Source organism: Nonomuraea sp. KM88 (assembly GCF_052245635.1).
In the GTDB taxonomy this organism is placed as follows: Bacteria; Actinomycetota; Actinomycetes; order Streptosporangiales; family Streptosporangiaceae; genus Nonomuraea.
In genome coordinates, this window is the sequence record NZ_JBQQCC010000003.1 from 227,314 (window position 1) to 280,557 (window position 53,244).

Sequence of the window (53,244 nt, forward strand, 5' to 3'; positions counted from 1 at the left end):
GACCGCAGCAAAGGAGGGAATCCCATGATCAACACGTCAGCTACTGCCAGCCCTGATCTCCTGCATGCGGGGTGGTACACGACCGAAGAGCTCGCCCAGCTCGTAAAGGTGGATCCGTCGACATTGCGACGCTGGCGCACGCAGAAACCCGTGCAGGGCCCGCCTTTCGTGCGCCTGTCTGAGCGTATGACGCTCTACAGCGTCGATGACGTGCGCACCTGGCTGGAAAGCCGCCGCACCGCTCCGGAGGAAGCCTGAGGTATGGCCGACAAGCAGCTTCCCCCGGTGGGAGTGTCGCTGTCGCCGGACGTCGAGCACCGCCCGAACCGGCGCAAGCCGTACCGGGCTCGGGTGCGCTGGATAGACCCCGTGACCAAGAAGCGGCTGTCCAAGTCGGAGTCGCTCGAGACACCAGAGCAGGCTCAGGCATGGTTGGACACGATGGAGGCAGCCGCGCGTGGAGGGGTCGATCCTCTCCTCGCCACCGCGCCATTGTCCGACTACGGCCAGAGCGTCATGAAGCTCGCGCTGCGCGGTCTGGAGCGGAAAACGCTTGATCCTTATCTGGCCGGATGGCGCAAGCGGGTGGTGCCGACGCTGGGTCACCTCCCCGTACGGCTGATCACGTACGGAGTCGTAGATCGCGCCGTGCATGCGTGGATCGCTGATGAGTGCAGCCAATCGACGATCAAGAACAGCCTGGCCGTTCTCGTACGGGTGATGGAGCAGGCAGTACGAGACGGCGTGATCGATCGGAACCCCGCGAGAGTGAGCGGCTGGCAACGCGAGTTCCAGCGCGCTGAAGACGAACTGGACGATCCGCGCTCGCTGGCGTTGCCCACGTGGCAGGCGCTGACCTCACTGGCCGCGGCTCTCGTCGAGCGGTCCGCGGGCCGGTATGGCGGGTGGGGCGATGTAGTGATCTTCGCAGCCTGCACGGCGGCCAGGATCGGTGAAGTATCCGGCGTCCGGGTGGAGGACGTGGATCTGAACTCCTGGTTGTGGACCGTGCGCCGCCAGACCACGCCCGGCCCTGGCGGGTTGATCGACAAGGGCACCAAGGGCAAGCGGGCTCGCACGGTGCCCCTGATCGGCGAGGTGCGTGAGCTCGTCGCCGCCCGTGTGGCCGCGGTGGGAGGTAGGCCCAAGGCACGCTTGTTTACGGGTCCTCGCGGGGGCCGGATCAGCACGGCCGTGCTGCGCGACGCGACGCACTGGGACGAGGTGGTGACCGCGCTCGGATACGAGTACTTCCGGCGCCATGATCTGCGGCATACCGGGCTCACCTGGATGGCCGATGCCGGCGTGCCGGTGCACGTGCTGCGTAAGATCGCTGGCCACGGGTCGCTGACCACGACGCAGCGCTACCTGCACCCGGATCTGCGCACGATCGCCGACGCCGGAACCGCGCTGAGCGCGCACCTGCGGGCGCCTCGGTGGTCCCCCGATGGTCCCCAATTGCGGCTGATCGAGGGCGACCGGTGATCGGTGGCCGGGGACGACGAAAGCCCGTCATCTTGGAGAACTCTCCAGATGACGGGCTTTGTCCTACCGTCGGGACGACAGGATTTGAACCTGCGACCCCTTGACCCCCAGTCAAGTGCGCTACCAAGCTGCGCTACGTCCCGATTGTGTCGGCCGCCCCCTGCGGGGCGGGACGTCATAACCTTAGCGCACATCGAAGGTGCACGCGTACACGGAAAGCGGGAGCGGAGGGGGCCGGGTGGGGCGTAAGCCGACCATTGATCGGGATGAGCTGGCCAGGCTGGTCGCCGAGGGGAGGAGCGTGCAGGAGCTGGCCGCTCACTTCGGTGTCAGCACGTCCGGGGTGTTGCAGGCCAAGCGGGCCGCCGGGCTGGCCAAGCCGATGCTCGACCACCGCGCCGCCCTCCCGTGGAAGCTGGCCCGCGCGCACGTCCAGTCAGGGCCCGCCACCAATCTGCGCAATCTGTCGGCGGCGGCGCAGGGGAAGCCGCCGGCGTCCGACCGGCTGAACACGGCGCTGCGCTGGGCGCAGCGGCTGGTGGACGAGGGGCTGGACGTGCGGTACGACCCCGATGCGGGATTCAGCGAGGTCCCCGCGTCACCAGCGGGCTCACATGTCGCGTCGGTGCTGGCCGCGGCGCGGAAGGCGCTCGAAGCCAGCTGAGGGCAAAAGTTTCGGCACGGCTCTCCCGGGAAGTCGGCCGGTCTCGACAAAGAGACCGGAGGCGAACATCATGACCACCTACATCTGGGTGGCCGTCGTCGTCATCGCGGTGGTGGCGCTCGCCGCAGTTGCCTACGTCGTGCAGCAGCAGAAGCGCCGTAACCACCTCCGTGAGCGTTTCGGCCCCGAGTACGAGCGCATAGTCGCAGACCATGACAACCGCCGCGACGCCGAGCAGGAGCTGCTCGACCGCGAGCAGCGGCATTCCGAGCTCGACATCCATCCCCTGCCGGAGGAGTCGCGGGAGACGTACGCCAACCGGTGGACCGAGGTGCAGGAGCGCTTCGTGGACGCGCCGGGTTTCGCGGTGACCGAGGCGGACCAGCTGGTCACCGCGGTCATGGCGGAGCGGGGTTACCCGACGGATGACTTCGAGCAGCGGTTGTCCGACCTGTCCGTGGGGCACGCGGAGACCCTCGACCACTACCGGACGGCTCACGAGATCAGCGGGCGGGCGGCCAAGAAGCAGGCCTCCACGGAGGAGCTCCGGCAGGCCATGGTCCACTACCGGGCCCTGTTCGAGGAGCTGCTGCACGAGACCACGCGAGGACGGTGAGAGTGATGAAGAACAGCCACGACGAGCTGAAGGTGCCGTCGCAGCGCGCCGACGAGGTCCGCGGCGACGACCGTGACGAAGGCCGGGCGGTCGCGGACCGCAGGCCCGGCGAGGAGGCCGGAGGGCCGATCGCCGGCCGTCCCGAGAGCATGGGGCGCGCCGACGGCCGCCATGAAGGGCTGGAGAGCTCCGCCGACGAGTACGACCCCGCCGTTCCCGGCGCGGACCCATCGGCCGAGCCGGATGAGGACGCCGCCTACCGGGACCCGTACGCGAGGACCGGCGGCGACCTGCGGACCGAGCCGGAGCCCGGCCCGGTCGACGTCCAGGCCGCACCCGAGGAGGTCCCGGCGCACGCGGCTCCCCAGGACGTCGTCCTGTTCGACCAGGACCCCACTCAGGTGCAGGCGCGCTGGCGCGACCTGCAGGCGTCGTTCGTGGACGACCCCGGCGAGGCCCTACGGCGCGCCGACGGTCTGCTCGGCGAGGTGGTGGAGTCGTTCACCAGCAGCCTCACGAGCCGCACGGGCGCCCTGCGGGACGGCTGGAAGGGCACCGGTGCGCAGGACACCGAGCAGCTGCGGCTGGCGCTGCGCGACTACCGGACCGTCCTGGAGCGCCTGCTCGACCTGTCGGGATCCCCCGGCCAGACGCCGGTGGGCTCCGGTCAGGCGCCCGGCCAGGCGCCCGGCCAGGCGCACCACCAGGGCCACAGCCACGGGATGAGGTGACCTGGCATGCTCGCGATAGTCGCGGCGATCGTCTTCGGGCTGGGCTTACTGCTCGACCTGCTGGGCGTGAACATCCCCGGAGGGGTCTCCGGTATGACGTTCGTCCTGCTGGGGCTGACCCTGCTGGCTCTGCACCAGGCAGGCATCGGCACGGCGAGCGTGCGCAGCTACGGCGGCTGGCGTGGCCGCGCCAGGCGCTGACGACGCGCGGTCCGCGCGCCGCCCGGGTGATGTGGCGGCGCGCCGTGTCGCGCCGCGCGGGTTGCGCCGCGCCGGAGCCCCTTCTCCTGATCACGCATTGCCCGGAGTTCCGTCTCCTGGTCACGTGTTCCGGGGAGCCCCTTCCCCGGGTCACGCCTTGCCGGGGAAGCGCATGACGACGGTGCTGCCGGCCTCTCCGGTGTGCACGGTCAGCTCCGAGGCGAGCAGGCGGGCCACCCAGAGCCCCATGCCGCCCACGGCCCCCGGCAGGGGCCCCGGTTTCCACGGGCCCTTGTCGTGAACCTCGACGACCAGGTCACCGCCGGCCGCCCAGGTGCGCAGGACAGCCTGGTCGCCGCCGTGGGTGACGGCGTTGGTGGCGATCTCGTTGATCGCGATGACGAAGTCGGCGACGGCGTCCTCCGCCATGCCCGCCTCGCGGGCCTCCTCTTCGGCGAACTGCCGGACCTGCGGCAGGTCCGGCAGCCGGAAGCGTAGTCGTTTCACGGGCGCGCCAGGGGGCGGGCCCGTGTGGCCCGGCTGGGGCTCCACGTCCTCGTTCACCCGGCGACCGCCCCTGTTCAGCCGACGAGTTCGGCGCGTAGTTGATCGAGCACCTTGCGCAGGATGCGTGACACGTGCATCTGCGAGATCCCGAACTCGGCGGCGATCTCGGCCTGCGTCATGTTGCCGAAGAAGCGCAGCAGCAGGATGTGCTTCTCCCGGGAGGGCAGGGCGTCGATGAGCGGCTTGACGGCCTCCCTGTCGACCATGGTGCTCAGCGTGTCGTCGTCCTCGGGGATGACGTCGCCGAGCGAGGCCGCGTCGTCGTCGGAGCCGAGCGGGGCGTCGAGCGACAGGGTGCTGTAGGCGGCGGAGGCGTCGAGGGTGAGCAGGACGTCCTCTTCGGTGATGTTCATCTTCGCCGCCAGTTCGGCGACGGTGGGCGACCTGCCGAGGTCCTGGCTGAGATCGGCGACGAGCCTGTTGAGCTCGGAGCGGCGTTCCTGGTAGAGGCGCGGCACCCGGATGGCCCAGGTGCGGTCGCGGAAGTGCCGTTTGACCTCACCGGTCATGGTCACGACCGCGTAGCCCCTGAACGCGTGCCCGAGGCTGGGGTCGAAGCCGTTGACGGCTTTCATCAGGCCAACATATGCGGCTTGGAGAAGGTCCTCCAGTGGTTCGCCCCGGTAGCGGTATCGTCTGGCGATCTCCATGGCGAGCGGACGGTGCATTTCGACGATGCGTTCGCGCAGCCGCTCGCGGTGGCTGCTGGAGGTGCTTTCCCTGACCATCTCGGCCAGGAGCTCTTCCGCGCTCATCTCCTCGAGGATGTGCTCCTGCACAGCCATGGCTGCTCCTCGTACGGCTCGCAGGCGGTCTCCCCCCAAGCGAAGAAGCCCAGGCAGAGGCACGCCTCGCTCAACTATCGAGACGGAAGCCCTCTGCTGGACCTCGCGAGAAGTGTCCCCCGTGCCGCCGGAAGTATTCCTCCCTGGCGTGGTGACAGTAGGGTTGCTCCGTGACAATGCCGGAAAACGGCGACGGGCCCGCGGCGGCTCTGAGCCTGACGTCATCGACCGTCGACTCGGTCACCGTGGTGCGGGTCGACGGCGTGCTCGACGCCACGACGCGCGAGCAGTTCGCCGACTACCTGTCGCTGGCGGGCACCGGCCTGATCCTCGATCTGGCCGGAGTGACGTTCATGGACTCGCGCGCGCTCGGCCTGATCGTGCACCACTGGCAGACGAGTCTGACCTCGGGCGCGAAGTTCGCGCTGATCGGGGTCGAATACTCCAAGTCGAAGGTGATGTGGATCACAGGGCTGGCCCAGCGCCTGCCGATCTACGACACGCTCGACGACGCCCTGGCCGCCATCGGGTGAGGCTCAGCCCTTCGACTTGCGCTGGTGCTCCTCGACCAGGAGCCTGGCCAGGTCGGCCACCTTGACCTGGTGGTGCTGCGAGATCCTGCGCAGTTCCTCGAAGGCGGCCTCGGCCGTGCATCCGCTGGTCTGCATGATGATGCCCTTGGCCTGGTCGATCACCGACCGGCCGGCGAGGGCCTCCTGCAGCTGGGCGGCGTCCGTACGCACCTCGTCGAATTCCGACAGGTTCGCCATGGCCACCCCGACCTGCTCGGTGAGCATGTCGGAGAGCGAGTGGGCGCCCTGCGGCGAGAACGCGCCGGGACGCACCGAGTAGAGGCCGACGACCAGCACGGCGGGCGCCACGTCGATGGGGACGGCGAGCACCGAGCGCACGCCCCAGCGGGTGGCCAGCGCGTCGTAGCGCGGCCAGCGGTTCTCGGTGAGCACGTCGGCGACGGTGGCCCGTCCGCCGCTCTGCCTGGCCTCGGTGGACGGCCCCTCCCCCAGCTCGTGCTCGCCTTCGACGAGCATGATGAGCTCGCTGTGCGAGCCGGAGACCAGGACCCGGTGATCGCGCCAGTGCTCGGCGGAGGCTCCGGAGCAGCCGGGGACACCCGCGGTCAGCGCGGTCGTCAGGCCGCGCAGCACGCTCTCTGTCGAGGTGTCCTCCCCGAGGCGGCCCAATGCCGCCAGGTCACGGGCGAGTCCGGGGGTGAGCATCGCGGTGGATTCCATAGCAACAAGCCTCTACCCCTTATGGCTAGCATTATCCCGCGTGGCGTAGCGTCAGACCATGACCACGCCGGACTTCGAACACGCGCTGGACGCGCTGGCCGGGCGCGTCTCATCGCTGCGTGCGGCGAGGGCCGCCTATCCTTCGGACCTCGCGCCCACGCTGGACGCCGCGCTCGCGGAGCTCGACACCGCCGCCGAGCTGCTGGCCGAGGCCAGGGAGCAGTTGCGCAAGTCCCCGAAGCGGGCAGGGGCGAAGAAGGACGGCGGCGCGCAGCGCGAGCTGAAGTTGCTGCGCCAGGTGTTCAGGGCCTTCCCCGTGCCCGTCATCGTGCTCGACGGCGGCGGCGTGGTGCGGCGGATCAACCCGGAGACCTCACGGATGCTGGGCAGCCCCGACGGCTACCTCGTGGGCCGGTCGTTCCCGCTGCTGGTGGACGTGTCGCGGCGGGCGGCGTTCCGGTCGCACCTGACGTCGGTGCTGCAGACCGGGCAGCCGTCGGCGTTCGAGACCCGGCTGGCGCACCAGGGGCGCACGCACACCGTGCAGCTGGCGATGATCAGGCTGACCATGCCGGGCGAGCCGCAGCAGATGGTGGCGGCGATCGCGCTGCCGATCGAGGTGCAGGTGCCCGAGCCGGGCGCGCGCAGGCCCGAGCAGTCCGACGGGGCGCTGCTGCTGGCGGCGGCCAGGCGGCAGGACCTACTGGTCAAGATGGCCACGTTGCTGCTGGACGAGGAGGCGCTGCGGCGTCCGGTCGCGCTCCCGCGGGCGACGCGGCTGCTGGCGGCCGAGTGGGCCGACTGGGTGATCGCCGACGTGGTGCGCGACGGGGTGCCGCGCCGTTCGGCCGTGATGGCGCCGAAGGACCAGCCTCTGGGTGAGCTGGCCCGCCAGGTGGAGTCCGCCGACCCGGCGACCAGCCAGGTGGTGCTGCAGGTTCTCGACCGGGGCTCCGGCGTGGTGCACGAGATGGTGGAGGACGAGACGCTGCTCGGTTTCTGCGCCGACGGGCCGGTGCTGACGGCGATGGGCGCGAGCTCGCTGCTGAGCGTCCCGATCGGCGGCCGGGACGGCGTGCTGACGCTCGTACGCACGCACGACAGGCAGCCGTTCGCGCTGGCCGACCTGGCCGTCATGCAGGAGGTGGGACTGCAGCTGGGCCTGGCGGTGCGCGCGCAGAGCAGTTTCCAGAGCCGCGCGCGGGCGGCCGACGCGCTGTCGGCGAGCGTCGCGCCGCGCAACCTGCCCGACATCCCCGGCTACGAGGCGGCGGCCGTCTACCACCCGGGGGCGTCGGTGGGCGCGGAGTTCTACGACGTGTTCCCGGTCGCCGGCGGGTGGGGGTTCGCGTTCGGCGGCGCGGCGGGCAAGGGCGAGGAGGCCGCGTCGGTCACCGCCATGGTCCGGGGCGGCCTGCGGGTGCTGAGCGTCTGGGAGTCCGACCCCGACCTGGTGATGCGGAAGGTCAACGAGGCGCTGGTCGCCCAGGGCTCCGGGCTGTTCGTGATGGCCGTGGCGGGGTTCGTGCAGGGCCGTACGATCCGGCTGTCGTCGGCGGGGCACCATCCGGCGGCGCGGGTGCGCAACGACGGCACGGTGCGCTTCGTCGCGGGCGGCGGCGTGCCGCTGGGCATCGCGGCCGAGGCGGAGACGCAGGTCGAGACGTTGACGGTCCCCCCTGGCGAGACGCTGGTGCTCTATTCGGAGGGCCTGGTCTCCTCCAGGAACGCCGAGGGCGAGCCGTACGGCGACGAGCGGCTGGCCGACGTGCTCGGCCGGTGCGCGGGCCAGTCGCCGTCCACCGTGGTCAAGGCGGTGGAGGCGGATCGGCACGCGTTCTCGGAGGGCCAGGTGTGGGATGAAATCGTGGTGTTCGCGCTCCGAGGTGTCTGATCTGTAGGGGTTTGCGTTTCCGCCGAAGCTGGGTATGGTCGGTGCAGAACGACGTGCCTAAGACGCAGGCACACCTTTGAAGCTTTTCCATGCTGGGGTGTGCCATGAATATCGCGATCGTCGCTTCGTCCAACGGAAACCAGCAGCACCGCATCCTGTCGGTGGCACGTGAGCTGGGGCGCGAACACCACGTCACGATCTACGCCCGCCGTGACGACGCCGAGGGCAAGCCCAGGACGCGGGTGGCCCCGGGAGTCACGCTGGAGCACATCGACGTGGGACCGGCCCGTGATCTTTCCGCGGACGACGTCGTCCCTTACCTCAACGACGTCGGGGCCCACCTGATGAAGCGCTGGCGCCAGGACAGGCCCGACATCATCCATGCCCACTCGTGGACCAGCGGCCTGGCCGCCGTGGCAGGCGCCAAGGGGCTTGACGTGCCGGTCACGCAGACGTTCCACACGGTCGACGCCGCCCACCAGAAGCTGGAGCGGGCGCTGGGCCGCCGGGCCAAGGCGGTCATCGCCGGCTCGGGCGACGAGGAGTCGGCGCTGATCCGGCTCGGGGTCCCCCGCCACAACATCGCCATCGTCCCCTACGGCATCGACACCGAACGTTTCCAGCGTCGCGGCGCGGTCGCCACGAAGGGCTCGCGCAAGCGGCTCCTGCACGTCGGCCCTCTCTCGACCGAACGCGGCGCGCACACCATCGTGCGGGCGCTGCAGGGTCTCGGCGACGTGGAGCTGGTCATCGCCGGCGGCCCCGAACCCGAGGAGCTGGAGAACGACCACGACGCGCAGCGCCTGCGGGACCTGGCCGAGCAGCTCGGCGTGGCCGACCGGGTCACGCTCCTCGGCCAGGTGAAGCGGACCTCCGTACCGAAGCTGATGCGCAGCGCGGACGCCGTGGTGTCGGTGCCGCGGGAGGCCGTCACGGGGATCGTCGCCCTGGAGGCGATGGCCTGCGGCGTGCCGGTGATCGCCTCGGCCGTCGGCGCCCACCTGGACTCCATCGTCGACGGCGTCACCGGCCTGCTGGTCCCGCCCGACCAGCCGGCGCGCACCGCGCGCCTGGCACGCGAGCTGCTGTGGGACCCGACGTTGCGGACCGCGCTCGGCTACGCGGGGGCCGACCGGGCGCGCTCGCGCTACTCCTGGGAGCGGGTCAGCCAGGAGCTGGTACGCGTCTACGAGGCGGCCTGCGCCTGACGCCCCCCATCACTCCGGCAGGCGGCGCAAGCCGCCTGCCGGCACCATGTCCGGAGCTCTGTGACCGGTCTGCTGGTCCTTGTGACGAAACTGACTGATGTGACGGATGGGGTGTTATCAGGGTGAAATCTTTGCTTCGATGGAGCGCATGTCCCAACGCAGTCCGATCTTGGCGGCCGCGGCGCTCGCATGCGTCGCCGCCCTCCCCCAGACCGCGCAGGCACAGACGGCGGGCTGGGGCGACCCGGTCCTCGTAGAGAACTTCGACGGCTCGTCGATCAACACCAAGAAGTGGATGATCTACCACTCCCCCGGGGCCGAGCGGAACCCCCGCACCGGCAAGGCCGCGTCCGTCTCGAACGGCGTGCTGCGCCTCAAGGGCGGCATGTACGGCGGCAAGGACCTGTCAGGCGGCGTGGCCACCCGGCTCGCGCAGGAGTACGGCCGGTGGGAGGTCAGGTTCAAGGCTGAGGCGGGCGCCGGGTACACGCCGGTGGCGCTGCTGTGGCCGACACGGCAGGGTGAGGGCGGCGGCTACGCCGAGGTCGACTTCGCCGAGATCGTCGACCCGAAGCGGCAGGGCGGCGGCATCTTCGTGCACGAAGGGCACAACCGGGCGCGCAAGACGCTGAAGGCCGACTTCACCAAGTGGCACACGGTGGCGGTCGACTGGCTGCCCGGCCGGCTGACGGTCTGGCTGGACGGCGAGAAGTACTGGGACTACCGCGGCGCGCACGTGCCCAGCGGCCGCCGCATGGGCCTGGCGCTGCAGAACGACGTGGTGTGCGAGCCCCGCTGCCGCGACTCCTCCACGCCCCGCACCGTGTCGATGTACGTCGACTGGGTGAAGGTCTACCGGGCGTCCTGACCGCTCAGCCTGGCGGCCTTGAGACCGAGGTGCACGGCCAGGCGGTCGTCGCCGTCCGACAGGTCCTTGTGGGTGAGGCGCTCGGCCTTGCCCAGCCGGTAGTAGAGCGTCTGACGGTGGATGCCGAGCTCGGCGGCGGTCTTCTGGGCGTGGCCGCCGTGGTCGAGATAGGCCTCCACGGTGTGGGCCAGCTCCCCGTCGAGTGCCGCGGTCTCGGCCGCCAGCTCGCGCAGGTCCGACGGGCCGAGCCGGGCCAGCAGGCGGTGCACGCCGAGGTCCTCCCACCGGGCGACGGGCGCGTGGCGGGGGAAGTGCTCGGCGATGCGCAGGGCATGGCGGGCCTCGCGCCAGCTCAGCCAGGCCTCGCCCGGGTCGTTCCGTGCCCCCCCGATGCCGGCCGCGGTGCCGTACGCGCTCTGGAGGGTCTGCGCGACCTCGCCCGCGAGGTGCGCGGGGGCGAGCAGGGCGACGGGTGAGCCGGCGCGGGCGAGCACGCCGCGCGGCAACGTCCAGAGGGCGGCCACGCGCTCGTCCGACTCGCGTACGGCGACGGCCGCGACCGGCCCTGGAACCTCGATGGCGGCCTCGGCACGCTCCTCGGGATCGGGCGAGAACAGGCCGAGCAGCCCGCGCCCGATGTCCTGCCGGCTCCTGGCCTCCTGGGCGAGCACGGCGGCCGCCCTGGCGACGAGTGGCGCGACGGCGTGCAGGGGCGCGTCGCCCAGCTCGCCCGAGTCGAGCAGCCACAGGTAGCCGTAGGTGACGCCGCGGTGGCGCAGCGGCCAGCAGACCCTCGCCAGGACCTGCAGCTCGGCGTCCGCGGGGATCCTGACCGGGCCGTCGGCCCCGGCGATGCCGTAGCGCTCGAAGTAGTCGCGCACCTCGCCCGTCGCGCGCCTGCGCAGGATCGACTCCTGGCGGACCGTGTCGATGGCGCCGTGCTGCGCGCCGTAGGCCAGCAGCCGGAACGAGCGGTCCTCCAGCGTCGCCGACGCCCCCAGCCTGGCGGCGATCTCGTCGACGATCTCTTGCAGGTCTGCCGATTTGTGCATGTGTATGACAGCCTGCCACATCCGGCGTTACGCGCGTCGATGGCCCCCGCTGAGCTGGGTTTTTAGACTGGACGCATGCTCCGTCAACTGCTGCTCACCGCCTCCAGGAGCGGTGCCGTCCGCCGCGGCGTGTCGGGCTTCCCGCTCACCAGGAGAGTGGTCGGGAGGTTCGTCGCCGGGGAGGGTGTCGAGGAGGCTCGCGACACGGTCGAACGGCTGCGCGACACCGGGCTCGCCGTGACCGTCGACCATCTCGGCGAGGAGACGCGCGACGCGCGGGCCGCGGCCGCCACCACGGACGCCTATCTCACCCTGCTCCGCGCGATCAGGCCGCTGGAACTCGGCGCGAGGGGCGAGGTGTCGGTGAAGTTGTCGGCACTCGGGCAGCGGCTCGACGAAACCATGGCGCTGGAGCACGCTCGCGAGATCTGCGCCGCCGCCGCGGTCACCGGCTCGGCCGTCACGCTCGACATGGAGGACCACACCACCGTCGACTCCACCCTGGCCGTCCTGCGCAAGCTGCGCGAGGACCATCCTTCGACGGGCGTGGCGATCCAGGCCTACCTGTTCCGCAGCGAGCAGGACTGCCGCGACCTCTCCTCGGAGGGTTCCCGGGTACGCCTGGTCAAGGGCGCCTACCGCGAGCCCGCCTCTGTCGCCCACCAGGGCAGGACCGCCGTGGACAAAGCGTACGTACGATGCCTGGGCATCCTCATGGCGGGGAAGGGTTACCCCATGGTGGCGACGCACGACGATCGCATGATCGCGATCACGGAGCTGCTCGCCGACCGGTTCGGGCGGACGATCGGCGACCACGAGTTCCAGATGCTCTACGGAATCAGGACCGACCTGCAGGAGGCCCTGGCGGGGGCCGGCCACACGGTCCGCGTGTACGTGCCCTACGGCGACGACTGGTACGGCTATCTCATGCGCCGTCTCGCGGAGCGCCCGGCCAACGTCGCCTTCTTCCTTCGCGCCCTTGGGGGTAAGTAATGGATGCCATCAGCAACGTCCCCGTCCCCGCCAACGAGCGGGTGTACGGCTACGCGCCCGGCAGCGCCGAGCGGACCACGCTGGAGGACCGCATCAAGGAGCTGGCCGGGTCGCAGATCGACCTGACCATGACCATCGGAGGCGAGCAGCGCCTCGGCGGCGGCGCCCCCATCGACGTGGTGCAGCCGCACAACCACGCCCACGTCCTGGGCCGTACCAACGACGCTACGGCTCAGGACGTGCAGGACGCCGTCGACAGCGCGTTGCGGGCGGCGCCCGCCTGGCAGGCGCTGCCGTTCGACGAGCGGGCCGCGATCTTCCTGAAGGCCGCCGACCTGCTGGCGGGGCCGTGGCGGGCCACGATCAACGGGGCGACCATCCTGGGCCAGTCGAAGTCGGTGCAGCAGGCGGAGATCGACGCCGCCTGCGAGCTGATCGACTTCCTGCGGTTCAACGTGTCCTACGCGCGGCAGCTCTACGCCCAGCAGCCGAACTCCTCGCCCGGCGTGTGGAACCGGATGGAGTACCGCCCGCTCGAAGGCTTCGTGCTGGCGATCACGCCGTTCAACTTCACCGCCATCGCGGGAAACCTGCCGACGTCGGCCGCCCTGATGGGCAACGTCGTCGTCTGGAAGCCGTCGCCCACCCAGCAGCTCGCGGCCCACTACACGATGCGGCTGCTGGAGGCCGCGGGGCTCCCGCCGGGCGTGATCAACCTCGTCACCGGCAACGGCCAGGCCGTCTCCGAGGTGGCGCTCGCCCACCCCGCGCTGGCGGGCATCCACTTCACCGGCTCGACCGGCACGTTCCAGCACCTGTGGCGCACGATCGGGGCCAACATCGCCTCCTACCACGGCTATCCGCGCATCGTCGGCGAGACCGGCGGCAAGGACTTCGTGCTCGCCCACCCGTCGGCCGACCCTGAGGTGGTCTCGACGGCGCTGATCAGGGGCGCCTTCGAATACCAGGGGCAGAAGTGCTCGGCCGCCTCGCGGGCGTACGTGCCGCGCTCGGTCTGGAACCGCATGCGCGACGACTTCGTCTCCGTGGCCGAGTCGCTGAGCGTGGGCGACGTGGCGAGCGACCTGTCGACGTTCATGGGCGCGGTCATCGACGGGCGGGCCTTCGCCAAGCACAAGGAGGCCATCGACCGGGCCAGGGCGTCGTCGACCATCGACGTGCTGACCGGCTCGTACGACGACTCCGTCGGCTATTTCGTGAAGCCGACCATCATGGAGTGCGCCGACCCGGCGGACGAGATCTTCGTCAAGGAGTACTTCGGGCCGATCCTCGGCGTGCACGTCTACGACGACGGCGACTTCGACGCGGTGCTCGACCAGATGGAGGGCATCGCCCCGTACGCGCTGACCGGGGCGGTCATCGCCCAGGACCGCTACGCCATCAAGGCGGCCGGCGACCGGCTGCGCTTCGCGGCGGGCAACTTCTACGTCAACGACAAGCCGACGGGCTCCATCGTCGGCCAGCAGCCGTTCGGCGGCGCGCGCGCCTCGGGCACCAACGACAAGGCGGGCTCGATCTTCAACCTGATCCGCTGGGCGAACGTCCGCACGATCAAGGAGACGTTCGTCCCGCCGACCGACCACCGCTATCCGCACATGGGCTGATCGTCCCCAGAACGCCCCCGGCCACCGCGTGTGCCGGGGGCGTTCGTCGTGCGGGAGCCGGACGGATGGCGTGATCTGCAATGGATGTGTCGTTGACGCCACCGTGCCCGCGCGACCAGCATGAAGGCATGCAGCGACGCATCCTGGTGGTGGTCTTTCCCGGCTTCCAGCTGCTCGACATGGCCGGGCCCGCCGACGTGTTCGCGACGGCCGCCCTGATCGCGCGCGGCGCCTACCGGGTCGAGGTGGTGGCCGTGGGCGGCGGCTCCGTGCCGGCGGGAAACGGCGTCACCGTCGTGGCCGCGCCGCTCGGCGAGGTCGAGGGGCCGGTCGACACGCTGCTGGTGGCGGGCGGGTGGTCGGTGCCCGAGCAGATCGCGGACGGCGAGCTGGTCGCGCAGGTCGCGCGGCTGGCCGGCTCCGCCCGGCGGGTCGCCTCCGTCTGCAACGGCGCGTTCGTGCTGGCCGAGGCCGGGCTGCTGGACCACCGGCGGGCCACCACGCACTGGCTGGCCGCGGACGAGCTCGCGGCCCGCTACGCGTGCGTCGAGGTGGACCCCGATCCGCTCTACATCGAGGACGGCCACGTCTGGACGTCCGCGGGCGTCCTGTCCGGCGTGGACCTCGCGCTGGCGCTGGTGGCCAGGGACCACGGCCACGAGCTGGCCCGCGACGTCGCCCGCGGGCTCGTGGTCTACCTGCACCGGCCGGGAGGGCAGAGCCAGTTCAGCACGCCGATGCGGGCCATGACGCCGCGCAGCGAGCCGATCAGGGAACTGCAGGCCCACATCGACGCCAACCCCGCGGCCGACCTCAGCGTGGCCGCGCTCGCCGCACTCGCCGGCATGTCCGAGCGCCACTTCTCCCGCGTCTTCACCGAGCAGACGGGCCTTTCACCCGGCCGGTACGTCGAGCGCAGCCGGGCCGACGCCGCCAGGCGGCTCCTGGAGGTGACCGGTCACCCGCTGGCCACGGTGGCCAGGGAGTCGGGGCTCGGGACGCCGGAGACGCTCTACCGCGTCTTCCGCCGCCACTGGCGGATCTCACCCGGCGACCACCGTCGCCGGTTCCAGTCGAAGGAGAGTTGACCATGCAGGTGGCCATCCCGCTCTATCCCCGTTTCACCGCGCTGGACGCGGTCGGGCCGTACACCGTGATGGCCTTCGCGCCGGGCTGGACGGTCTCGTTCGTCGCGGAGGAGCCCGGCCCCGTCACCGACGACCAGGGCACGCTCACGCTGGCCGCCACGGCCTCCTACGCCGACATGCCCCGGCCCGACGTGATCGTCGTCCCCGGCGGCCTCGGCACCCTGGACGTGATGGGCGACACCGCGCTGACCGGCTGGATCCGGCAGGCGCACGAGCACACCATGTGGACGACCTCGGTGTGCAGCGGCTCGCTCCTCCTGGGCGCGGCGGGGCTGCTGGAGGGGCTGAAGGCGACCACGCACTGGGCCCTGCTCGACTACCTCAAGCAGGTCGGCGCCCAGCCGGTCAGCGAGCGTGTGGTCACGGAAGGCAAGATCGTGACCGCGGCCGGGGTGTCCGCGGGGATCGACATGGCGCTGACGCTGCTGGCGCAGGCCACGGATGAGCAGACCGCGCAGAGCGTGCAGCTGGTGATCGAGTACGATCCGCAGCCGCCCTTCACGAGCGGCTCGCCGAAGACGGCGCCGGAGGGGCTGGCCGAGCGCGCACTCCGCCTCCTCGCCTGATCTGCGCGCGGGCGCCGTCGTCCCCCATGGGGAGGACGGCGCCCGCGTCATGCGCCCTCCTCGCCCGCCCCCAGCGGGAGCACGTCGAAGTGCACGACCACACGGCCCGACGCCGGCTCCGACGAGGTGTCCGGTGACGCGTCGGCCTTACCGTCGGACAGCGCCCGATAGCGCTCCAGGACGGCGTACACCTCGTCCTTCAGCCTCATGGTCTCCTCCGGCGTGAGCTGGAGCGACCGCCGCCCGAAGGCGCTCGCCCGCACCCACTCCTCGGGCGCCGCCGCCTCCTGCTGCCGCCACCGGGCCAGCTCCGCACCGCGCTGGCGGACGAGGTCGTCGAGCAGGAACTCCATCGCGCTCGCCGCCTCGGGATCGGCGGGCGGGTCGCCGAAGGAGAAGCCGCCGGGCGTGATGCGCCAGTATTTCTCCTTGCCGCGCCCCATCTCGGGCGCCACTTCGATCATGCCGTGCCTGGCCTCCTTACACCCTACCGGAGTGAACCATGGCGGGTCTTGGGCGTTCGTTCGGATATCTGTGGTCGTCCACCGCGCTGTCCAACCTGGCCGACGGCCTGATGAAGGTCGGCGCCCCGCTGCTGGCCGTGTCGATGACCCGCTCCCCCGTGCTGGTGTCGCTGGTCGGGGCCGCGGCGACGGCGCCGTGGCTGCTGCTGGCGCTGCACGCCGGCGCGATCGCCGACCGCTTCGACCGCCGCCGCATCATGGTCGTCGCCAACGCCGCCCGCGCCGCCATCCTCGCCGCCGTGACCGTTGCGGCGGTGCTCGGCCGGCTGAGCCTGCCGGTCATGCTGGCCGCGCTGCTGCTGGCCGGCGTCACCGAGGTGTTCGCCGACACCTCGGCGCAGTCGATCCTGCCCATGACCGTGCCGAGCCACCACCTGACCAGGGCGAACGGCCGGGTGTCCAGCGCCCAGATGATCGGCAACGAATTCGCGGGCGCCCCGCTGGCGGGCCTGCTCGTCACGGTGGCGCCCGCCGCCCTCTTCGGCGCCCCCGCCCTGCTCTACGCCGCCGCGGGCCTGCTCCTGCTCGGCATGCGGGGCGCCTACCTGGCGCTCCCCACGCCCGCGAAGCGGCCGCTGCGGCATGACATCGGCGAGGCGCTGCGCTATCTGTGGGCCCACAAGATCCTGCGGAGCCTGGCGATCTCGGCGGGCCTGCTCAACCTCGCCAACGCCGGCTACTTCGGGGTGTTCGTCCTGTGGGCGGTCGGCGACGGCTCGATGATGGGGCTGGAGCCGAGCGAATACGGCCTGATGACGACGGCGTTCGCCGTGGGCGCGATCTTCGGAGGGCTGCTGTCGGGTCGCGCGGCGGGGCTTTTCGGGGAGGTCGGGACACTCGTGGGCGCGTGGCTCATCAGCAGCCTGATGCTCCTGGTGCCCGTGCTCGTCCCCTCCCCCTGGGCGCTCTACCCGACCGCCGTCCTGTGGGGCCTGGTGGGCGCGGCGGGCAACGTCCTGGTGATCTCGACCCGGCAGCGGCTGATCCCTGCGGAGCTGCTCGGACGGGTCAATTCGGCCTACCGGCTCGTCGGCATGGGCGGGATGCCCCTCGGAGCGGCGCTGGGCGGCGTCGTGGCCGAGCTCGCGGGCGTCGGGGCTGTCCTGGTGGGCGCCGCCTGCGTGTGTCTGTCAGCGGTCGGGCTGGTGTGGCGCGCTGTGTCGGATCGAATTTCTAGGCCGTTGACCAGCACACCCGCACATTCCGACATATCCAGATCACGTTAGGCACCCTAAGGCCTGTGTTGAGGTGACATGATTGTCCCCGAGCTTGAGGGGATGGTATGCGGGAGATCGGCGGACGGTACCTCCTGAACGAGGAGGCCGGTCGTGGGGGTATGGGCGTCGTCTGGCGCGCGTTCGATCAGCTCCTCCACCGTACGGTGGCGCTTAAGGAGCTGACCTTGGCCGGCGAGGCCGAGATGGTGCGCCGCCGGGTGCTGCGTGAGGCCAGGATGGCTGCCGGGCTGACGCACCCCAACATCGTCACGGTGCACGACCTGATCGAGGAGGGCGGCAAGCTCTGGATCGTGATGGAATATCTCGACGGGCTCTCGTTGCACCAGTTGCTCTCCCAGGTGGGCACGCTGCCCGCGCAGTCGGTGGCGGCCATCGGCCAGCACCTGCTCGCCGCGCTGCGCACCGCCCACCAGGCCGGCGTGCTGCACCGCGACGTGAAGCCGGCCAACGTCATGCTGACCGGTGACCGGGTGGTGCTGACCGACTTCGGCATTGCGACCGCCGAGGGCGACATCCGCATGACGACGTCCCGGCGCCTGCGCGGCACGCCCGCGTTCATGGCGCCCGAGCGGCTGCACGGCGGCCCGGCCAGCAAGGAGGCCGACATGTGGTCCTTCGGCGCCACCCTCTACAGCGCCGTCGAGGGCCAGCCTCCCTATCCGGGGCAGGACGCGGCGACCGTGCTCGGCATGGCCCGCAGCGGCCCCTATCCGCCGCCGCGACGGGCGGGCGTGATGCGCCCGCTGATCGAGGGGCTGCTCCACCACGACCCCGTGCGCCGCTACACCCTGGAGCAGACGGCGGGTTTATTGGCGGGCATGCGCGCCAGCGCCTACCAAGCAGCCATCTGACGCCCCCGCTCTGATCACCGGGCGGGGGTCTCGCGCGTCGGCGGTCAGTCCTTCTTGCCCCGGGCCTCCGCCTCGGCCGCGTCCATGGCCGCCGCCTCCTCGGGGGTCGGCGAGGTGCCGCCGAGATGGGCGGGCTGCCACCACACGCCCTGCGGCACCTCCGGATAGGTGCGCTGCGCGCGGTCGACCAGCTCCGACAACCGCGTGTGCAGCTCCGTCACGTGATCGTTGACGTTCTCGCCGCGTTTGGGGTGCATCGGCTCGCCCACCAGGATGGTGAGCGGCACATGCCGCTGCAGCAGCTTCTTCGGCCGCCCCTTGGTCCACAACCGCTGGCTGCCCCACAGCGCCACCGGGATCACCGGCACGTTGGTCGCCTGGGCCATCCGGATCGCGCCGTTCTTGATCTCTTTGACGGTGAACGACCGGCTGATCGTGGCCTCCGCGAAGACGCCCACGATCTCACCGGCCTTGAGCATGCGCAGCGCCGTCGCGTACGAGCCCGCACCCGCCCCCCGGTCGACGGGGATGTGGTGCATGCCCCGCATCAGCGGGCCGGAGATCCGGTGCTCGAACACGTCCTGCTTGGCCATGAAGCGCACCAGCCGCTTCGACGGCAGCGCGGCGAACCCGGCGAAGATGAAGTCGAGGTAGCTGATGTGGTTGCTCACCAGCACAGCTCCCCCCGTCTGCGGCACGTGTTCGGTCCCCTCCATGTGGAAGCGGATGTCGAGCACACGAAAGAGGGTCCGCGCGGCGGCGATCACCGGCGGGTACACGATCTCAGCCATGACCAGAAGGTAGCTGTTCGGGCGGGTCTCACGGTAGTCGGGACCCGGGGCGCGGGTGGTGCCCCTCCTGGCCGCGGCCCGGGCGCCCGTGCTCGCGTGGGCGGCCTGCGTCCGGCTCCGACGCTTGCGTGGTGGTCAAAACGGGCAGATGTACACACCATGAAGAAGCTCATCAACGCGGCGGACTCCGTCGTCGAGGACGCGCTGAAGGGCATGGCCGCGGCCCATCCCACGCTGCGGATCCGCGACCAGGTGGTCTACCGGGCCGATGGCCCGCGCCCGGGGAAGGTCGGCCTGGTGTCGGGCGGCGGGTCGGGGCATGAGCCGCTGCACGCCGGTTTCGTCGGGTACGGCATGCTCGACGCGGCCTGCCCCGGCGAGATCTTCACCTCACCGGTGCCCGACCAGATCATCGAGGCGACCAGGGCCGTGGACGGCGGCGCCGGCGTGCTGCACATCGTCAAGAACTACACCGGCGACGTGCTCAACTTCGAGATGGCCGCCGAGCTGGCCGAGGACGTCGAGGTGGCCAGCGTGCTGGTCGACGACGACGTGGCAGTCCAGGACTCCCTCTACACGGCGGGCCGCCGCGGCACCGGCGCGACCCTGTTCGTCGAGAAGATCGCGGGGGCGCTGGCCGAGGAGGGCGCGCCGCTGAACGACGTGGCCGCCGTGGCCGGCGCGGTCGACGAACGCAGCAGGTCCTTCGGCATCGCGCTGACCTCGTGCACGACGCCGCACGCGGGCAAGCCGACGTTCGACCTGCCGGCGACGGACGTGGAGCTGGGCATCGGCATCCACGGCGAGCCCGGCAGGGCCAGGGTGCCGATGGCGCCGGCCCGCGAGCTGGCGGCCACCGCCATGGACGCGATCCACGGCGACCTGCCGTTGCAGGGCGAGCTGCTCGTCATGGTCAACGGCATGGGCGGCACGCCCCTCATGGAGCTGTACGTGGTCTTCGCGGAGGTGGCGGCGTACGTCCAGGGCAAGGGAGCGCGGATCTCACGGTCGCTGGTCGGCAACTATGTGACGAGCCTCGACATGCAGGGCTTCTCCGTCACCGTCTGTCGGCTCGACGACACGCTGACCCGCCTGTGGGACGCCCCGGTCGACACGCCTGGCCTGCGATGGTGACGTCTCCGGTCCGCGCCGGAGCGCAGCGCGCGACGATTCGATCCGCCAGGACACCTCTTGAAGGGAGGGAGCGCGGGCTCCCCCGCCGGCTGAGGCGGGCGGGGCACCCCGCGCGCATCCGATGGACACCGACCTGTTCGTGGCCTGGTTCGAGGAGACGGCCCGGCTCGTACGCCGCGACCGCGACCGCCTGACCCGGCTCGACGCGGCGATCGGCGACGCCGACCACGGCACCAACCTCGACCGCGGGCTCACCGAGGTCTGCAAGGCGCTCACCGAATGGCCGCCCGAGTCGCCGGTGCAGGTGCTGACCTCGGCGGGCACGGCGCTGATCCGCCGCGTCGGCGGCGCTTCCGGGCCGCTGTACGGGTCGGTGTTCCGGCAGATGGGCAAGGTGCTGGAGTCGCCGGTGACGCTGGCCGGCTTCTCGGCGGCGTTCGAGGCGGGCGTCGTGGCGGTCGAGCGGCTGGGCAAGGCCGCGCCGGGCGACAAGACCATGGTGGACGCACTGGCGCCGGCCTCGCGGGCCCTGGCGCTGGCCGTACGCGATGGGGTGGGGGTCCGCGAGGCGTTCGAGCAGGCGGCACGGGCGGCCGCGGAGGGGGCCGAGGCCACGATCCCGATGCAGGCGCGCAAGGGCCGTGCCAGCTACCTGGGCGAGCGCAGCATCGGGCACGAGGATCCGGGGGCGGCGTCGTCGGCGCTGTTCATGGCGGCCCTGGCGAGCGTGGCGTCATGACGGGCCGCACGGAAGACGCTGGGACCGGCCCTGCGATCATGAACGCGGGAGGTGCCGCGGCCGGGCGCTGTGGAGGCGTGACGCGGCGGGCACGGGCGTGCGCCGCCGGTGGGGTGGCGTGATGGTGGGGCTGGTGCTGGTCTCGCACAGTGCCGGGCTGGCCGTGGAGGCCGTGGCGCTGGCCAAGGGGATCGCGGGTGCCGGGGTGCCCGTGGCGGCGGCCGGGGGCACGGAGGACGGCGGTCTCGGCACGAGCGTGGACCTCGTCGAGGAGGCGGTGCGCGGCGTCGACCAGGGGGACGGGGTGGTGCTCATCCCCGACCTGGGCAGCTCGGTGCTGACCGCCCGCCTGCTGGAGGAGGACGGGCGCATCGTCGTGGCGGACGTCCCGTTCGTGGAGGGCGCGATCGCGGCGGCGGTGGCGGCCGGCGCGGACGCACCACTCGCCGACGTCCTCGCCTCGGCCGAGGAGTCCCGCACCTTCCGCAAGCTCTGACCCGCCCGCGCAGCCGTGGGAGGGTCCCCCTGACCGCCCACGGGAGGCATGAAGGTCAGTGGGACTTGAAGGCGTTCTCCAGCCACCAGGAGGCGTGGTCGCGGGTGATCCTGGCGTGGACCAGCAGCGGACGTTCCCGGGGGCCGTCGAGCCAGGCGGCCACGCCCGCCAGGTCGGCCTGCTCGGTGACCGTGACCGCGTCGAGCCCGTGCCCCCTGGCGATGGCGGCGAAGTCGGCGGGCGGGAAGGTGACCGTGCCGAGCGGGTGCCCGTGAGGGCCGAAGTGGTGGACCTCGGCGCCGTACGCCTCGTCGTCGTAGACCACGATCACCATGGGCAGGCCCAGCCGGACGACGGTCTCGAGGTCGGCGAGGCCCATGAGGGCGCCGCCGTCGCCGAGCGCCGCCACCGGCAGCCGGTCGGGGCGGGCCACCGCCGCGCCGATCGCCGTCGCGAGGCCCAGCCCGATCGACTGGAACGCCTGGGTGAAGCAGAACCCGAACTCGTCAGGGACATCCATCAACATTGAGGGGTATCCCATGAAATTTCCGGAATCGGGAGAGACGATCCGCTCCTGCGGCAGCAGGTCGTCCAGCCCGATGGTGAGCGTCCTCGGGTCGATCCGGCCGCCCGCGCTCTCGTCGTCGTACGGGACGTCCCGCCAGCGCCCCTCGGCCCGGATGCGCCGCCCGATCTCGGTCGAGCGGTAACCGCCGGCTCCGGCGACGCGGGCGGTCACGGCTCGCGCCACGGCGGCCACGTCGCCGACCACGCCGAGGTCGGGGGACGTGTACGCCGTGAAGACGCCCGGGTCGAGATCGACCTTCACCACCTTCGTCCCCGGCGAGATGAGGCCGCCGTGGCCGGTGGTCCACGTGTTGAGCGCGCATCCCCATCCGACGACGAGGTCGGCGCCCCTGATCAGCTCGGTGGCGAGCGGGGTGGCGAAGCCGCCGCTCACGTCGAGGTCCCAGGGGCTGCCGCGGAACAGGCCCTTGGCCACCGCGGAGGTCGCCAGCAGCGCGCCCACCCGGCCGGCCAGCCCTTCCAGCTCGCCACGCGCGTGCCGGGCTCCGCGCCCGGCGATGAACACCGGCCGCCGGGCCGCGCCCAGCAGCCGCGCCAGGTCGTCGAGCGCCTCGCCGTCCTCGGGCCGGCCCGCCGATGTGGACGCGGTGACAGGCCGTACGGCGTCATCCCAGGTCGAAGGAGGGTCGAAGGGGGCGGCCTGGACGGGGAGCGGCAGGTTCAGCAGGACCGTACGCCGCTCCTCCACGGCCACCCGGAAGGCCTCGGCGACCTGGGCCACCGCGGTGCCCGCCGAGGTGACCCGCATCGGCGCCGCCCCCACCGCCGTGGCCAGCGCGTCCTGGTCGACGTGGAAGTTGGAGTGCACGTCGGTGGTCTCCCCGGCGAGCACGATCAGCGGCGTGCGGCTCTTGGCCGCCTCGGTGATGCCGGTCATCGCGTTCGTCAGCCCCGGCCCCTGGTGCACCGACACCACCGGGACGCGCCCGCTCATGCGGGCGTACGCGTCGGCCATGGTGGCGGCCCCGCCCTCGTGGCGGGCGGCGATGTAACGCACGCCGTTGGCCACGAGCGCGTTGGTGACGTGGAAGTTGCCGCTGCCGACCACCCCGAAGGCGGTCTCGACCCCGCAGGCGGCCAGGGCCCGGCCCACGGCCTCCGCGACGATCAACGTTCGACCAGGGCGAGCACGCGCACCGGGCTGCCGGAGCCGCCCACGATGGGCAGCGGCGGCGCGAGCACCACGGCGCCGGTCACGGGCAGGCGGTCGAGGTTGCGCAGCTGGGTGAGCCCGTATTTGCCGGCGCCGAGCAGGAAGGAGTGGCAGGGGAAGGGCGGGGCGAAGGAGTGGGCGGCGCCCGCGTCGGTGCCGACGGTCTCGACGCCGAGCCCGACGATCGGCGTCTCGGCGGCCAGCCACTCGGCGCACTCGACGGAGATGCCGGGCGTGTGGGAGCCGTTCAGGAAGTCGTCCTGGTCGCCCGAGCGGGTGTCCCAGCCGGTGCGGTAGAGCAGCCAGCCGCCGTCGGGGAGCGGGCCGTTGGCGCGCTCCCACTCCTTGACGTGGTCGATCCGCAGCAGGAAGTCGGAATCCTTCGCCGCCTCGTCGGCGAAGTCGAGCACGACGGCGGGCGCGATCAGGCTGCGTGGCGGCACCTGGGAGACGTCCTCGCCGTCGCGACCGGTGACCCAGTGCACGGGCGCGTCGAAGTGCGTGCCGGTGTGCTCGCCCGTGTGGATGTCGTTCCAGTACCACGCGGGGCCGCGGTCGTCGTAGTGGCTGATCTCCTCGAGGGAGAACCGGATCGTGTTGCTGAACGGCTCGGGCAGCTGGAGGATCGGCGTTCGCGACGACAGGGGCGCGGTGAGGTCGACCACCTCGATCGCACCGCCGCGCACGCTGTCGACCAGGCTCTTCAACACCGACATGACTTCCTCCTTCGTGGGCTGTGCGCATCCTCCTACGCACGCCCCACCCGTGCCAACCTCTCACGTTCAGCCCTTGAGGCCGCTGAAGCTCATGGTCGCCACGAAGTGGCGCTGCGCCAGCACGAAGGCGGCGACCAGCGGCAGCACGGCCACGACGTTGCCGGCCATGAGGGCCGACCACTCGGTGTGCCGGGCCCCGGAGAAGGTGGCCAGGCCGAGCTGCAGCGTGTAGCTGTCCTCGGAGGAGATGGCGATGAGGGGCCACAGGAGGTCGTTCCAGGAGCCGAGCAGCGTGAACACGACGAGCGTGGCCAGCGCGGGGCGGGCCAGCGGCAGCACCACCCGGAAGAACACGCCGAGCCGGGAGCACCCGTCGATGGTCGCGGCCTCCTCCAGCTCCTTGGGCAGCGACAGGAAGAACTGCCGCATGAGGAACACGCCGAACGCCGACGCCAGCCACGGAACGATGGCCGCGCCGAGGGTGTCGATCAGGCCCAGGTTCTTGAACAGCAGGAACGTGGGGATCATCAGCACCTGGGTGGGCACCATGATGGTCGCCATGAGAGCGCCGAAGGTGAGCCCGCGGCCGCGGAAGCCGATCCGGGCGAAGCCGTAGCCGGCCAGCGAGCAGAGCACCACGTGCCCGGCGACGGCCGCCGCGGCCACGATCACCGTGTTGGCCAGCCAGAGCGGATAGTCGTCCTCGGTGAAGATGCGGGCGAACCCGGCCGTGGTGAAGTGCTCGGGCCAGAGCTTGGGCGGGTAGGTGTTGATGTCGCTGTCCGGCATGAACGCGGTCAGCACCATCCAGACCAGCGGCGCCACGAACAGCAGCGCGGCGGGCATCAGGAACAGGTGGGCGAGGTGGCGCCGTCTCATCGTGCGCTCCTCCAGAGGACGGCGCCCGAGATCGCGAGCGTCACGAGGAACAGGACGTAGGCGATGGCCGTGCCGTAGCCGGAGTGGAACAGCTGGAAGGCCTGCCGGTAGAGGTAGAACACGATCGTGGTCGTGGAGTCGAGCGGCTGGCCCTTCGTCGTGGTGTAGACGAGGTCGAACAGCTGAAGCGCGGTGATCGTCTGCCAGATCAGCAGGAAGGCGGTCGCCGGGCGCAGCTGCGGCAGCACCACGTGGCGCAGCACGTGCCGGCCCACGCCGCCGTCGACCCTGGCCGCCTCGACCAGCTCGCGCGGGATGTCCTGGAGCGCGGCGAGGTAGACCACGGCGGGCATGCCGACGCCGCCCCAGATCGAGATCAGGACGAGCGTGAGCATGGCCTGGTCCGGGTCCTGCAGGAACCCCATGGCGGGCAGGCCGACGGCCTTCAGCCCGGCGTTGACGATGCCGAAGTCGGGGTCGAACACGAAGTTCGCGAGGATGCCCGTGGCGGCGGCCGAGACGACGTAGGGGACGAAGAAGCAGGTGCGGTAGAAGCCGATGAGCCGGATCTTCAGGTTCAGCGCCAGTGCCAGGGCCAGCCCGAGCACCACCGATCCGGGCACGAACAGCACCGTGTAGACCGCCGTGTGCCCGGCCGCCGCGGCCAGCTCGGTGTCGCCGAGCATGTCGCCGTAGTTCCGCAGCCCGACGTAGTCGCCGCCGGTGAGCAGGTCGCCGTCCCGCAAGGAGAGCAGCAGCGCCCACACCGCGGGGAACAGGCTCAGTCCGACGATCACCAGCGTGGCGGGCAGGACGAAGCCCCACCCGGTCAGGTCGGGCAGCAGGCGGCGGGCCCGGTGCCGCCGCCCGCCCGCCCGCGCGGCGAGCACCGTCATCGGGCCCGCCCGAGCACCGTGCCGGCCTCGGTGGCGGCCGTGGCCAGCGCCTCCTGCGGGGGCGTGCCACCGACCAGGGCCTCGCTGATCGCGTCGCCGACCTTCTCGGAGAACTCCGGGTACGCGGGCAGGTGCGGCCTGGCCTGCTTGGCGTTGTCGAGGTTCGCGGTGAACACGTCCATGTCGGGGATGTCCTTGACGAACTTCTCGTACGCCGGCAGCTCGGTCGTGGCCTTGCGGATCGGCAGGTTCCCGAGGCCGAGCGTCCACCGGGCGTCCTGCTCGGGCCGGGTGAGCCAGGTGAGGAAGTCGGCGGCGGCCTTGGCACGGCGCGAGCCGTTGTCGAACACGACCCAGTTGTCCGGCCCGGCGATGGTCTCGTGGTTGCCGTTGTAGCCGGGCAGCACCTGGACGCCGTACTCGATCTTGTGGTCGATGATGTCGAGCAGCGCCCACGGACCGGCGATGATCATGCCGACCTTGCCGCTCTGGAACAGCGGCAGGAACTTCTCGCCGTTCTGATCGAGATAGACGGACTTATCCTGGCGAGCCATGGCGCTCCACAAGCCGAGCGCCTGCGCCGCCTGCGGGGTGTTGAACGCCGGCTTCCTGCCGTCGGGCGTCACGATGGCGCCGCCCTGCTGCCAGATCATCGGCCAGAACCGCCACACGGTGTCCTCGGTCCCGGTGACGGGGTACGCGGTGCCGTACACGCCGTCCCTGGTCAGCTTCCTGGCGGCGGCGCGGAAGTCGTCCCAGGTCCAGTCCTCGTCCGGGTACTCCAGACCGGCCGCGTCGAAGAGCTTCTTGTTGTAGATGACGCCCAGGTTGTCGACCACCGCGGGCACGCCGACGACCTTGCCGTCCACCTCCGACACGGCCCGCTCCGACGGCCAGAAGTCGTCCCAGCCGAACTCCGGCGCCTTCACGGTGGCGGTCAGGTCGTACACCGTGGGGTTCTTGGCCAGGTGCGGCATCCAGGTGCCGTACATGTAGGCGATGTCGGGCGCCTTGCCGCCGGCCAGCACCGCCTGGACCTTCTGCAGCATGTCGTCCACGTTCGTGGTGCCCACCGCGGGAGTGATCTTCACGTCCGGGTGGGCCTCGTTGTAGTCGGCCGCCAGCTCCTCGATGACCTTCGCCTGGGTCTCGACCTGGCCGTGCCACCAGGTGATCTCGACCGGCCCGCCGGCCTCGTCCGAGGAGGACGAGCCGCAGCCGGCCAGCAGACCCGCGACGAGGAGCAGCGCCGCCGCGCCGTGAACCTTCATGACCGCCTCCTGAGCGATGCGGGGAGCAGGTCGCCGTGGGCCTCGAAGAGCGCCTCGCACAGGGCGTCGATCCGTTCGACGGTGAGGGAGGCGGCCGTGTTGGGATCGGCCATCATGGCGTGCCGCACGTGGTCGCGGCGGCCCTCGGTGACGGCGCGCACGGTGAGCTCGTTGACGTTGACGTAGGCGCGGTTGAGCGCCGCGCACTGGGCGGGCAGGTCGCCGACCGCGAGCGGCCGCACGCCGAGCGCGTCGGCGACGCACGGCACCTCGACCACGCAGTCCGCCGGCAGGTTGCCGACCAGGCCCCTGTTCTGGACGTTGCCGTAGACGGTCCGGGTGGTTCCGGTGGCGATGCTGTGGATGATCTGCGGGGCGTATTCCATGGTCCCCTCCACGGTGATCGGCCGGCCCGCTCTGAGCGCGTCGCGGGTGGCCTCGTACTGGCGCATGTTCTCCTCGCTGATGCCGACGTAGGCGCCGACGGGGATGCGCAGGCGCTCGATCTCGGCCTCGTCGTGCAGGTACCAGGGCACGTACTCGGCCGAGTGCTCGCTGGTCTCGGTCGGGTAGTAGCCGAGCCTGCGGTACATGTCCACGCGCACCCGGCGCAGCAGCCCGGGGTCGCGGGCGATGGCCTCGTCCAGCCGCGGGTAGAGGTCCTCGCCGCCGGACTCGAAGCGCAACATCCACGACTGGTGGTTGACGCCCGCCGCGAGGTACGACACGTCGTCGTACGGCACCCCGACGAGCTCGGCCAGGTCGTGGGCCGTCCAGTAGATGGAGTGGCACAACCCGACCACGTTGCGCACGGGGGTGGCGGCGGCCAGGTACCACACGTTCATGGCCATCGGGTTGGTGTAGTTGAGCAGCCACGCGTCCGGGCAGATCTCGGCCATGGCCTGCCCCATCCGCTCCAGCGCGGGGAACGTGCGCAGGGCGCGGAAGATGCCGCCCACGCCGATGGTGTCGGCGATGGTCTGGCGCAGGCCGTGTCGGGCGGGCACCTCGAAGTCGACGCGGGTGGCGTCGATCATGCCGACCTGGATCATGTTGATCGCGAAGTCGGCGCCTTCGAGCGCCCGCCGCAGGTCGCGGTCGGCGGTGATCGTGACGGGGCGGCCGGCGGCGATGACGCGGGCGGCGGCCTCGGCGGTGTCGAGCCGCTCGGCGTGGATGTCGTGCAGCGCCACCTCGAACTCCCCCAGGTCGGGGAAGGCGACCAGGTCCGCCAGCAGGCCCTGGGTGAACTCGACGCTGCCTGCGCCGAGAAAGACGATCTTCATAGTTCTTCCCACGTGGGTTGGGCGGCGGTGCCCCCGGCCGCCTGGGTCGAAAGGGAGCCGCAGGTCACGGCCACGCGCAGGCATTCGGGCAGGCTCATCCCGCGCAGCCGGGCGGCGAGGAACCCGGCGTCGAAGCTGTCGCCGGCGCCGACGGTGTCGACCGCCTCCACGGGCACGGCGGGCGCGCGGGTCAACCGCCCCCGCTCCCATGCCAGCGCGCCGTCGCCGCCGTTCTTGACGACCACGGCGGGCCCGAGCGCGCCCAGCCGCGCCGCGGCGGCCTCCACGCTCTCCGGACCCGTACCGGACGGTCCTGCGCCGGTGGACGAGCGCGCCGCGAGGTTCCGGGCGAGGTTCCGGGCGATGCTTACGGCCTCGGCGGCGTTGGGCAGGAACACGTCCACCTCGCCCAGCACCTCGCCGACGCCGTCCCATGCGCCCGCCGGGTCGTCGTTGGTGTCCAGGGAGGTGGTGGCGCCGCCCCGCCGCTCCCCCGCCAGGAAGCCGGGCAGGCCGGCCGCCAGCGCGGGTTGCAGGAAATAGGACGACACGTGCACGTGCCTGGCCAGGCCGCGCGGCACGTCGTCCACGGTCAGGTCGGGCAGGCAGCCTGGCGAGGTGAGGATGGCCCGGTCCGTGCCGTCGGCCAGCACGACGGTCATGGCGGTCGGCCGGGGACCGATCACGCAGTGGGAGACGTCCACCCCGTGCTCGGCCATGACGTTCAGGACGAAGCGCCCGGCCGCGTCGTCGCCCACGCGACCGGCGAACGCGGTGCGCAGGCCCAGCCGGGCCGCCCCGCACGCGGTGATCGCGCCGGACCCGCCGAGGACCAGGTCGCCGCCGGAGACGAGTTGCTCGCGCTGGCCGTACGCCAGCCCGCGCGGCGCCCCTGAGAGCACCACGTCGGGGTTGGCGTCGCCCACGACCAGCAGGTCGAAGTCACGCGCCACGGCAGGGTACGCGGTAGGCGCCGAGCTCGTACTTCTTCTTGAGCGAGTTGAAGTTCTGAGCGTTGGACCGGGAGCAGAAGGCGGCGGGAGCGAGGTTGTACTCGACCTGGAACACCGCCTTGCCCGCCTTGACGAACTGGTCGTAGCCGTGGTCGCCGCCGTTCTGGGCGGTGGTGCACTCGGTGTACTGCCAGCACTCCTCGTTCACCGCGAAGTCGAAGTACGGCAGGAGCCGCGGGATCTGCGCCACGTCGTTCTTCAGCGCGACGGACAGCCCTCTCTTGTGGGCCTCGTTGGCGAACCAGGCGTTGTAGGCCAGCTGGTCGGCCGCCCTGAGCGGGAAGCCGCTGTCGTTGCTGTACGCGTCGACGTTGTCGGGCTCCACCGCGTCGAATCCGGCGGCCTTGCACATGTCGAGTCTGGTCTTCATGATCTCGCCGAGGGTGCCGGTGTACGCGCGGATGTCCAGCCACCGCTCGCCCTCCCACTCCTCGAGGGGCGAGCCGAGCACCTCCTCGGGGAAGCGCCCCGCGTCGGGGCGCCAGTCCTCGAACGTGCCGGCGCTGATGTAGCAGACGAGGCCGCGGTCCGGCCTGCCGGCCTTGAGCGACGCGACGATCGTGCCGTCCTCGGCGGCGTCGAAGCCGTCGATGTCGAACATCTGCACGTTCGGATAGGGCTTGGCGGGAAGTGAGGAGAGCTGCCACTGCCAGCTCGTCCTCAGTGCGGGCTGCCAGCAGCCGTCGCACGGGACCGGCGCGGGAAGGCCGCCGGCGGGTGCCGCCGCCGGGTTCACAGCCGGGGTCGACGCGGTGGCGGGTAGGGGGAGGGACAGTGCGGCCACCAGGGTGGCGGTGGAGATCAGGGCGGGAAGACGCATGGACACTCCTCGCGAACGACACGGTTCGGGACAAGTGGCGATGCGCGCTGTTCCGCACTCTCCGCTGCGTGTCCGGGCCAGGGACACCGGAGTGGCGTGGCCCATACCGTAGGACGTCACGCCAGCACGCTCAGGCATGCCTCCCTTCTCTTGCCCGCCAGAATTGCGCGTTTCTGCTCTGTTGTCCAGACTTTGACGCATAAAAGCGTCATGCAGGAGTCCACTCCGCGCATCCGCCGGTCTGGAACGCCTTGTCCGTGGCCTCGATGGTGACCGTGGCGGCGCCCGTCGGCATGCCGGTCGCGATCACGTCGCCGTCCGCGCTCCTCATGCGGGCCCAGTAACACATGGTGAACCCGGCCGCCGGCCCCGACGTTCTGTAGGTGCCCGGCTGGACGTCCCTGCCCACGACGAGGGTCCGCAGGGACGCGGGATTGCCGGCCGGCGCGGGGCTCGCGCCGCCCGTCTGCACGGGCTCTGTCTGCACGGGCCCTGTCTGCGCGGGCCCGGTTGGCGCGGGCTCTGTCTGAGAGGGAACGGGCTGCGAGGGCGCCGTCTCGGACGGCACCGGCTGCGACGGGGCCGTCTGGGTGGGCGCCGTGGGCTCGGGCGCACCCGTCACCTCGGTCGTCACCGTGATCCTGGACGGGGGCGCCTCCGCCGGCGTGCTCGCGCCGAACCCCACGAACACCCCCAGCAGGAACCCGAGAAGGGCGGCGAGCCCCGACACGAGCAAGATGATCGTCGGACTGCTCGTCGCCCGGGGATACTCAGGTGGAGGAGGAGGCCCGTACATCACGGACCAAGCGTCCCATCATTGTCAACGATGCAGATAGTCGACGAGCGACGCCTTCTCCGTCTCCAGCTCCTCGATCGCGCTCTTGACCACGTCGCCGATGCTGACGATGCCCACGAGCCGGCCGCCGTCGACCACGGGCATGTGCCGGACCCGCTCGGTGGTCATGGTGCGCCGCAGCGACTCGACGTTCTCGCCGGGGCCGACCGTGTGGACCTCGGTGGTCATGATCGCGGACACGGGGAGGTCCAGCACCATGGCGCCACGGTCGTGGAGGCGGCGTACGACGTCGCGCTCGGAGACGATGCCCTCGATGACGGCCCCGTCGCCGGAGACCACGACGGCTCCGATGTTGTGCTCGGCGAGCTTGGCGAGCAACTCCCGCACGGTCGCCGCCGGGGCCACGGTCGTGACCCCACTGCCCTTGTCGCGAAGGATCGTCCCGATGAGCATCTGCATCACCTCTGCACCTCAGTGTTCCAACCCCTGCGTCAAGGCAAACTGCCCCCTGAGGAAGGAGTCAAGCGCTCACGTAGGCTGCCTGCCATAGAGCACGTCCGGCACGAAGGGGACCGCCGCATGAACGAGCCGCTCAACATCGGAAGCCACGACCTGCCCGTCACCGACGAGCTGGCCGCGTTCATGCGGACCGGCTGGGGGCCGGCCAGGCGGGACGACGTGCGCGCGCGGCCGATCGCGCCGTGGGCGGCCAAGCGCCGCGCCGCGCTGGCCGCGCGCTTCCCCGGCGAGCGGCTCGTGATCCCGTCGGGCACGCTCAAGGTGCGCAGCAACGACAGCGACTACCGGTTCAGGCCGCACAGCGCGTACTCCTACCTGACGGGCGCGGGAGAGTCCGACGACGTGCTGGTGATCGAGCCGTCCGGCGAGGCGGTGTTGTACGTCAGGCCGCGCGCGCCGCGCGAGGAGGGCCAGGAGTTCTACCGCGACCGCCGCTACGGCGAGTTCTGGGCCGGTCCCAGGCCGGACCTGGCGGAGGCCGAGGAGCTCTACCAGCTGCGCTGCGCGCACATCCGGGATCTGGAGCTGGAGGGCCGCCCGGCCAGGGTGCTGCGCGGCGTGGACCCCTCAGTGGACGCCTCAGTGGATGCCTCAGTGCATGCCTCAGTGGACGTGCGGGGGGCGGCTGGTGACGGCGACGCCGAGCTGGCGTCCTTCCTGTCGGAGATGCGGCTGGTCAAGGACGAGTGGGAGCTGGGCGAGCTGCGGCACGCCGTGGACGCGACGGCACGCGGATTCGAGGACGTGGTCCGCGCGCTGCCGCAGGCGCTCGGGCACCCGCGCGGCGAGCGTTACCTGGAGGGCGTGTTCGGGCTGCGGGCACGGCTGGAGGGCAACGCGACCGGCTACGACAGCATCGTGGCCGCCGGGTCGCACGCCTGCGTGCTGCACTGGATCCGCAACGACGGCCGGCTGTCGCCCGGCGACCTGCTGCTGATGGACGCGGGCGTCGAGGCCGACACGCTCTACACCGCCGACGTCACCCGGACGATCCCGCTGTCGGGGCGCTTCAGCTCGACCCAGCGGCAGGCGTACGAGCTGGTGTACGAAGCGCAGACGGCGGCCATCGCCACGCTCAGGCCGGGCGCCCGCTTCCGCGACTTCCACCTGGCGGCCATGCGCGTCATCTGTGACGGCCTGCGCGACTGGGGCCTGCTGAAGGGTTCCACCGACTCGCTCATGGACAGCGGCCTCTACCGGCGTTACACGCTGTGCAGCAGCGGCCACATGCTCGGTCTCGACGTGCACGACTGCGCGCGGGCGCGGGCGGAGGTCTATCTGGACGGCGTGCTGGAGGAGGGTCACGTGCTCACCGTGGAGCCCGGCCTTTACTTCCAGCCCGACGACCTGACGCTGCCCGAGGAGCTGCGCGGCATCGGCATCCGCATCGAGGACGACCTGGTCGTCACCGCCGGCGGCGCCACCCTGCTGTCCGGCGGGCTCCCCCGCCACCCGGACGAGATCGAGTCCTGGATGGCCACCCTGGCGTAACGGGCCGGTCACGTTTCGTGCGGAGCTGACAAGGTGTGAGCTGCGTCTCATACCTTTTCCTCAAATTACCGGCAGAGCATCGACTGCTGGACAACCCGTCAGTAGGGTGACTGATCCGTAGGCGGCGGAGGTGGTCAGCTGATGGCCTTGTCCGGGTTCGTCGGACGTAGGGCCGGGTCGGTGCTCGGCCAGGTCGGTGACCTGTTCGTCATCGTCCTGGAGGGGCTGCGCCGCAGCTGGGACGTGCGCCGCTGGTGGTGGGAGTTCGTCGACCAGTGCTGGTTCCTGGCCCGCGTCACCAGCGTGCCCGTGCTGCTCGTCTCCCTGCCGCTCGGCGCGACCGTGGCGCTCCAGGTGGGCGAGCTGGCCTGGCAGCTGGGCGCGGGCTCGGCCACCGGCAGCGCCGTCTTCGTCGGCCTCATCCGCGAGGTGGCGCCGCTGGCCAGCGCGCTGCTGATCGCCGGCGCCGGGGGCAGCGCGATGACGTCCGACATCGGCGCGCGCAACATCCGCGACGAGCTGAGCGCGATGGAGGTCATGTCGGTCAACCCGATCCACCGGCTGGTCACTCCGCGCATGTGGGCGGCCAGCACGATCGCGGTGTGCCTGTGCCCGCTGGTCATCCTGGCGGGCGCGAGCGGCGGCTACTTCTTCAACGTCATCGTGCAGGGCGTCACGCCGGGCGCGTACTTCGACGGCGCGCTGTCGCTGGTCGTCGCCTCCGACCTGTACGTCACCCTGTTCAAGGCGTGGATCTTCGGGTTCGTCGCGGCGGCCGTCGCCTGCTACAAGGGCATGACCTGCGCGACCAGCCCGGTCGGCGTGGGCCGGGCGGTCAACCAGTCGACCGTGGTGACCTTCATGCTGGTGTTCACGTTCAACTACGTGATCTCGGCCGTCTATTTCCTGGCCTACCCGCCGAGGTCGCTCTGATGGCCATGACGCGCACGGCAGGTCTCAGGCTCGCCTTACGTGGCCGGGACGTCGCCGAGCGGTTCGCGACGCTGGCCGACTGGCCGCTGTTCGTGTGGAAGGTGCTCTTCTACTCCGTACGCGACGTGGTGTTGCGGCTGAAGTACGCCAAGGTCGTCGTCAGGCAGGTCAGCGACGTCGTCGTCGGCGTCGGGGCGACGGTCATCGGCGGCGGCATGATCTTCGTGGTGTTCACGATGGCGTTCGTCGTGGGCGCGACCGTCGGCCTGCAGGGCTACCAGGGGCTGCAGGCGATCGGCGCCGAGTCGTTCATGGGCCTGGTGGGCTCGTTCGCCAACGTCCGCGAGATCACCCCGATCATCGCCGCCACGGCGCTGGCGGCGCAGGTGGGCTCGTCGTTCACAGCGGAGCTGGGCGCGATGCGCATCTCGGAGGAGATCGACGCGCTGGAGGTGATGGGCATCAACGCCTTCACCTACCTCGTCTGCACCCGCGTGGTGGCGGCGCTGCTGGCGCTGATGCCGATCTATCTCATCGCGTTGTTCGCCAGCTTCTTCGCCACCCGGCTGATGTGCACGGTGTTGTTCGGGCTGGCGCCCGGGGTCTACGACTACTACTTCTACCTGTACCTGCCGGTCAGCGACATCGTGTTCAGCGTCGCCAAGGTGGGCGTGTTCGCCTTCGCCGTCATCGTGATCCACTGCTTCTACGGCTTCCACGCCACCGGAGGGCCGGTGGGCGTGGGCGTGGCGGCGGGGCGCGCCATCCGCCAGTCGATCGTCACGATCGTGCTGCTCAACCTGCTGCTGTCGTACCTGTTCTGGGGCGGCGGGGGCAACATCCCGCTGACGGGGTGAGCCGGTGAGCCGATCCGAACTCTCCCTCCCCGCCCGGGCCGGCGTCGCGCTCGCCGTCCTCGTGGTGCTCGCCGGGGCCACGCTGTACGTCGTACGCACCGCCGCCGAGATCAGCGGCACCAGGATCGACGCCGTGTTCGCCCGGGCCGGGCAGGGCCTGGACACCAACTCCCCCGTCAAGATCCGCGGCATCACGGTCGGCGACGTGACGGGCGTGGCGCTCGACGCCAAGGGTGACGCCGTGGTGACCATGCACGTGGAGCCCGGCGTCAAGGTGCCCGCGTCCACGGTCGCCTCCGTCGAGCCGACGTCGGTGTTCGGCCCCAAGTACGTCAACCTCAGGCCCGGATCCGGCGAGACCACCGGCCCCTACCTGAGCAGCGGCGCGGTCATCACCGACACCGAGGGCCCGCTCGACCTGTCGGACACACTCGGCGCCGCCTACCGCGGCCTGGACGCCGTCGACCCTCGCGAGGTCACGGTCATCGTGCACACCCTGGCCAAGGGACTCGACGGGAAGGGCGAGCACCTGCGCGAGCTGATCGGCGACGCCGGCGACCTCGTCGGCGTCGCGCACCGGCACCGGGACCGGGCCAGGCGGTTCCTGCGCGACGGCGCCCTGCTCGGCACCACGCTGTCGGACAGGGGCGACGAGATCGTCGCGATCGCGTCCGACGTCAACGTGATCACCCCCGATCTGCTGGAGCGGGCCGGCAAGGCGCGCGCGCTGCTGCAGGAGGTCACCTCGGTCAGCGGCCGGACCGCGCACGGGCTGGCCAAGCACCGGCGCAACCTGCGGGCCGGGGTGCATTCCGGCGAGCGGGTCGCCGCGCTCATCTACGCCCAGCTCGGGCTGGCCGGCGACGGCGTGCGCGGCCTGAACCGGCTGGTCGACCTGCTCAACGAGCTGATCGAGGCGCCGGGCCCGGGCGGCACCCGCCAGCTCCAGGTGGAGGCGTTCGTCGCGACCGACGTCTGCGAGCTGATCGTCGGCGTCTGCGGCCCCACCGATGGGAGGCGCTGATGGAGCGCACCCGCCGCTGGTGGACGTTCGCCAAGTTCGTGCTCTTCGTCGGCCTGACCGTGGCGCTGATCGTGGTGATCAGCGTGCAGATCGCGCGGGTCGGCACGGGCGGCGGCTACCGGCTCGTCGCCACCTTCGACGACGTGTCAGGGCTGGTCGAAGGCGACCAGGTCAAGATCGCCGGCGCGCCCGTCGGCCAGGTGGACACCATCAGGGTGGTCGACGGCCGGGCCGAGGTGACCATGGAGGTACAGGACGCGGTCAGGGTGCCCGCCGACACCGAGGCCGCCGTCCGCTGGCGCAACGCCATCGGCCAGCGGGTGATCTACCTGCTGCCCGGCAGCGCGCCCGGCATGTTGCCACCAGGGTCGCGCATCGCCCGCACCTCCTCCCTCGTGGACATCGGCGAGCTGGTCAGCGATCTCGGCCCGCTCACCCGGAGCCTCGACCCCGACCAGATCAACCAGCTGCTCACCGCCGCCGCCAGGTCGCTGAAGGGCAACGACAGGAACATCCCGAGACTGCTCGACAACGTCAACGCCATCACCACCACGGTCAACGCGCGCAAGAAGACCATCGAGCAGCTCCTGCGGGACTACGCCACCGTCACCGGCGTGGTCGCCAGGCGCGACAAGCAGCTCGAGCAGCTCGTCGACAACCTCGTCACGCTGACGGAGGCGTTCGCCGACAACCGCGAGCTCATCGACGACGCGCTGGTGGAGCTGTCGGCGACCGTGCACACCTCCAACGAGGTGCTCGGCAGGAACGCCGACGAGCTCGGCGCCCTGGTCGACAACCTGTCCGGCCTGACCGGAGGCATCAGGAGGAACGTGGACGACCTCGGCAGGACGGTCCGCACCTTCCCGCCGCTGTTCACCCGCGCCCGTTCCACCGTCGAGCGCGGCCACTACTTCGTCACCGCGGTCCCGTGCGTGGCGCTGGGGCCCGCGCCCTGCCCGTACCCGATGAAGAAGCCGCCGCCGCTGCGCAACACCCGGGTGCAGAGCACCAAGGACCTCCGGAAACTGCTGGTGGGCGACTGATGGCGCTCAAGTCCTTCCGCGACCGCAACAAGATCGCCGTCGGCCTGGTGTCGGTGGCCACGCTCGCCGCGCTGCTCGTCGCGACGTTCCTGGTCGGCAACCTGGGGCTGCTGGAGAGCGGCTACCACATGTCCGGCATCTTCGTGGACTCCGGCGGCGTGCGCACCGGCAACGACGTACGGGTGGCGGGCGTGCGCGTCGGCAAGGTCACGGAGGTGCGCCCCGACTACACGCGCGGTCACGTGGTCGTCACCTGGAAGGTCGACAGCGACGTCCGCCTCGGCCGCGGCACCCGCGCCGACATCGCGCTGTCCAACCTGCTCGGCGGCCGCTACGTCAAGCTGACGGGCCCTGTCTCGCCTCCCTACCTCGACCAGCTGCCCGAGGCCCAGCGGCGCGTCCCCGTGACGCGGACCGGCGTGCCCACCCTGATCAACGACGCCATCAACGACGCCACCCGGCTCGTCGAACGGCTCGACACCGACGCCGTGGACGACCTGCTCACCGAGCTCGGCAAGATCGACGCCATCAAGCGCGGCCGCGTCACCCGCCTGCTCGAGAACGTCGGCGACCTGTCGGAGACCATCAGCAAGAGCCAGCCGCAACTGCGGCGGCTGCTCGACAACGGCACCAAGATCATGAAGGTGGTCGAGAGGAAGGACGAGCAGCTCGCCCGGCTCGTCGACGCCATCGAGGTCATGCTGGCCGAGCTGCGCCACCGCCGCGCCGAGCTGCGCACGCTGCTCGGCGACGGCAGCGACCTGGTACGCAGCACGACCCGCCTGATCGAGCGGCACGAGAAGAGCCTCGTGCGGGTCCTCGACGACAACGCCGCCATCACCACCAAGCTCGGCGACGACAACAAGCAGCTCAACTCCCTGCTGGCGTGGGCGGGCCCGACGTTCTCCGGCCTGTCCACGATGGGCGGCCAGGGCCCGTGGCTCGAAGCCATCGCCACGGGCCTCGGCCCCATCGACCCGGAGGTGCTCGCCGCCATCGCCAAGGACAGGAGGGCCGCCCGATGACCCGGCTGGTCACGGCGCTGCTGGCCTGGGCACTGCTGGCGTCCGGCTGTTCCGTGCTGGGCGCGGAGCCGTACCGGCTGGTGGCGATCTTCAGCAAGGCGCCCTCCCTCTACGAGGAGGCGCGGGTGAAGGTGATGGGGCTCGACGCCGGGTACGTCGACGACATCCGCATCGAGGGCGACCGCGTACGCGTCACGCTCCGCGTCGACCGCCACGTACCGCTCCCCGCGGACGTCAGGGCCGTGGTCGCGCCGCAGAACACGCTCGGCGAGCGCAACGTCGTGCTCTATCCCCCCTGGAAGCCCGGCGACCGGCGCATCCAGCCGGGGACGACGATCCCGCTGAAGCGCACCGAACTGCCGGTGGAGATCGACGACGCGCTCGACGCGTTCACCAAGCTGACCGACGCGCTCGACGACGAGAAACTCGGCGACGTGGCCGGCGACCTGGCCGACGGGGTGAGGGGGCGCGGCAGGACCATCGGCGACGCCGTCTCCGACACCTCCAAGCTCACCGGCGTCCTGGCCGAGCAGGACCAGCAGCTCGTCGCGCTGGCCGAAGGGCTGAACCGGCTGGCCGCCGGCCTCAACAAGCGGGAACGCCAGGTGACGGGCGCGATCGACTCCTTCGCCGAGGCGAGCTCGATCCTGGCGGAGGAGCGGCGCCGGCTGCGCGGGTTCGTCGCCGGCATGGCCGGCTTCGTGCGCCGCGGCGACGTGATCATCGAGCAGTACGCGCAACGGCTCCCGCAGGCCGCGAGCACCCTGGCCGAGCTGGTCCTGACGGTCAGGGCCAACAGCGCGTCCGCGGCGCAGGCGGTCAAGGGCGCGGCCGACTTCGCCGACGTGATCATCGACTCGTGGGACAGGAAACAGCACGTGCTGAAGATCCGCGTCGTGCTCAACGCGCTGACCAGGGCCTGGCTGACGCCCCTGTTCGACTCGCTGAACCTGGGCGACGTGCCGTGCCTGCCCGCCGGGCTGAGCAACTGCCCCTACCAGAGGAGGCCGCGATGAGGGCCGCCGCGCCGGCCGGGCTGCTCGTGCTGGCGCTCACGACGTCGTCGTGCTCGCTGCAGACGCTCGGCGCGACCACCGGCGACCTGACCCTGCACGCGGTCTTCGACGACGTGCAGAGCCTGGTGGCGGGGCACAGCGTGCAGATCTCCGACGTACGGGTGGGCACCGTCACCGGCATCCGGCTGCAGGGCTACCGGGCCAGGGTCACCATGTCGATCACGTCGGAGCACCGGCTGCCGAAGGGCAGCACGGCCACCGTGGCCAAGACGTCCGTGCTGGGCGAGAACTACGTGCTGCTCGCCCCGCCCAAGGGCAAGGACGTCTCCACGGGGCCGTACCTGAAGAACGGCGCCACCATCGCCGACACCTCGGTCGAGCCGGACATCGAGCAGGTCACCGCCAAGGCCGGGCCGCTCATCGAGGCGCTCGGCGCGCAGGACGTGAACGCCGTCCTGGACGCGGCCTCGACCGCGTTCGCCGGGCAGGGCGACGACGTCAACAAGCTGATCAAGCAGACGGCCGAGGTCACCGACGCCTACGCCGCCGCCCGCCGCGACCTGGGCACCAGCATCGACGCCCTGGCCCGGCTGGGCGACGACCTCGCCAAGGGCAGCACCGAGTTGGACCGGCTGCCTGGCACCCTCGCCTCGGCCACCGCGCGCATCGCGCACGGGCGCAAGCACGTGAAGAAGACCATCGTCGCGCTGACCAAACTGGCCAAGGAGGCCAACCTCACCGTCTACCCGCGGCACGCCGCGCGGTTGCGCACGCTGCTGCGGGAGCTGGCGGCCATCTCCTCGGCGATGCAGCGCGGCGGGGAGGACCTGAAGGCGCTGGTGGCCGAGCTGCAGAAGTTCATCGACGCCCCGCCGATCACGGTGAACGGGCAGGTGCTGATCTACCTCTGGCTCAAGGGCGTGCTGCTGCCCCAGCGGCGCGACGCCGACCGGCCGGCGCTGCCGAACAGGATCGAGGACTTCCGCCTGATCCTGGAGCCGCCGCGATGAGCAGGCGGATCTACCTGAACCTCGGGTTCTTCGTCGTTCTGGGCGTCGTCATGACGGTGTGGGCGTTCAGCACGATCATCCGGCTCGACACCATCGAGCGGCCGTACCGGGTGTCGGCCGAGTTCGTCTCGTCGCCCGGTCTCGTCCGCGGCTTCGACGTGGCCTACCTGGGCGTCCGGGTCGGCAAGATCGGCGACGTGCGGCTGGCGCCTGGCAAGATCGTCGTCGGTCTCGACATCGACCGGGAGGTCCGGCTGCCGAAGGGCGTCTCGGCCGAGGTGCGGCGCAGGTCCGCCATCGGGGAGCCGTACGTGGAGCTCTCGCCGCCCGCCACAGGGGCGGGTGGCCCGCGGCTCGCGGCCGGTGACACGATCACGCTGGCCAGGACGTCGGTGCCGCTCGACTACAAGAAGTTGTTCGAAGGCGTCGGCAAGCTGCTCAACGCGGTGCCGCCCGAGGACGCCGAGGCGATCACCCACGAGCTGGCCGTCGCCCTCGACGGCCGGGCGCCGGCCATCAGGCGCATCATCGACGACGCCCACACCCTGACCGGCACCCTCGCCGACAACACCGAGGTGCTCGACGAGCTGGCGGTGCAGCTCACCCGGCTCACCCACACGCTGGCCGGCAAGCGGGGCGAGCTGGCCTCCGGCATCACCGACCTCAGCACCGTGACGGCCACCCTGCGCGCCTCCCGCGCCGACCTGAACACCTTCCTCGACCGGGGGCCGGGCGTGTTCGGGCAGCTCGACGAGGCCGTCCGGCGGTCGAGGCCGGGGTTCTCGTGCCTGCTGACCGCGGCGGGGCTGCCGCACGAGCCGGTCTTCTCCCCCGAGACCGAACGCAACGTGCACCACCTGCTGAGCATCATGCCGACCGCGTTGAGCCTGGCCGACGACATCAGCGACCGGCGCGGCGACACCGTGTACGGCAGGGCGTCGTTCATCTTCAGCGTCCCCGGCGGGCCGCAGCCCGCCGAGGAGTACGCGCGGGCGGCCGGGCCGCCCACCGTGCCGGAGCTGCGTGCCTGCCCGGATCGCGCGCCCGTCTCCGACACCTCCGGGGACGGCGCCCGCTCCGGCCGTGACCGGTCCGAGCGAGATCGCCTGGACGCCGCCGCACGGCCGGACGGCTCGGCTCGGCCGGACAACCCCGGCCGGCCGGACCCTTCCGCACGACCGGGCGCCGCCGAACGGCCGGACAGCACCGTACGACCTGGCGCCTCCGGACGGCCGGGCGCCGGGGACACCGTCAGGCCGGGCGGGAGCCCGCAGCCCGCCCCATCGTCCAGTGACGTGGCCGCCACCGGCGCCACGTCCCCTGACCCGCCGAACACCGCCCCCCTGATCGCCGCGATCTTCCTCGCCGTTGTGGCCTCCGGCGGCATGGTGGGCTGGATCGCGGCAGGTCGGGCCGCCCGCCGCCGTGAGGAGTCACGATGACCACCGAGCAGGACCTCTCCGCAGCCCTCCGCACCGACGAGGCCCGCACGGAGACCGAACCCGCAGCATCCGGGACCGCGCCGTCCGACGCCGTGACTGCGGTGGATGGCGAGCCCGCCCGGCGGGGCGCCGCGGAAGCCGCGGACGGCGAGCCCGATGCTCAGGAGCAGGTGGAGGCGGGAGACGGCGGGCGGCGGGACGCCGCCGTGGCCGGGCGCCTCTCCAGGGCCCGCGTGTGGTGGACGCTGGCGGCCATGGTGGTGGCCGCGGTCGCCGCCACGGCCGTCCTGCAGGGCATCTCCGCCGCCCAGGCCCGCGACGCCCGCGCCGCGCTCGAGGCCGAGCGGGCGCTGCGCCTGGAGGTGTCGGGAGCCGCGGGCGCGTTCGGCAAGGCCCTGCTCAGCTACGACTACCAGGACCTGCAGACCACCCGCTCAGCCCTGGCCGCCCAGGCCACGGGCGACTTCCTGAGCACCTACGACGCGGCGTTCGGCGGCGCGATGGCGCAGGTCATCGTCAAGCTCAAGGCGACCTCGCAGGCCACGGTGCGGGAGGTCTACCTCGCCGACGTGGACGAGGCCACCGCGCACGCCATCGTGGTCGTCGATCAGCAGGTGAACACCTCGGAAGCGATCCGCTCGGTCAAGGACTCGCACCTTAAGATCTCTCTTGTGAAGGAGAAGGGCACCTGGAAGATCCACGACGTGACCGTGCTCGGCGCGTCCTCGGAGGACCAGTACACCCTCGACGGCGACGAGAAGAAGGACTGACGATCGGCCCTTTGGCGATGGGCGGCCGCCCCGACGAGGTGCGAGCCCCTGATGACTGGCTGACCGAGGTGGAACGCGAGCGGGCGGCGCGGTTCAGGTTCGAGGCTGACCGTGACTGCTTCGTCGCCGCGCACCTCCTCGTACGCGTCTGCGCCGCCGCCGTGCTCGGCGTCGAGCCGCGCGAGCTGACGCTGCTGCAACACTGCCATCTGCACGGCCCAGGGCACGGCAGGCCCTCCATCGAGCAGGCCCCGGAGCTGGGGGTCAGCTTCAGCCACACCCGTGGTTACGTGTGCGCGGCCGCCGGGCCGGGCAAGGTCGGCGTGGACGCCGAGCACGTGCCGCCGGGGCCGCTGGACACGTTGCTGGCCGACCGGGTGCTCAACCCGCGCGAGCGCTCGCTGGTCACCGGCAACGACGAGCTGATCAGGCACTGGACGCGGAAAGAGGCGCTGATCAAGCGCGGCGAGCTGACCATGGACAAGCTGCGGGCCTGCGAGGACGACCTGTCGGGCCGGCATCTGCTGGAGTGGAGCGTCGGGCCGGACATCAGGGTGGCGGTCATCACAGACGCCCTCGCGAGGAGGGCGCCCCTCCCCCAATAGACTGGACGCATGTTCTACCGTAAGCCCCTTGAGGAGCGCATCGCCGACCGCATGGCGCAGCGTAAGCCGCTCGAAGAGGGCAAGACCTTCGAGCACGGGCCGGCCAAGTTCGTGTTCGTGTCGCTGCTCGTCGCGGTCGTGCTGATGCACGTCGTCGGCGTCGCGATCGTCATGGCGTTCAGCTGAGCGGCGGGGCGACCTCAGCGGCGGGTCGGGGTCGGGTCGAGGAAGACGTGCTTGACCCCGGAGATCTGGTCTCGCAGCCGGCGGTCCACCTCCTCGCAGGCCCGCTCCACGCCCGCCGCGCTCGACTCGTCCCTGAAATCGATCTTCGCGGCGACCAGGATCTCCCCCGGGCCGATCATCATCGTCAGCAGCTCGACCACGTCCTCCACCTCCGGCTGCGCCAGCAGCACCGCCCGGATGCCCGTCTCGGTCCGCTGGGTCGCGGCCTGGCCGATGAGCAGCGACATGTTCGCCTGGATCAGGGTGAGCGCCACGACCAGCAGGAGCAGGCCGATCACGACCGAGGCCGCGCCGTCCCACAGTGCCGAGCCGGTGAGCTGCGAGGCGACCAGCCCGGTGGCCGCGACCAGCAGCCCGCACAGCGCTGCCGCGTCCTCGAACAGCACGGCCTTCAACGCGGTGTCGGACGTCATGCGCGCCAGGCGTACCACGCCGACCCGGCGCCGGGCGGCCTCGGCGCGCAACTGCGCGAGCCCCCGCGCGAACGAGATGCCCTCGAACACGAACGAGGCCGCCAGCACGATGTACGCCGGTGTGAGGTTCGACAGGTCCTCGCCGTGACCGATCTCGTGCAGGCCGTTCGTGATGGAGAACCCGGCCCCGCCCACCAGGGTCGTGACCGCCGCCATCAGCGCCCAGACGAAGCCAGCCTTGCCGTGCCCGAACGGATGCCGCCGGTCGGCGGGCCTGCCCGAACGGCGCACCGCCACCAGCAACAGCAGCTCGGTCACCGTGTCGGCGGCCGAGTGCGCCGCCTCCGACAACATGGCCGCCGAGCCGCCCACCAGGCCCGCGACGAGTTTCGCCAGAGCGATGGCGAGGTTGGCCGCGGCCGCCACGAGCACGGTGCGCAGGCTCTCCCCCTTCATGAAGTACGACTTTACGTGCGCTAGATTGGAGATCATGAGCGCGCCTCGCTGGCTTTCTCCCGCCGAACAGCGTGCCTGGCGCACGCACCTGGCGCTGCACAGGTTGCTCATGCACCGGCTCGACCGCGAGCTCCAGGAGTTCTCGCTCACGGTCAACGACTACGAGATCCTGGTCAACCTCTCCGAGAGCCCCGGGCGGCGCATGCGCATGAGCGACCTGGCCGACGCGACGATCCAGTCACGCAGCCGGCTGTCGCACCAGATCTCCCGCATGGAGGCCAAGGGCCTGGTCACCAGGGAAGACTGTCACGACGATCGGCGGGGCACGTTCGCGGTGCTGACCGACGAGGGGTGGGAGACGATCCAGCGGGTGGCGCCGTTCCACGTGGCCAGCGTGCGCGAGCACTTCGTCGACCGGCTCACCGACGATCAGCTCGAAACGATCGAGGCGGCCTACGCGCCGATCGTGGAGCAGCTGAAGAAGCTGCGCTGACACCCAACCGATATCGGCGAGGGTGCGCGGACCTCCGTACCGCTCGCTACGATCCGCTCATGCTCAGAAAGCTACTGATCGTGGCCGTGCTGGCGCTGGCGGCGGCGTGCTCGTCCGGCGGGGACGCCGGCGAACTGCCCGCGGGGCCCGAGCTGATGAAGAAGGCCTCTGAGGCCATGAAGGCCGTCAAGTCGGCCACCTTCTCGATCGCGACCGAGGGCGAGCCGAAGGTGCCGGTCAAGCAGGCCGACGGCCGGCTCACCGCCGCGGGAGACGCCGACGGCACGATCACGCTTGACGTGCTGGGCACCCTGCAGGAGGTCAGCTTCGCCCTGGTCGGGGAGACCGTGCACTTCAAGGGCCCGACGGGTGGCTTCCAGAAGATGACCCGGCAGCAGCTGGCGCAGTTCTACGACCCCTCGGTGATCCTCGAGCCGACCAAGGGCATCGCCCAGTTGCTCGCCTCGGCCACGGATCCGAAGGTCGAAGGCGTGGAGGACGGCGCCTACCGCGTCGCCACGACGTTCCCGGGGCAGGTCGTCGGCCAGATCGTTCCCGGCGTCACGCAGGGCGTCAACGGCAAGGTCTGGCTCGACCAGGGTTCCAGCCGGCTCACCCGGGCCAGCCTGCCGTTGCAGGGCGGCACGGTGACGGTGTCGTTCAGCGACTACGACGCGCCGGTCACGATCACCCCGCCCGCCGCGAAATGAGGCGCGCCCGCCGGGTCGTGCTCGGCGCGGGCGGCGCGGTGGTGCTGCTGGCCGCGCTCGACGCGTACGTCGTGGTGACGGTCCTGATCGACATCGCCGAGGACGTCGGCATCCCGCTGAACCACCTGGAGCGGGCCACGCCGATCGTGACGGGCTTCCTGCTGGGGTACATCGCCGCGATGCCGCTGCTCGGCCAGCTCTCCGACCGCTACGGCCGGCGGCCGCTGATCCACGCGTGCCTGGCGGCGTTCGCCCTCGGCTCGGTGCTGACGGCGCTGGCGGCCGGGGAGGTCATGGTGGTGGCCGGGCGCGCCGTCCAGGGGGTGGCGGGCGGGGCGCTGCTGCCGATCACGATGGCGCTCATCGGTGACCTGTGGGACGAGCACGAGCGGCCCCTGGCCTTGGGGGCGGTGGGTGCGGCCCAGGAACTGGGCAGCGCGCTCGGGCCGCTGTACGGCGGGGTGCTGGCGCTGGTCCCCAGCACCGTGGTGGCAGGGGTAGAGCTGGGCGGCTGGCACGCCATCTTCTGGATCAACCTGCCCCTCGCCGCCCTCGCCGCCGTCGCCGTGCACCTCACGGTCCCTGGCCGCCCCGTACGCTCTGCCCGGACGTCCACCGCCTCGGCGGACATCACAGAATCGGGACGGCTCCGCGCGGGCACGGCCGCAGGACGGTCGCTCCCCCCACACGCGACCGAAGCGGGCGACGACCCCGCGGACACCACCGCAGGGCGATCGACCCCCGCGCGAGCCGAAGCGGGCGACGCCCTCACCGGCACCCCCCGAGGGCGGCTCGTCGCCGCGGGCGCCGACCGGGTGGACGTGGTCGGTGGCGGGCTGCTGGCGCTGGCGCTCGGGCTGCTGGTGGTCGGCCTGTACAACCCCGACCCCGCCAGGGCCGTGCTCCCCCCGTGGGGGCTGCCCGTGATCGCCGCCGGCGCGCTGGCGGCCGTGATCTTCGTCTGGTGGGAGATCCGCTCCCCCGTCCGCCTGCTCGACCTGTCCGGCACCCGCAAGGGCCCGCTGCTCGCCACCCTCGCGGTGAGTTTCCTGGCCGGGGCCGCGCTGCTCGTGACCATGGTGTTCGTCCAGTTCACCGCCCAGACGCTGCTCGGCGCCGACGCGTTGGGGGCGTCACTGATCCTGGCCAGGTTCCTGGCCGCGCTGACGGTGGGCGCGCTGCTCGGCGGGCTCCTGGCGCGCAGGACGGGTGACCGCGCCGTGGCGGTGGCGGGCATGGCGCTGGCGGCGGCCGGCTACTGGCTGATGAGCCGCTGGCCGCTCGACCTGGAGAGCGCGGGCCCGCTGATGGACCTCCACCTCGTCGTCGCCGGCCTGGGCCTGGGGCTGGTGATCGCGCCGGTGTCGTCGGCGGTGTTGCGGGTGAGCCCGGCGGCCCAGCACGGCGTCGCCTCGGCGGCGGTCGTGGTGGCCAGGATGATGGGCATGCTGATCGGCATCGCGGCCGTGTCGGCGTGGGGCTTCTACCGGTTCCAGTCGCTGACCGCCCACCTGGACACGCCGCTCCCGTTCGGCGTGGACGCCGCGACCTACCAGCGGCGGCTGGCCGACTACACCGCGAAGGTGCAGGCGGCGCTGCACGTCGAGTACACCGAGATGTTCCTGGTCACGGCGTTCATCTGCGTGCTCGGCGCGGGCGTCGCGCTGCTCATGCCGTCCGTCGCCCGGGCCCGCTGAGGGGCCCGGGCGACGGACGGCGGGCAGGTTACGGGGAGAGGCGGTGCAGGTCGCGGGGGAAGGCGGTGGTCTGGCGGATGTTGGCGGCGCCGGTCAGCCGCGCCGTCCACCGTTCAAGCCCCAGCGCGAACCCACCGTGCGGCGGCATCCCGTGCTTGAAGGCCTGCAAATACCCTTCGTACGCCTCCGTCCCCTCACCCCGGGCGGCCAGCGCGGCGACGTAGTCCGCGTACACGTGCAGCCGCTGCCCGCCCGTGACCAGTTCCAGTCCCCGGAACAACAGGTCGAACCCGTTGGAGTAGCCCGGCCTGGCGGGGTCGGGATGGGTGTAGAAGGGCCGCTTGGCCATCGGGTAGCCGGTGACGAAGAGGAACTCCGACCCGTGTTCCCGCAGCGCCCACTCCGACAGCCGGCGTTCCTGCGCGGGTGACAGGTCGGGCTCCTCGGAGGACGTCATCCGCTGCGCCTCGGTGAAGTGGATGGCCGGGATCTCGGCGGGCACCTCGGGCAGCGTGACGCCGAGCAGGGCGGCCGCGGAGCCGGCGCGGCGGCGTACCGACCCCAGCATGCCCGCCACCGCCTCGCGCAGCACCGCCATCACGTCGCGGTGGTCGCGGACGAAGCCGAGCTCCGCGTCGAGGCTGGTGTACTGGGCCAGGTGGCGTACGGTGTCGTGCGGCTCGGCGCGGAAGACGGGCCCGACCTCGTAGACCCGCTCGAACACCCCGACCATCGCCTGCTTGTAGAACTGCGGCGACTGCGCCAGGTAGGCGGGCCGGCCGAAGTAGTCGATGCCGAAGACGTTCGCGCCGGACTCGGTGGCCGAGCCGACGATCTTCGGGGTGTGGATCTCGGTGAAGCCGAGCCCGTCGAGCGTCTCGCGGAACCCGGCCACGCTCGCGGCCGCGATCTCCAGCGGCGCCCTGAGGCGGGGGTGCCGCAGCGCGACGGGCGCGTGGTCGAGGATCGTCGGGAGCGTCGCGCCCGGCTCCGGCCGGTAGAGGTCGAACGGCGGCGCCGCGCACGGCTCCGCCAGCACCTCGATCTCCGGCGCGACCAGCTCGAACCCTCCGGGGGCCTGCGGGCTGGCCGTCACGGTGCCGGTGACCTCGACGACGCTCTCCTCGCCCGGCAGGTCGTGCGCGGTCACCGCCTGGGCGAGGCCGGTGCGGTCTCTGACGACGAGGAAGGACACGGACTTCAGTTGCCGGCGGCGATGGACCCAGCCGGCGATCGTCACTCGTTGCCCGGCGTGCTCAGCGAGCTCCGCCGACATGACACGAGAGATCATCACAGCTCCTCACGAGGAAATGCATGATCCCTTGGGAGTGCGGGGGAGAAGGGAGCTCCCGGTGCCACCGCACTTTCGCCGCCCCTGGTCGAGGCGGCCTCGAGGACCCGGTGACGCTGGTCAGGCGGCGGGGCATTTCCTCCCCGCACTCGGGAGTGTCTTCACCAGAGGTGCACGGGACCGCCTTCACAGCTGCCGGCGGCTCTCTCGGCCCGTGCGGGCCCTCGGCTACTCGTCTCCGTCGACGTTTGCGGTCGATCCTACGAGCCCGCGGAGGGAACGGCAAAACCTTTGCCGCCCCCGGTCCGCTACCGGTCCTTCTTCGAGCGCTTCTCCCGGATCTTCATCGTGACCTCGATCGGCGACCCGGCGAAGCCGAACTCCTCGCGGATGCGGCGCTCGACGAAGCGGCGGTAGGTGTCTTCGAGCCAGCCCGAGGTGAACAGCACGAACTTGGGCGGCTCCACCGACGCCTGCGTGGCGAAGAGGATCTTCGGCTGCTTGCCGCCCCGAACCGGCGGCGGCGTCTGCTGCACCAGCTCGGTCAGGAACGCGTTGAGCCGGGCCGTCGGCACCCGCGTGGACCACGAGTCGAGGGCCTTCTCCAGCGCGGGGACCAGCCGGTCGACGTGCCGCCCCGTCTTGGCGGAGATGTTGACGCGCAGCGCCCACGGAGTGCGTACGAGCTGGCGGTCGATCTCCTTCTCCAGGTAGTAGCGGCGGTCCTCGTCGACCAGGTCCCACTTGTTGAAGGCGACCACCATCGCCCGCCCCGACTCGATGACCAGGCCGATGATGCGGAGGTCCTGCTCGGTGAGCGGCTGGCTGGCGTCGATCAGCACGATCGCCACCTCGGTGCGCTCCAGCGCCGCGCGCGTGCGCATGGCGGCGTAGAAGTCGGCGCCCTGCAGCTCGCGGTCGCGCCGCCGGATGCCGGCCGTGTCGACGAAACGCCAGGTGCGGCCGCCCAGCTCGACCAGCTCGTCCACCGGATCGCGGGTGGTGCCGGCCATCGGGTCGACCAGGACGCGCTCCTCCCCCGCCAGCTTGTTGAGCAGCGAGGACTTGCCGACGTTGGGCTTGCCGAGCAGCGCGACGCGGGCGGGCCCGCGCTCGGCCCCGAACGTCACCTCGGGCGTCTCCGGGAGCGCGTCGAGCACCACGTCGAGCAGGTCGCCGCTGGAGCGGCCGTGCAGGGCGGAGACGGGATAGGGCTCGCCGAGCCCGAGCGACCACAGCGCGGCGGCCTCCAGCTCCATCTGCTGGTTGTCGACCTTGTTGGCGGCCAGGATGACCGGCTTGCCCGACTGCCGCAGCACCGAGCCCACGGTCTCGTCGGCGTCGGTCGCGCCGACGGTGGTGTCGACCACGAACACGATCACGTCGGCCAGTTCGGCCGCGATCTGGGCCTGCTCGGCGATGCGCAGGTTCATCCCGGTCGCGTCGGGGTCCCACCCTCCGGTGTCGACCACGGTGAAGCGGCGGCCGCGCCAGTTGGCTTCGTAGGTGACGCGGTCGCGGGTGACCCCCGGCACATCCTCGACGACCGCCTCGCGGCGGCCGATGATGCGGTTGACCAGCGTGGACTTGCCGACGTTCGGCCGCCCCACGATGGCGACGACCGGCAGCGGCGCGGCGTCGCCGTGCTCGGTTATCTCAAGATCGTCGAGGTCGGCCTCGACCCAATCCCCCGTTGACACGATGTTTCGTCCTTAGTGAGTACCGCACCTGCTCGTCAGGTGCGCTCGCGAATGCGGTCGCCGCCGGGCCCGCCCGGGCCCGCCTGCTCGGCGACCAGTCTCAGCACCTCCGCGATGACCTCGTCGAGGCTCATCGCGGTGGTGTCGAGCTCGACGGCGCCATCCGCCATCGAGAGTGGGTCGGCCTTACGTGTCGAGTCGAGAGTGTCACGCCTGGCCATGGCCTCCTGCTGCGCCCGGACGGTCGAGCCGGCCAGCTCCGCGCTGCGCCGCAGGGCACGCGCCTCGGCGCTGGCCGTCAGGTAGATCTTGACGGCGGCGCCGGGGCAGACGACCGTGCCGATGTCGCGTCCCTCGACCACGAAGCCGCCGTCGCCGATGATCTCCCGCTGCCGCGCGACCAGGCGGGCGCGGACCTCGGGGACGGCGGAGACGGCGGAGACGGCTCCGGTGACGTCGGCCTCCCTGATCGGCCCCGCGACGTCGACCTCGTCGACATGGATCGCCGGGCTGTCAGGGTCGGTGCCGGAGACGATCAGCGGCTCGCCACAGCGGGCCGCGATCGCGCCGGGGTCGGCCAGATCGACACCCTGCCGGAGCATCCACCAGGTCATCGCGCGGTACATCGCCCCGGTGTCGAGGTAACGCAGGCCCAGCGCGCGGGCCACTCCGCGCGAGACGCTCGACTTGCCCGACCCCGAAGGGCCGTCCATGGCGACGACCAGACCGGTCACGGTCTCTCCCTCTTCACGTTGTTCCACCCGACTTGAAGAGGCTACAGCCTCCGGCTCGGTCGGCGATCCAGCTTTCGAGCGGGCCGAGCGGCACCCTGACCGGCACGTGGGGGCGGCGGCGATGACCGGGAGGGCTGGCTTGGCCCTCATTCGCCTGCCAGGGGCCTACGGCTCGGCCGTGCCGGCGGTCACCGGCTCTTCGCGGTGAACGTCAGGTGCGTGACGCCGGACGGCGTGGAGACCGCTTCGATGTCGTACGCCTCCTCCAGCGACTCCAGGCCGTCCCAGAGCCGGACGCCACGGCCGAGCAGGATCGGGATCTGGACGACGTGCAGGTGATCGACCAGCCCTTCTCTGAGGAAGTCGCGTATGACGGACGGCCCGCCGCCGAGGCGCACGTCCTGGCCTCCGGCCGCCTCGCGGGCCTTGTCGAGTGCCTGCGCGGGCGAGGCCTCGAGGAAGTGGAACGTGGTGCCGCCCTCCATCTCGATCGACGGCCGCGGCCGGTGGGTGAGCACGAAGACCGGCGTGCGGAACGGCGGGTCGGCACCCCACGCGCCCTTGTAGCCGGGGTCGTCCTGCCAGCCGGGCGGGCCGAACTTGCCCGCGCCCATGATCTCGGCGCCGATGCCGTGACCGTGCATCGTCGCGAAGGCGTTGTCGGCGCCGGCGCTCCCGCCGCCGCCCCCGCCCATCTCGTGCCAGTACCGGGTGGTGAACATCCAGTCGTGCAGGCGCTCACCGGCGTGACCGAACGGGGCGCCAGGAGCCTGACCCTCGCCGGTGCCGAAGCCGTCCAGCGAGATCGTGAAGTTGTGAACGCGCAACCTACTCATGATCGCTTCCTCCAGGACTGACGGTGCCTGAGACACTGTGTACGTTAGAGACAGCTCTGGGTCTTCGACCACCGCGACCAGGGTTTGCGCCCGCACCATCATCCGGCGCACCCGGCGCACCCGCCCCGCCCGGCCGCCCGCTGTGGCCCTGATCAGGACTAACGCCCACCGCTCCGGTAAGTGACCGGGTGTGACAGGGACGGACAACGCACGGGTCACCGTCGTCGTGGCCAGCAAGGATCGGCTGCGGGCGCTGGTCCGTTCGCTCCCGAAGCATCCGCGCCCGGTGATCCTGGTGGACAACGGCTCGACCGACGGGACGGCGGGGTTCGTCAGCCGGCACTTCCCCGACGTCCGGCTCGTGGAGCAGGACACGAACCTGGGCGCGCCCGCCCGCAACATCGGCGTGCGGATGGCCGAGACGCCGTACGTGGCCTTCGCCGACGACGACTCCTGGTGGGCGCCCGGCGCGCTGGAGCTGGCCGCCGACGTGCTGGACGCCCATCCCCGGCTGGCCGTGCTCGGCGCGCGCGTGCTGGTGGGCCCCGAGGAGCGGCTGGATCCGGTGTCGGAGCTGATGCGTCACTCGCCGCTCGGCATCGAGCCGGATCTGCCAGGGCCGAGCGTCCTCGGGTTCCTGGCGTGCGGGGCGGTGGTGCGCAGGGAGGCGTTCCTGGAGGCGGGCGGCTTCGACGACGTGATCTTCTTCTTCGGCGAGGAGGAGCGCCTGGCGGTCGACCTGGCCGCGAAGGGGTGGGGGCTGGCGTACGTGGACGACGTCGTGGCCCACCACCACCCGTCGCCGGCCAAGGACCCGCGTGGCAGGCGGGCGCTGGCTCTACGCAACGCCGTACTCACCGCGGTGTTGCGCCGCCCGTGGCCGGTGGTGGCGCGGCGGGCGCTCGACGCCCTGCGTGCGGGACCCGCCGGGTGGGAGGGACTGCGTGCGGCCGTACCGCGCCTTCCAGGGGCGCTGGCGGAGCGGCGGGGGTTGCCGCGCGCCGTGGAGCGGGCACGGCGGCGGCTGGAGCGGGCCGGCGGCTGAGCGCGGGCGTGCGGTTACGTCTCACGGAACGGGGGCAGCAGGCGGGCATGAGTACCGCACCTAACCCGATCGACCTGCAGAAACACCTGGGTGGCGTCGACTACCCGGCAGGCAAGGCCGATCTGATCAAGGCCGCGCGCGACCACAACGCGAGCAAGGACATCGTCGAAGCCCTGGAGGCCATGCCCGACCGCGAGTACGACGGCCCGAACGCCGTCAGCGAGGCCGTCACCAAACGCTGAGTCGCGGGGACGCGGCGGGCGGGGCTGGGGGCCCGCCCGCCGCGGCGGCGGCCGGGATCGCTCGCCGAAACAGGTCGGCCCGCATACGTCATGATGACCACATGACTGAAATATTGAGGTACGCCGCTTTCACCACAACTCCCACCGGCGGCAACCCCGCCGGAGTGGTCTTGGACGCCCGGGAGTTGTCGGACGCGGACATGCTCGCCATCGCCGCCGAACTCGGCTACTCCGAGACGGCCTTCTTGCACCCCACCACGGATGAGCGCCAGTACCGGATCCAGTACTTCAGCCCGCTGAGCGAGGTCGCCTTCTGCGGCCATGCGACGATCGCTGCCTCGATCGCGCTCGGCGAGCAGATCGGCCCCGGAGCCGTGAACCTTGCTACCCAGGCGGGCCCGGTCCCGGTGCAGATCGCCGCGGATCCGGCCGGTGGGCTCATCGCCACCTTGACCAGTCCGCCGACCTCCACCCGCCAAGCCTCCGAAGAGGAGACACGGCCCGTGCTGGCCGCACTGGGCTGGTCGGCCGACGATCTGGACCCCAACTACCCGGTGCACGTCGCCTCCGCCGGCAACGACCATCTCGTCCTGGCCGCGTCCAGCCGGGGCCGTCTGGCCGATCTCGACTACGACTTCGATGCCCTCAGCAAGATCATGTCTGACTCGGGATGGATTACCATCCACCTTTTCTGGCGCGCATCCCCCGCCGTCTTCCACGTCCGCAACCCGTTTCCGCCCGGCGGCGTGGTCGAGGACCCCGCCACCGGTGCCGCGGCCGCCGCCTTCACCGGCTACCT

59 protein-coding genes and 1 tRNA gene (2 of these 60 cut by a window edge) are annotated in these 53,244 nt (G+C 71.4%); 38 read left to right on the forward strand and 22 right to left on the reverse strand.

The genetic code is table 11. The features are described 5' to 3' along the window. The 3 genes in view from ACTWPV_RS10665 to ACTWPV_RS10675 are tightly spaced (at most 3 nt apart) and all read left to right on the forward strand, a layout consistent with a single transcriptional unit that may run on beyond the window. Window positions 1–28 carry the end of a replication initiator gene (locus ACTWPV_RS10665; protein ID WP_443151617.1) on the forward strand. Its footprint begins 1,355 nt before the window's first position, so the window shows 28 of its 1,383 coding nt (coding positions 1,356–1,383); its start codon lies beyond the left edge, outside the window; the stop codon is at window positions 26–28. Then, window positions 25–258 (forward strand): helix-turn-helix transcriptional regulator, encoded by a 234-nt coding sequence (locus tag ACTWPV_RS10670; protein ID WP_443151618.1) that lies wholly within the window; start codon window positions 25–27, stop codon window positions 256–258. Before ACTWPV_RS10665 ends, ACTWPV_RS10670 begins: the two co-directional genes overlap by 4 nt. 3 nt (window positions 259–261) lie before the next feature. Continuing rightward, window positions 262–1,485, forward strand: coding sequence for a tyrosine-type recombinase/integrase (locus ACTWPV_RS10675; RefSeq protein ID WP_443151619.1), 1,224 nt, complete (start codon window positions 262–264; stop codon window positions 1,483–1,485). Between the two features lie 69 nt (window positions 1,486–1,554). Here the strand turns inward: ACTWPV_RS10675 and ACTWPV_RS10680 are convergent. Then, window positions 1,555–1,628 (reverse strand) — tRNA-Pro (locus ACTWPV_RS10680). Window positions 1,629–1,723: 95 nt separating this feature from the next. On the opposite strand from ACTWPV_RS10680, the gene ACTWPV_RS10685 reads away from it, so the two are divergent. The 4 genes from ACTWPV_RS10685 to ACTWPV_RS10700 all read left to right on the forward strand — a co-directional run bounded on the left by ACTWPV_RS10685 (window position 1,724) and on the right by ACTWPV_RS10700 (window position 3,697). Beyond that, window positions 1,724–2,149 (forward strand): hypothetical protein, encoded by a 426-nt coding sequence (locus ACTWPV_RS10685; protein ID WP_443151620.1) that lies wholly within the window; start codon window positions 1,724–1,726, stop codon window positions 2,147–2,149. A 70-nt stretch (window positions 2,150–2,219) separates the two neighbouring features. Beyond that, on the forward strand, window positions 2,220–2,765 hold the full coding sequence (locus ACTWPV_RS10690) for a hypothetical protein (protein WP_443151621.1): 546 nt from the start codon (window positions 2,220–2,222) through the stop codon (window positions 2,763–2,765). 5 nt (window positions 2,766–2,770) lie between these two features. Continuing rightward, window positions 2,771–3,496, forward strand: coding sequence for a hypothetical protein (locus ACTWPV_RS10695; RefSeq protein ID WP_443151622.1), 726 nt, complete (start codon window positions 2,771–2,773; stop codon window positions 3,494–3,496). Window positions 3,497–3,502: 6 nt separating this feature from the next. Next, the gene (locus ACTWPV_RS10700) at window positions 3,503–3,697 is read left to right on the forward strand and encodes a hypothetical protein (protein ID WP_347621399.1); all 195 of its coding nucleotides are present in this window, start codon (window positions 3,503–3,505) and stop codon (window positions 3,695–3,697) included. Window positions 3,698–3,847: 150 nt separating this feature from the next. Here the strand turns inward: ACTWPV_RS10700 and ACTWPV_RS10705 are convergent, their stop codons facing one another. After that, window positions 3,848–4,204, reverse strand: a complete 357-nt coding sequence (locus ACTWPV_RS10705) for an ATP-binding protein (RefSeq protein WP_347642912.1) — start codon at window positions 4,202–4,204, stop codon at window positions 3,848–3,850. A 74-nt stretch (window positions 4,205–4,278) separates the two neighbouring features. Then, window positions 4,279–5,049, reverse strand: a complete 771-nt coding sequence (locus tag ACTWPV_RS10710) for a SigB/SigF/SigG family RNA polymerase sigma factor (protein WP_443151623.1) — start codon at window positions 5,047–5,049, stop codon at window positions 4,279–4,281. A gap of 176 nt (window positions 5,050–5,225) precedes the next feature. Between ACTWPV_RS10710 and ACTWPV_RS10715 the strand changes: the two genes are divergently transcribed. Next, window positions 5,226–5,582 (forward strand): STAS domain-containing protein, encoded by a 357-nt coding sequence (locus ACTWPV_RS10715; protein ID WP_347643144.1) that lies wholly within the window; start codon window positions 5,226–5,228, stop codon window positions 5,580–5,582. Between the two features lie 3 nt (window positions 5,583–5,585). Here the strand turns inward: ACTWPV_RS10715 and ACTWPV_RS10720 are convergent, their stop codons facing one another. Then, entirely contained in the window at window positions 5,586–6,302 is a 717-nt protein-coding gene (locus ACTWPV_RS10720) for an ANTAR domain-containing response regulator (RefSeq protein ID WP_443151624.1), read from the reverse strand. Between the two features lie 58 nt (window positions 6,303–6,360). Here ACTWPV_RS10720 and ACTWPV_RS10725 point away from each other — a divergent pair, with 58 nt between their 5' ends. The 3 genes from ACTWPV_RS10725 (at window position 6,361) to ACTWPV_RS10735 (ending at window position 10,272) form a co-directional block, all read left to right on the forward strand. Next, complete coding sequence (locus tag ACTWPV_RS10725) at window positions 6,361–8,196, forward strand: SpoIIE family protein phosphatase (RefSeq protein ID WP_443151625.1); 1,836 nt, start codon at window positions 6,361–6,363, stop codon at window positions 8,194–8,196. Between the two features lie 104 nt (window positions 8,197–8,300). Beyond that, the gene (locus tag ACTWPV_RS10730; RefSeq protein WP_443151626.1) at window positions 8,301–9,404 is read left to right on the forward strand and encodes a glycosyltransferase; all 1,104 of its coding nucleotides are present in this window, start codon (window positions 8,301–8,303) and stop codon (window positions 9,402–9,404) included. Window positions 9,405–9,552: 148 nt separating this feature from the next. After that, complete coding sequence (locus ACTWPV_RS10735) at window positions 9,553–10,272, forward strand: glycoside hydrolase family 16 protein (RefSeq protein ID WP_443151627.1); 720 nt, start codon at window positions 9,553–9,555, stop codon at window positions 10,270–10,272. Here ACTWPV_RS10735 and ACTWPV_RS10740 read toward each other — a convergent pair. Beyond that, window positions 10,257–11,324, reverse strand: coding sequence for a PucR family transcriptional regulator (locus ACTWPV_RS10740; protein WP_443151628.1), 1,068 nt, complete (start codon window positions 11,322–11,324; stop codon window positions 10,257–10,259). The two genes, ACTWPV_RS10735 and ACTWPV_RS10740, sit on opposite strands and share 16 nt — an antisense overlap. Before the next feature lie 75 nt (window positions 11,325–11,399). Here ACTWPV_RS10740 and ACTWPV_RS10745 point away from each other — a divergent pair, with 75 nt between their 5' ends. From ACTWPV_RS10745 to ACTWPV_RS10760, 4 genes are all read left to right on the forward strand, one after another. Next, the gene (locus ACTWPV_RS10745) at window positions 11,400–12,317 is read left to right on the forward strand and encodes a proline dehydrogenase family protein (RefSeq protein ID WP_443151629.1); all 918 of its coding nucleotides are present in this window, start codon (window positions 11,400–11,402) and stop codon (window positions 12,315–12,317) included. Continuing rightward, on the forward strand, window positions 12,317–13,942 hold the full coding sequence (pruA, locus tag ACTWPV_RS10750) for an L-glutamate gamma-semialdehyde dehydrogenase (RefSeq protein ID WP_347642904.1): 1,626 nt from the start codon (window positions 12,317–12,319) through the stop codon (window positions 13,940–13,942). Before ACTWPV_RS10745 ends, pruA begins: the two co-directional genes overlap by 1 nt. 128 nt (window positions 13,943–14,070) lie before the next feature. Continuing rightward, window positions 14,071–15,030: a GlxA family transcriptional regulator gene (locus ACTWPV_RS10755; protein WP_443151630.1), complete on the forward strand. Its 960-nt coding sequence runs from the start codon at window positions 14,071–14,073 to the stop codon at window positions 15,028–15,030. 2 nt (window positions 15,031–15,032) lie between these two features. Next, window positions 15,033–15,656 (forward strand): DJ-1/PfpI family protein, encoded by a 624-nt coding sequence (locus tag ACTWPV_RS10760; RefSeq protein ID WP_443151631.1) that lies wholly within the window; start codon window positions 15,033–15,035, stop codon window positions 15,654–15,656. Between the two features lie 47 nt (window positions 15,657–15,703). Here the strand turns inward: ACTWPV_RS10760 and ACTWPV_RS10765 are convergent, their stop codons facing one another. Beyond that, complete coding sequence (locus tag ACTWPV_RS10765) at window positions 15,704–16,120, reverse strand: hypothetical protein (RefSeq protein ID WP_443151632.1); 417 nt, start codon at window positions 16,118–16,120, stop codon at window positions 15,704–15,706. A gap of 38 nt (window positions 16,121–16,158) precedes the next feature. Between ACTWPV_RS10765 and ACTWPV_RS10770 the strand changes: the two genes are divergently transcribed. Together ACTWPV_RS10770 and ACTWPV_RS10775 are read left to right on the forward strand one after the other, a co-directional pair. Next, window positions 16,159–17,406 carry an MFS transporter gene (locus tag ACTWPV_RS10770; protein WP_443151633.1) on the forward strand — a complete coding sequence of 416 codons (1,248 nt, stop codon included), beginning with the start codon at window positions 16,159–16,161 and terminating at the stop codon, window positions 17,404–17,406. 56 nt (window positions 17,407–17,462) lie between these two features. Beyond that, on the forward strand, window positions 17,463–18,269 hold the full coding sequence (locus tag ACTWPV_RS10775) for a serine/threonine-protein kinase (protein ID WP_347642898.1): 807 nt from the start codon (window positions 17,463–17,465) through the stop codon (window positions 18,267–18,269). A gap of 44 nt (window positions 18,270–18,313) precedes the next feature. Here ACTWPV_RS10775 and ACTWPV_RS10780 read toward each other — a convergent pair whose 3' ends face one another. Next, window positions 18,314–19,060, reverse strand: coding sequence for a lysophospholipid acyltransferase family protein (locus ACTWPV_RS10780; RefSeq protein WP_443151634.1), 747 nt, complete (start codon window positions 19,058–19,060; stop codon window positions 18,314–18,316). A 159-nt stretch (window positions 19,061–19,219) separates the two neighbouring features. Between ACTWPV_RS10780 and dhaK the strand changes: the two genes are divergently transcribed. The 3 genes from dhaK to ACTWPV_RS10795 all read left to right on the forward strand — a co-directional run bounded on the left by dhaK (window position 19,220) and on the right by ACTWPV_RS10795 (window position 21,429). Continuing rightward, window positions 19,220–20,194: a dihydroxyacetone kinase subunit DhaK gene (gene dhaK / locus ACTWPV_RS10785; RefSeq protein WP_443151635.1), complete on the forward strand. Its 975-nt coding sequence runs from the start codon at window positions 19,220–19,222 to the stop codon at window positions 20,192–20,194. 121 nt (window positions 20,195–20,315) lie between these two features. After that, window positions 20,316–20,933: a dihydroxyacetone kinase subunit DhaL gene (gene dhaL / locus ACTWPV_RS10790; RefSeq protein ID WP_347642895.1), complete on the forward strand. Its 618-nt coding sequence runs from the start codon at window positions 20,316–20,318 to the stop codon at window positions 20,931–20,933. Between the two features lie 121 nt (window positions 20,934–21,054). Further along, window positions 21,055–21,429: a PTS-dependent dihydroxyacetone kinase phosphotransferase subunit DhaM gene (locus tag ACTWPV_RS10795; RefSeq protein ID WP_443151636.1), complete on the forward strand. Its 375-nt coding sequence runs from the start codon at window positions 21,055–21,057 to the stop codon at window positions 21,427–21,429. A 55-nt stretch (window positions 21,430–21,484) separates the two neighbouring features. On the opposite strand, the gene ACTWPV_RS10800 is transcribed toward ACTWPV_RS10795, so the two are convergent. The 10 genes from ACTWPV_RS10800 to ACTWPV_RS10845 all read right to left on the reverse strand — a co-directional run bounded on the left by ACTWPV_RS10800 (window position 21,485) and on the right by ACTWPV_RS10845 (window position 31,300). Beyond that, the gene (locus ACTWPV_RS10800) at window positions 21,485–23,128 is read right to left on the reverse strand and encodes a thiamine pyrophosphate-binding protein (protein WP_443151637.1); all 1,644 of its coding nucleotides are present in this window, start codon (window positions 23,126–23,128) and stop codon (window positions 21,485–21,487) included. After that, window positions 23,125–23,886 (reverse strand): cyclase family protein, encoded by a 762-nt coding sequence (locus tag ACTWPV_RS10805; protein WP_443151638.1) that lies wholly within the window; start codon window positions 23,884–23,886, stop codon window positions 23,125–23,127. The genes ACTWPV_RS10800 and ACTWPV_RS10805 overlap by 4 nt, the downstream gene beginning before the upstream one ends. A 66-nt stretch (window positions 23,887–23,952) precedes the next feature. Next, the gene (locus tag ACTWPV_RS10810; RefSeq protein ID WP_443151639.1) at window positions 23,953–24,765 is read right to left on the reverse strand and encodes a carbohydrate ABC transporter permease; all 813 of its coding nucleotides are present in this window, start codon (window positions 24,763–24,765) and stop codon (window positions 23,953–23,955) included. Next, window positions 24,762–25,661 carry a carbohydrate ABC transporter permease gene (locus ACTWPV_RS10815; protein WP_443151640.1) on the reverse strand — a complete coding sequence of 300 codons (900 nt, stop codon included), beginning with the start codon at window positions 25,659–25,661 and terminating at the stop codon, window positions 24,762–24,764. The genes ACTWPV_RS10810 and ACTWPV_RS10815 overlap by 4 nt, the downstream gene beginning before the upstream one ends. Continuing rightward, window positions 25,658–26,932, reverse strand: coding sequence for an ABC transporter substrate-binding protein (locus ACTWPV_RS10820; protein ID WP_443151641.1), 1,275 nt, complete (start codon window positions 26,930–26,932; stop codon window positions 25,658–25,660). Before ACTWPV_RS10820 ends, ACTWPV_RS10815 begins: the two co-directional genes overlap by 4 nt. After that, a complete protein-coding gene (locus ACTWPV_RS10825; RefSeq protein ID WP_443151642.1) occupies window positions 26,929–28,218 on the reverse strand; it encodes an alpha-glucosidase/alpha-galactosidase in 1,290 nt (429 codons plus the stop codon). Before ACTWPV_RS10825 ends, ACTWPV_RS10820 begins: the two co-directional genes overlap by 4 nt. Further along, complete coding sequence (locus ACTWPV_RS10830; protein ID WP_443151643.1) at window positions 28,215–29,171, reverse strand: carbohydrate kinase family protein; 957 nt, start codon at window positions 29,169–29,171, stop codon at window positions 28,215–28,217. Before ACTWPV_RS10830 ends, ACTWPV_RS10825 begins: the two co-directional genes overlap by 4 nt. Continuing rightward, a complete protein-coding gene (locus tag ACTWPV_RS10835; protein ID WP_443151644.1) occupies window positions 29,161–30,051 on the reverse strand; it encodes an endo alpha-1,4 polygalactosaminidase in 891 nt (296 codons plus the stop codon). The genes ACTWPV_RS10830 and ACTWPV_RS10835 overlap by 11 nt, the downstream gene beginning before the upstream one ends. Before the next feature lie 208 nt (window positions 30,052–30,259). Then, window positions 30,260–30,781 carry a hypothetical protein gene (locus ACTWPV_RS10840; RefSeq protein WP_443151645.1) on the reverse strand — a complete coding sequence of 174 codons (522 nt, stop codon included), beginning with the start codon at window positions 30,779–30,781 and terminating at the stop codon, window positions 30,260–30,262. A gap of 90 nt (window positions 30,782–30,871) precedes the next feature. Beyond that, window positions 30,872–31,300, reverse strand: a complete 429-nt coding sequence (locus ACTWPV_RS10845; RefSeq protein ID WP_443151972.1) for a CBS domain-containing protein — start codon at window positions 31,298–31,300, stop codon at window positions 30,872–30,874. Window positions 31,301–31,426: 126 nt separating this feature from the next. On the opposite strand from ACTWPV_RS10845, the gene ACTWPV_RS10850 reads away from it, so the two are divergent. The 12 genes from ACTWPV_RS10850 (at window position 31,427) to ACTWPV_RS10905 (ending at window position 42,768) form a co-directional block, all read left to right on the forward strand. Then, window positions 31,427–32,857 carry an aminopeptidase P family protein gene (locus tag ACTWPV_RS10850; protein ID WP_443151646.1) on the forward strand — a complete coding sequence of 477 codons (1,431 nt, stop codon included), beginning with the start codon at window positions 31,427–31,429 and terminating at the stop codon, window positions 32,855–32,857. Window positions 32,858–32,998: 141 nt separating this feature from the next. Beyond that, entirely contained in the window at window positions 32,999–33,790 is a 792-nt protein-coding gene (locus tag ACTWPV_RS10855) for an MlaE family ABC transporter permease (RefSeq protein WP_347642883.1), read from the forward strand. Next, window positions 33,790–34,647, forward strand: a complete 858-nt coding sequence (locus ACTWPV_RS10860) for an ABC transporter permease (RefSeq protein WP_347642882.1) — start codon at window positions 33,790–33,792, stop codon at window positions 34,645–34,647. Before ACTWPV_RS10855 ends, ACTWPV_RS10860 begins: the two co-directional genes overlap by 1 nt. A 4-nt stretch (window positions 34,648–34,651) precedes the next feature. Then, the gene (locus ACTWPV_RS10865; protein ID WP_443151647.1) at window positions 34,652–35,671 is read left to right on the forward strand and encodes an MlaD family protein; all 1,020 of its coding nucleotides are present in this window, start codon (window positions 34,652–34,654) and stop codon (window positions 35,669–35,671) included. Beyond that, window positions 35,671–36,714 carry an MCE family protein gene (locus ACTWPV_RS10870; RefSeq protein ID WP_443151648.1) on the forward strand — a complete coding sequence of 348 codons (1,044 nt, stop codon included), beginning with the start codon at window positions 35,671–35,673 and terminating at the stop codon, window positions 36,712–36,714. Before ACTWPV_RS10865 ends, ACTWPV_RS10870 begins: the two co-directional genes overlap by 1 nt. Further along, window positions 36,714–37,739 (forward strand): MlaD family protein, encoded by a 1,026-nt coding sequence (locus tag ACTWPV_RS10875; protein ID WP_347642879.1) that lies wholly within the window; start codon window positions 36,714–36,716, stop codon window positions 37,737–37,739. The genes ACTWPV_RS10870 and ACTWPV_RS10875 overlap by 1 nt, the downstream gene beginning before the upstream one ends. Beyond that, entirely contained in the window at window positions 37,736–38,755 is a 1,020-nt protein-coding gene (locus tag ACTWPV_RS10880) for an MCE family protein (protein ID WP_443151649.1), read from the forward strand. The genes ACTWPV_RS10875 and ACTWPV_RS10880 overlap by 4 nt, the downstream gene beginning before the upstream one ends. Further along, window positions 38,752–39,765 (forward strand): MCE family protein, encoded by a 1,014-nt coding sequence (locus ACTWPV_RS10885; protein ID WP_443151650.1) that lies wholly within the window; start codon window positions 38,752–38,754, stop codon window positions 39,763–39,765. Before ACTWPV_RS10880 ends, ACTWPV_RS10885 begins: the two co-directional genes overlap by 4 nt. Beyond that, window positions 39,762–41,207 (forward strand): MCE family protein, encoded by a 1,446-nt coding sequence (locus ACTWPV_RS10890; protein ID WP_443151651.1) that lies wholly within the window; start codon window positions 39,762–39,764, stop codon window positions 41,205–41,207. The genes ACTWPV_RS10885 and ACTWPV_RS10890 overlap by 4 nt, the downstream gene beginning before the upstream one ends. Continuing rightward, window positions 41,204–41,977 (forward strand): hypothetical protein, encoded by a 774-nt coding sequence (locus ACTWPV_RS10895; RefSeq protein ID WP_443151652.1) that lies wholly within the window; start codon window positions 41,204–41,206, stop codon window positions 41,975–41,977. The genes ACTWPV_RS10890 and ACTWPV_RS10895 overlap by 4 nt, the downstream gene beginning before the upstream one ends. 17 nt (window positions 41,978–41,994) lie before the next feature. Then, the gene (locus ACTWPV_RS10900) at window positions 41,995–42,582 is read left to right on the forward strand and encodes a 4'-phosphopantetheinyl transferase family protein (protein ID WP_443151973.1); all 588 of its coding nucleotides are present in this window, start codon (window positions 41,995–41,997) and stop codon (window positions 42,580–42,582) included. A 9-nt stretch (window positions 42,583–42,591) separates the two neighbouring features. Next, window positions 42,592–42,768, forward strand: a complete 177-nt coding sequence (locus ACTWPV_RS10905) for a hypothetical protein (RefSeq protein ID WP_347642874.1) — start codon at window positions 42,592–42,594, stop codon at window positions 42,766–42,768. Window positions 42,769–42,782: 14 nt separating this feature from the next. On the opposite strand, the gene ACTWPV_RS10910 is transcribed toward ACTWPV_RS10905, so the two are convergent. Then, on the reverse strand, window positions 42,783–43,697 hold the full coding sequence (locus tag ACTWPV_RS10910; RefSeq protein WP_443151653.1) for a cation diffusion facilitator family transporter: 915 nt from the start codon (window positions 43,695–43,697) through the stop codon (window positions 42,783–42,785). A 34-nt stretch (window positions 43,698–43,731) separates the two neighbouring features. On the opposite strand from ACTWPV_RS10910, the gene ACTWPV_RS10915 reads away from it, so the two are divergent. From ACTWPV_RS10915 to ACTWPV_RS10925, 3 genes are read left to right on the forward strand one after another with little or no spacing between them, the layout of a single operon-like run. Further along, window positions 43,732–44,190: a MarR family winged helix-turn-helix transcriptional regulator gene (locus tag ACTWPV_RS10915; RefSeq protein ID WP_347621430.1), complete on the forward strand. Its 459-nt coding sequence runs from the start codon at window positions 43,732–43,734 to the stop codon at window positions 44,188–44,190. Window positions 44,191–44,249: 59 nt separating this feature from the next. Continuing rightward, on the forward strand, window positions 44,250–44,900 hold the full coding sequence (locus tag ACTWPV_RS10920; RefSeq protein WP_443151654.1) for an LppX_LprAFG lipoprotein: 651 nt from the start codon (window positions 44,250–44,252) through the stop codon (window positions 44,898–44,900). Continuing rightward, a complete protein-coding gene (locus ACTWPV_RS10925) occupies window positions 44,897–46,597 on the forward strand; it encodes an MFS transporter (RefSeq protein ID WP_443151655.1) in 1,701 nt (566 codons plus the stop codon). Before ACTWPV_RS10920 ends, ACTWPV_RS10925 begins: the two co-directional genes overlap by 4 nt. Window positions 46,598–46,625: 28 nt before the next feature. Here ACTWPV_RS10925 and aspS read toward each other — a convergent pair whose 3' ends face one another. From aspS to ACTWPV_RS10945, 4 genes are all read right to left on the reverse strand, one after another. Next, entirely contained in the window at window positions 46,626–47,888 is a 1,263-nt protein-coding gene (gene aspS, locus ACTWPV_RS10930) for an aspartate--tRNA(Asn) ligase (protein ID WP_443151656.1), read from the reverse strand. Window positions 47,889–48,196: 308 nt separating this feature from the next. Then, on the reverse strand, window positions 48,197–49,588 hold the full coding sequence (gene der / locus ACTWPV_RS10935; RefSeq protein ID WP_443151657.1) for a ribosome biogenesis GTPase Der: 1,392 nt from the start codon (window positions 49,586–49,588) through the stop codon (window positions 48,197–48,199). A gap of 35 nt (window positions 49,589–49,623) precedes the next feature. After that, a complete protein-coding gene (gene cmk, locus ACTWPV_RS10940) occupies window positions 49,624–50,322 on the reverse strand; it encodes a (d)CMP kinase (RefSeq protein ID WP_443151658.1) in 699 nt (232 codons plus the stop codon). Window positions 50,323–50,510: 188 nt separating this feature from the next. After that, window positions 50,511–51,158 carry a dihydrofolate reductase family protein gene (locus ACTWPV_RS10945; protein ID WP_443151659.1) on the reverse strand — a complete coding sequence of 216 codons (648 nt, stop codon included), beginning with the start codon at window positions 51,156–51,158 and terminating at the stop codon, window positions 50,511–50,513. A gap of 190 nt (window positions 51,159–51,348) precedes the next feature. Here ACTWPV_RS10945 and ACTWPV_RS10950 point away from each other — a divergent pair, with 190 nt between their 5' ends. The 3 genes from ACTWPV_RS10950 to ACTWPV_RS10960 form a co-directional block, all read left to right on the forward strand. After that, entirely contained in the window at window positions 51,349–52,203 is an 855-nt protein-coding gene (locus ACTWPV_RS10950) for a glycosyltransferase family 2 protein (RefSeq protein ID WP_347642866.1), read from the forward strand. A gap of 47 nt (window positions 52,204–52,250) precedes the next feature. Further along, window positions 52,251–52,445 (forward strand): DUF2795 domain-containing protein, encoded by a 195-nt coding sequence (locus ACTWPV_RS10955; RefSeq protein ID WP_347621437.1) that lies wholly within the window; start codon window positions 52,251–52,253, stop codon window positions 52,443–52,445. Window positions 52,446–52,546: 101 nt separating this feature from the next. Next, window positions 52,547–53,244, forward strand: the 5' portion of a protein-coding gene (locus tag ACTWPV_RS10960) for a PhzF family phenazine biosynthesis protein (RefSeq protein WP_443151660.1). 145 nt of this gene lie beyond the right edge of the window; only the first 698 of its 843 coding nucleotides appear in the window; the start codon lies at window positions 52,547–52,549; its stop codon lies beyond the right edge, outside the window.

Excerpts from the sequence above, each read along its gene's own strand:
- ACTWPV_RS10730 (WP_443151626.1), top strand. The coding sequence starts at position 8,301 with ATGAATATCGCGATCGTCGCTTCGTCCAACGGAAACCAGCAGCACCGC.
- ACTWPV_RS10780 (WP_443151634.1), bottom strand. The coding sequence starts at position 19,060 with ATGGCTGAGATCGTGTACCCGCCGGTGATCGCCGCCGCGCGGACCCTC.
- ACTWPV_RS10850 (WP_443151646.1), top strand. The coding sequence starts at position 31,427 with ATGAACGAGCCGCTCAACATCGGAAGCCACGACCTGCCCGTCACCGAC.
- ACTWPV_RS10895 (WP_443151652.1), top strand. The coding sequence starts at position 41,204 with ATGACCACCGAGCAGGACCTCTCCGCAGCCCTCCGCACCGACGAGGCC.
- ACTWPV_RS10770 (WP_443151633.1), top strand. The coding sequence starts at position 16,159 with ATGGCGGGTCTTGGGCGTTCGTTCGGATATCTGTGGTCGTCCACCGCG.
- ACTWPV_RS10700 (WP_347621399.1), top strand. The coding sequence starts at position 3,503 with ATGCTCGCGATAGTCGCGGCGATCGTCTTCGGGCTGGGCTTACTGCTC.
- ACTWPV_RS10835 (WP_443151644.1), bottom strand. The coding sequence starts at position 30,051 with ATGCGTCTTCCCGCCCTGATCTCCACCGCCACCCTGGTGGCCGCACTG.
- ACTWPV_RS10860 (WP_347642882.1), top strand. The coding sequence starts at position 33,790 with ATGGCCATGACGCGCACGGCAGGTCTCAGGCTCGCCTTACGTGGCCGG.
- ACTWPV_RS10815 (WP_443151640.1), bottom strand. The coding sequence starts at position 25,661 with ATGACGGTGCTCGCCGCGCGGGCGGGCGGGCGGCGGCACCGGGCCCGC.
- ACTWPV_RS10920 (WP_443151654.1), top strand. The coding sequence starts at position 44,250 with ATGCTCAGAAAGCTACTGATCGTGGCCGTGCTGGCGCTGGCGGCGGCG.
- ACTWPV_RS10795 (WP_443151636.1), top strand. The coding sequence starts at position 21,055 with ATGGTGGGGCTGGTGCTGGTCTCGCACAGTGCCGGGCTGGCCGTGGAG.
- ACTWPV_RS10755 (WP_443151630.1), top strand. The coding sequence starts at position 14,071 with ATGCAGCGACGCATCCTGGTGGTGGTCTTTCCCGGCTTCCAGCTGCTC.
- ACTWPV_RS10765 (WP_443151632.1), bottom strand. The coding sequence starts at position 16,120 with ATGATCGAAGTGGCGCCCGAGATGGGGCGCGGCAAGGAGAAATACTGG.
- ACTWPV_RS10890 (WP_443151651.1), top strand. The coding sequence starts at position 39,762 with ATGAGCAGGCGGATCTACCTGAACCTCGGGTTCTTCGTCGTTCTGGGC.
- ACTWPV_RS10735 (WP_443151627.1), top strand. The coding sequence starts at position 9,553 with ATGTCCCAACGCAGTCCGATCTTGGCGGCCGCGGCGCTCGCATGCGTC.
- ACTWPV_RS10810 (WP_443151639.1), bottom strand. The coding sequence starts at position 24,765 with ATGAGACGGCGCCACCTCGCCCACCTGTTCCTGATGCCCGCCGCGCTG.
- ACTWPV_RS10910 (WP_443151653.1), bottom strand. The coding sequence starts at position 43,697 with ATGAAGGGGGAGAGCCTGCGCACCGTGCTCGTGGCGGCCGCGGCCAAC.
- ACTWPV_RS10820 (WP_443151641.1), bottom strand. The coding sequence starts at position 26,932 with ATGAAGGTTCACGGCGCGGCGGCGCTGCTCCTCGTCGCGGGTCTGCTG.
- dhaK (WP_443151635.1), top strand. The coding sequence starts at position 19,220 with ATGAAGAAGCTCATCAACGCGGCGGACTCCGTCGTCGAGGACGCGCTG.
- ACTWPV_RS10715 (WP_347643144.1), top strand. The coding sequence starts at position 5,226 with ATGCCGGAAAACGGCGACGGGCCCGCGGCGGCTCTGAGCCTGACGTCA.
- ACTWPV_RS10745 (WP_443151629.1), top strand. The coding sequence starts at position 11,400 with ATGCTCCGTCAACTGCTGCTCACCGCCTCCAGGAGCGGTGCCGTCCGC.
- ACTWPV_RS10775 (WP_347642898.1), top strand. The coding sequence starts at position 17,463 with ATGCGGGAGATCGGCGGACGGTACCTCCTGAACGAGGAGGCCGGTCGT.
- ACTWPV_RS10690 (WP_443151621.1), top strand. The coding sequence starts at position 2,220 with ATGACCACCTACATCTGGGTGGCCGTCGTCGTCATCGCGGTGGTGGCG.
- ACTWPV_RS10915 (WP_347621430.1), top strand. The coding sequence starts at position 43,732 with ATGAGCGCGCCTCGCTGGCTTTCTCCCGCCGAACAGCGTGCCTGGCGC.
- dhaL (WP_347642895.1), top strand. The coding sequence starts at position 20,316 with ATGGACACCGACCTGTTCGTGGCCTGGTTCGAGGAGACGGCCCGGCTC.
- ACTWPV_RS10880 (WP_443151649.1), top strand. The coding sequence starts at position 37,736 with ATGACCCGGCTGGTCACGGCGCTGCTGGCCTGGGCACTGCTGGCGTCC.
- ACTWPV_RS10760 (WP_443151631.1), top strand. The coding sequence starts at position 15,033 with ATGCAGGTGGCCATCCCGCTCTATCCCCGTTTCACCGCGCTGGACGCG.
- aspS (WP_443151656.1), bottom strand. The coding sequence starts at position 47,888 with ATGATCTCTCGTGTCATGTCGGCGGAGCTCGCTGAGCACGCCGGGCAA.
- ACTWPV_RS10905 (WP_347642874.1), top strand. The coding sequence starts at position 42,592 with ATGTTCTACCGTAAGCCCCTTGAGGAGCGCATCGCCGACCGCATGGCG.
- ACTWPV_RS10710 (WP_443151623.1), bottom strand. The coding sequence starts at position 5,049 with ATGGCTGTGCAGGAGCACATCCTCGAGGAGATGAGCGCGGAAGAGCTC.
- ACTWPV_RS10925 (WP_443151655.1), top strand. The coding sequence starts at position 44,897 with ATGAGGCGCGCCCGCCGGGTCGTGCTCGGCGCGGGCGGCGCGGTGGTG.
- ACTWPV_RS10870 (WP_443151648.1), top strand. The coding sequence starts at position 35,671 with ATGGAGCGCACCCGCCGCTGGTGGACGTTCGCCAAGTTCGTGCTCTTC.
- ACTWPV_RS10675 (WP_443151619.1), top strand. The coding sequence starts at position 262 with ATGGCCGACAAGCAGCTTCCCCCGGTGGGAGTGTCGCTGTCGCCGGAC.
- pruA (WP_347642904.1), top strand. The coding sequence starts at position 12,317 with ATGGATGCCATCAGCAACGTCCCCGTCCCCGCCAACGAGCGGGTGTAC.
- ACTWPV_RS10670 (WP_443151618.1), top strand. The coding sequence starts at position 25 with ATGATCAACACGTCAGCTACTGCCAGCCCTGATCTCCTGCATGCGGGG.
- ACTWPV_RS10695 (WP_443151622.1), top strand. The coding sequence starts at position 2,771 with ATGAAGAACAGCCACGACGAGCTGAAGGTGCCGTCGCAGCGCGCCGAC.
- ACTWPV_RS10720 (WP_443151624.1), bottom strand. The coding sequence starts at position 6,302 with ATGGAATCCACCGCGATGCTCACCCCCGGACTCGCCCGTGACCTGGCG.
- ACTWPV_RS10875 (WP_347642879.1), top strand. The coding sequence starts at position 36,714 with ATGGCGCTCAAGTCCTTCCGCGACCGCAACAAGATCGCCGTCGGCCTG.
- ACTWPV_RS10855 (WP_347642883.1), top strand. The coding sequence starts at position 32,999 with ATGGCCTTGTCCGGGTTCGTCGGACGTAGGGCCGGGTCGGTGCTCGGC.
- ACTWPV_RS10825 (WP_443151642.1), bottom strand. The coding sequence starts at position 28,218 with ATGAAGATCGTCTTTCTCGGCGCAGGCAGCGTCGAGTTCACCCAGGGC.
- ACTWPV_RS10845 (WP_443151972.1), bottom strand. The coding sequence starts at position 31,300 with ATGCTCATCGGGACGATCCTTCGCGACAAGGGCAGTGGGGTCACGACC.
- ACTWPV_RS10725 (WP_443151625.1), top strand. The coding sequence starts at position 6,361 with ATGACCACGCCGGACTTCGAACACGCGCTGGACGCGCTGGCCGGGCGC.
- ACTWPV_RS10885 (WP_443151650.1), top strand. The coding sequence starts at position 38,752 with ATGAGGGCCGCCGCGCCGGCCGGGCTGCTCGTGCTGGCGCTCACGACG.
- ACTWPV_RS10945 (WP_443151659.1), bottom strand. The coding sequence starts at position 51,158 with ATGAGTAGGTTGCGCGTTCACAACTTCACGATCTCGCTGGACGGCTTC.
- ACTWPV_RS10955 (WP_347621437.1), top strand. The coding sequence starts at position 52,251 with ATGAGTACCGCACCTAACCCGATCGACCTGCAGAAACACCTGGGTGGC.
- ACTWPV_RS10740 (WP_443151628.1), bottom strand. The coding sequence starts at position 11,324 with ATGCACAAATCGGCAGACCTGCAAGAGATCGTCGACGAGATCGCCGCC.
- ACTWPV_RS10900 (WP_443151973.1), top strand. The coding sequence starts at position 41,995 with ATGGGCGGCCGCCCCGACGAGGTGCGAGCCCCTGATGACTGGCTGACC.
- ACTWPV_RS10805 (WP_443151638.1), bottom strand. The coding sequence starts at position 23,886 with ATGTCGGTGTTGAAGAGCCTGGTCGACAGCGTGCGCGGCGGTGCGATC.